General features: G+C 54.1%; 55 protein-coding genes (1 of these 55 running past the window's edge). 31 read left to right on the top strand and 24 right to left on the bottom strand.

Going from position 1 to position 57,671, the window contains the following annotated elements; translation table 11 throughout:
• Together WNY38_RS14145 and ptsP are read left to right on the top strand one after the other, a co-directional pair.
• Window positions 1-57: the final stretch of a DUF6500 family protein gene (locus tag WNY38_RS14145; protein WP_342858003.1), read on the top strand. It extends 168 nt beyond the left edge of the window; the window shows 57 of its 225 coding nt (coding positions 169-225); its start codon lies off the left edge, out of view; its stop codon occupies window positions 55-57.
• A 683-nt stretch (window positions 58-740) separates the two neighbouring features.
• Window positions 741-2,993, top strand: a complete 2,253-nt coding sequence (ptsP, locus tag WNY38_RS14140) for a phosphoenolpyruvate--protein phosphotransferase (protein WP_342858002.1) — start codon at window positions 741-743, stop codon at window positions 2,991-2,993.
• Window positions 2,994-3,030: 37 nt separating this feature from the next.
• Here the strand turns inward: ptsP and WNY38_RS14135 are convergent, their stop codons facing one another.
• On the bottom strand, window positions 3,031-3,810 hold the full coding sequence (locus tag WNY38_RS14135) for an EcsC family protein (protein WP_342858001.1): 780 nt from the start codon (window positions 3,808-3,810) through the stop codon (window positions 3,031-3,033).
• Between the two features lie 49 nt (window positions 3,811-3,859).
• Entirely contained in the window at window positions 3,860-4,351 is a 492-nt protein-coding gene (locus WNY38_RS14130; protein ID WP_342858000.1) for an N-acetyltransferase, read from the bottom strand.
• Between the two features lie 169 nt (window positions 4,352-4,520).
• Between WNY38_RS14130 and WNY38_RS14125 the strand changes: the two genes are divergently transcribed.
• Complete coding sequence (locus tag WNY38_RS14125; protein WP_342857999.1) at window positions 4,521-5,105, top strand: flavin reductase family protein; 585 nt, start codon at window positions 4,521-4,523, stop codon at window positions 5,103-5,105.
• A 71-nt stretch (window positions 5,106-5,176) separates the two neighbouring features.
• Here WNY38_RS14125 and WNY38_RS14120 read toward each other — a convergent pair whose 3' ends face one another.
• On the bottom strand, window positions 5,177-5,860 hold the full coding sequence (locus WNY38_RS14120) for a GntR family transcriptional regulator (RefSeq protein ID WP_342858032.1): 684 nt from the start codon (window positions 5,858-5,860) through the stop codon (window positions 5,177-5,179).
• A gap of 546 nt (window positions 5,861-6,406) precedes the next feature.
• On the opposite strand from WNY38_RS14120, the gene WNY38_RS14115 reads away from it, so the two are divergent.
• The gene (locus tag WNY38_RS14115) at window positions 6,407-7,150 is read left to right on the top strand and encodes a glucose 1-dehydrogenase (protein WP_342857998.1); all 744 of its coding nucleotides are present in this window, start codon (window positions 6,407-6,409) and stop codon (window positions 7,148-7,150) included.
• A 296-nt stretch (window positions 7,151-7,446) separates the two neighbouring features.
• Here WNY38_RS14115 and WNY38_RS14110 read toward each other — a convergent pair whose 3' ends face one another.
• Window positions 7,447-8,184 (bottom strand): ribonuclease activity regulator RraA, encoded by a 738-nt coding sequence (locus WNY38_RS14110; protein ID WP_342857997.1) that lies wholly within the window; start codon window positions 8,182-8,184, stop codon window positions 7,447-7,449.
• 495 nt (window positions 8,185-8,679) lie between these two features.
• Between WNY38_RS14110 and WNY38_RS14105 the strand changes: the two genes are divergently transcribed.
• The 3 genes from WNY38_RS14105 to WNY38_RS14095 all read left to right on the top strand — a co-directional run bounded on the left by WNY38_RS14105 (window position 8,680) and on the right by WNY38_RS14095 (window position 11,575).
• Window positions 8,680-9,666: a TRAP transporter substrate-binding protein gene (locus tag WNY38_RS14105; RefSeq protein WP_342857996.1), complete on the top strand. Its 987-nt coding sequence runs from the start codon at window positions 8,680-8,682 to the stop codon at window positions 9,664-9,666.
• Between the two features lie 176 nt (window positions 9,667-9,842).
• On the top strand, window positions 9,843-10,292 hold the full coding sequence (locus WNY38_RS14100) for a TRAP transporter small permease (RefSeq protein WP_342857995.1): 450 nt from the start codon (window positions 9,843-9,845) through the stop codon (window positions 10,290-10,292).
• 2 nt (window positions 10,293-10,294) lie between these two features.
• The gene (locus WNY38_RS14095) at window positions 10,295-11,575 is read left to right on the top strand and encodes a TRAP transporter large permease (protein WP_342857994.1); all 1,281 of its coding nucleotides are present in this window, start codon (window positions 10,295-10,297) and stop codon (window positions 11,573-11,575) included.
• A 429-nt stretch (window positions 11,576-12,004) separates the two neighbouring features.
• On the opposite strand, the gene WNY38_RS14090 is transcribed toward WNY38_RS14095, so the two are convergent.
• Window positions 12,005-13,624 carry a SulP family inorganic anion transporter gene (locus WNY38_RS14090; RefSeq protein WP_342857993.1) on the bottom strand — a complete coding sequence of 540 codons (1,620 nt, stop codon included), beginning with the start codon at window positions 13,622-13,624 and terminating at the stop codon, window positions 12,005-12,007.
• Window positions 13,625-13,861: 237 nt separating this feature from the next.
• Between WNY38_RS14090 and WNY38_RS14085 the strand changes: the two genes are divergently transcribed.
• Window positions 13,862-15,013 (top strand): hypothetical protein, encoded by a 1,152-nt coding sequence (locus WNY38_RS14085; protein WP_342857992.1) that lies wholly within the window; start codon window positions 13,862-13,864, stop codon window positions 15,011-15,013.
• A gap of 137 nt (window positions 15,014-15,150) precedes the next feature.
• Here WNY38_RS14085 and WNY38_RS14080 read toward each other — a convergent pair whose 3' ends face one another.
• Both WNY38_RS14080 and WNY38_RS14075 read right to left on the bottom strand, forming a co-directional pair.
• Window positions 15,151-15,300 carry an aminotransferase class IV gene (locus WNY38_RS14080; protein ID WP_342857991.1) on the bottom strand — a complete coding sequence of 50 codons (150 nt, stop codon included), beginning with the start codon at window positions 15,298-15,300 and terminating at the stop codon, window positions 15,151-15,153.
• 50 nt (window positions 15,301-15,350) lie between these two features.
• Window positions 15,351-15,773, bottom strand: a complete 423-nt coding sequence (locus WNY38_RS14075; RefSeq protein WP_342857990.1) for a chorismate-binding protein — start codon at window positions 15,771-15,773, stop codon at window positions 15,351-15,353.
• 349 nt (window positions 15,774-16,122) lie between these two features.
• Between WNY38_RS14075 and WNY38_RS14070 the strand changes: the two genes are divergently transcribed.
• From WNY38_RS14070 to WNY38_RS14060, 3 genes are read left to right on the top strand one after another with little or no spacing between them, the layout of a single operon-like run.
• Window positions 16,123-16,995 carry an S-methyl-5'-thioadenosine phosphorylase gene (locus WNY38_RS14070; protein WP_342857989.1) on the top strand — a complete coding sequence of 291 codons (873 nt, stop codon included), beginning with the start codon at window positions 16,123-16,125 and terminating at the stop codon, window positions 16,993-16,995.
• Between the two features lie 4 nt (window positions 16,996-16,999).
• Entirely contained in the window at window positions 17,000-17,626 is a 627-nt protein-coding gene (locus WNY38_RS14065) for a LysE family translocator (protein WP_342857988.1), read from the top strand.
• 28 nt (window positions 17,627-17,654) lie between these two features.
• Complete coding sequence (locus WNY38_RS14060) at window positions 17,655-18,185, top strand: adenine phosphoribosyltransferase (RefSeq protein ID WP_342857987.1); 531 nt, start codon at window positions 17,655-17,657, stop codon at window positions 18,183-18,185.
• On the opposite strand, the gene WNY38_RS14055 is transcribed toward WNY38_RS14060, so the two are convergent.
• From WNY38_RS14055 to coxB, 11 genes are all read right to left on the bottom strand, one after another.
• On the bottom strand, window positions 18,182-19,591 hold the full coding sequence (locus tag WNY38_RS14055) for an FAD-binding oxidoreductase (RefSeq protein WP_342857986.1): 1,410 nt from the start codon (window positions 19,589-19,591) through the stop codon (window positions 18,182-18,184). The two genes, WNY38_RS14060 and WNY38_RS14055, sit on opposite strands and share 4 nt — an antisense overlap.
• 31 nt (window positions 19,592-19,622) lie before the next feature.
• Complete coding sequence (locus WNY38_RS14050) at window positions 19,623-20,159, bottom strand: DUF1697 domain-containing protein (protein ID WP_342857985.1); 537 nt, start codon at window positions 20,157-20,159, stop codon at window positions 19,623-19,625.
• Between the two features lie 15 nt (window positions 20,160-20,174).
• On the bottom strand, window positions 20,175-20,765 hold the full coding sequence (locus tag WNY38_RS14045; protein ID WP_342857984.1) for a GNAT family protein: 591 nt from the start codon (window positions 20,763-20,765) through the stop codon (window positions 20,175-20,177).
• Window positions 20,765-22,024 (bottom strand): pitrilysin family protein, encoded by a 1,260-nt coding sequence (locus WNY38_RS14040; RefSeq protein ID WP_342857983.1) that lies wholly within the window; start codon window positions 22,022-22,024, stop codon window positions 20,765-20,767. Before WNY38_RS14040 ends, WNY38_RS14045 begins: the two co-directional genes overlap by 1 nt.
• Window positions 22,021-23,403, bottom strand: coding sequence for a threonine synthase (gene thrC, locus WNY38_RS14035; RefSeq protein WP_342857982.1), 1,383 nt, complete (start codon window positions 23,401-23,403; stop codon window positions 22,021-22,023). Before thrC ends, WNY38_RS14040 begins: the two co-directional genes overlap by 4 nt.
• 26 nt (window positions 23,404-23,429) lie before the next feature.
• Entirely contained in the window at window positions 23,430-24,098 is a 669-nt protein-coding gene (locus WNY38_RS14030; RefSeq protein WP_342857981.1) for an SURF1 family protein, read from the bottom strand.
• An 87-nt stretch (window positions 24,099-24,185) separates the two neighbouring features.
• Window positions 24,186-24,989, bottom strand: coding sequence for a cytochrome c oxidase subunit 3 (locus WNY38_RS14025; RefSeq protein WP_342857980.1), 804 nt, complete (start codon window positions 24,987-24,989; stop codon window positions 24,186-24,188).
• Between the two features lie 42 nt (window positions 24,990-25,031).
• Window positions 25,032-25,613, bottom strand: coding sequence for a cytochrome c oxidase assembly protein (locus tag WNY38_RS14020; protein WP_342857979.1), 582 nt, complete (start codon window positions 25,611-25,613; stop codon window positions 25,032-25,034).
• The gene (locus WNY38_RS14015) at window positions 25,613-25,777 is read right to left on the bottom strand and encodes a cytochrome C oxidase assembly protein (RefSeq protein WP_342857978.1); all 165 of its coding nucleotides are present in this window, start codon (window positions 25,775-25,777) and stop codon (window positions 25,613-25,615) included. The genes WNY38_RS14020 and WNY38_RS14015 overlap by 1 nt, the downstream gene beginning before the upstream one ends.
• Window position 25,778: 1 nt before the next feature.
• On the bottom strand, window positions 25,779-26,729 hold the full coding sequence (gene cyoE, locus WNY38_RS14010; protein ID WP_342857977.1) for a heme o synthase: 951 nt from the start codon (window positions 26,727-26,729) through the stop codon (window positions 25,779-25,781).
• Between the two features lie 128 nt (window positions 26,730-26,857).
• Window positions 26,858-27,721, bottom strand: a complete 864-nt coding sequence (coxB, locus tag WNY38_RS14005) for a cytochrome c oxidase subunit II (protein WP_342857976.1) — start codon at window positions 27,719-27,721, stop codon at window positions 26,858-26,860.
• A gap of 177 nt (window positions 27,722-27,898) precedes the next feature.
• On the opposite strand from coxB, the gene tldD reads away from it, so the two are divergent.
• From tldD to WNY38_RS13990, 3 genes are all read left to right on the top strand, one after another.
• Entirely contained in the window at window positions 27,899-29,320 is a 1,422-nt protein-coding gene (tldD, locus tag WNY38_RS14000; RefSeq protein ID WP_342857975.1) for a metalloprotease TldD, read from the top strand.
• A 238-nt stretch (window positions 29,321-29,558) separates the two neighbouring features.
• Window positions 29,559-30,701, top strand: a complete 1,143-nt coding sequence (dprA, locus tag WNY38_RS13995; protein WP_342857974.1) for a DNA-processing protein DprA — start codon at window positions 29,559-29,561, stop codon at window positions 30,699-30,701.
• A gap of 306 nt (window positions 30,702-31,007) precedes the next feature.
• Entirely contained in the window at window positions 31,008-31,334 is a 327-nt protein-coding gene (locus WNY38_RS13990) for a hypothetical protein (RefSeq protein ID WP_342857973.1), read from the top strand.
• A 402-nt stretch (window positions 31,335-31,736) separates the two neighbouring features.
• Here WNY38_RS13990 and WNY38_RS13985 read toward each other — a convergent pair whose 3' ends face one another.
• Window positions 31,737-32,474: a transporter substrate-binding domain-containing protein gene (locus WNY38_RS13985; protein WP_342857972.1), complete on the bottom strand. Its 738-nt coding sequence runs from the start codon at window positions 32,472-32,474 to the stop codon at window positions 31,737-31,739.
• Between the two features lie 528 nt (window positions 32,475-33,002).
• Window positions 33,003-33,878: a LysR family transcriptional regulator gene (locus WNY38_RS13980; protein ID WP_342857971.1), complete on the bottom strand. Its 876-nt coding sequence runs from the start codon at window positions 33,876-33,878 to the stop codon at window positions 33,003-33,005.
• 84 nt (window positions 33,879-33,962) lie between these two features.
• Here WNY38_RS13980 and WNY38_RS13975 point away from each other — a divergent pair, with 84 nt between their 5' ends.
• Entirely contained in the window at window positions 33,963-34,259 is a 297-nt protein-coding gene (locus WNY38_RS13975) for a YciI family protein (protein ID WP_342857970.1), read from the top strand.
• Window positions 34,252-35,016, top strand: a complete 765-nt coding sequence (locus WNY38_RS13970; RefSeq protein WP_342857969.1) for a sulfite exporter TauE/SafE family protein — start codon at window positions 34,252-34,254, stop codon at window positions 35,014-35,016. Before WNY38_RS13975 ends, WNY38_RS13970 begins: the two co-directional genes overlap by 8 nt.
• Before the next feature lie 116 nt (window positions 35,017-35,132).
• Here WNY38_RS13970 and WNY38_RS13965 read toward each other — a convergent pair whose 3' ends face one another.
• Window positions 35,133-35,615: a hypothetical protein gene (locus tag WNY38_RS13965; protein WP_342857968.1), complete on the bottom strand. Its 483-nt coding sequence runs from the start codon at window positions 35,613-35,615 to the stop codon at window positions 35,133-35,135.
• A gap of 160 nt (window positions 35,616-35,775) precedes the next feature.
• Between WNY38_RS13965 and topA the strand changes: the two genes are divergently transcribed.
• From topA to WNY38_RS13925, 8 genes are all read left to right on the top strand, one after another.
• A complete protein-coding gene (gene topA, locus WNY38_RS13960) occupies window positions 35,776-38,406 on the top strand; it encodes a type I DNA topoisomerase (protein WP_342857967.1) in 2,631 nt (876 codons plus the stop codon).
• Between the two features lie 184 nt (window positions 38,407-38,590).
• Window positions 38,591-39,289 (top strand): CoA transferase subunit A, encoded by a 699-nt coding sequence (locus WNY38_RS13955; protein WP_342857966.1) that lies wholly within the window; start codon window positions 38,591-38,593, stop codon window positions 39,287-39,289.
• Window positions 39,290-39,311: 22 nt separating this feature from the next.
• A complete protein-coding gene (locus tag WNY38_RS13950; RefSeq protein WP_342857965.1) occupies window positions 39,312-40,379 on the top strand; it encodes a GSCFA domain-containing protein in 1,068 nt (355 codons plus the stop codon).
• The gene (locus WNY38_RS13945; protein ID WP_342857964.1) at window positions 40,376-41,170 is read left to right on the top strand and encodes a hypothetical protein; all 795 of its coding nucleotides are present in this window, start codon (window positions 40,376-40,378) and stop codon (window positions 41,168-41,170) included. Before WNY38_RS13950 ends, WNY38_RS13945 begins: the two co-directional genes overlap by 4 nt.
• 65 nt (window positions 41,171-41,235) lie before the next feature.
• On the top strand, window positions 41,236-41,889 hold the full coding sequence (locus WNY38_RS13940) for a 3-oxoacid CoA-transferase subunit B (protein ID WP_342857963.1): 654 nt from the start codon (window positions 41,236-41,238) through the stop codon (window positions 41,887-41,889).
• Between the two features lie 192 nt (window positions 41,890-42,081).
• Complete coding sequence (locus WNY38_RS13935; protein WP_342857962.1) at window positions 42,082-43,083, top strand: lysylphosphatidylglycerol synthase transmembrane domain-containing protein; 1,002 nt, start codon at window positions 42,082-42,084, stop codon at window positions 43,081-43,083.
• Window positions 43,080-44,474 (top strand): FAD-binding oxidoreductase, encoded by a 1,395-nt coding sequence (locus WNY38_RS13930; RefSeq protein ID WP_342857961.1) that lies wholly within the window; start codon window positions 43,080-43,082, stop codon window positions 44,472-44,474. Before WNY38_RS13935 ends, WNY38_RS13930 begins: the two co-directional genes overlap by 4 nt.
• A complete protein-coding gene (locus tag WNY38_RS13925; protein WP_342857960.1) occupies window positions 44,471-45,223 on the top strand; it encodes an SDR family oxidoreductase in 753 nt (250 codons plus the stop codon). The genes WNY38_RS13930 and WNY38_RS13925 overlap by 4 nt, the downstream gene beginning before the upstream one ends.
• A gap of 164 nt (window positions 45,224-45,387) precedes the next feature.
• On the opposite strand, the gene WNY38_RS13920 is transcribed toward WNY38_RS13925, so the two are convergent.
• On the bottom strand, window positions 45,388-46,416 hold the full coding sequence (locus WNY38_RS13920) for a LacI family DNA-binding transcriptional regulator (RefSeq protein ID WP_342857959.1): 1,029 nt from the start codon (window positions 46,414-46,416) through the stop codon (window positions 45,388-45,390).
• Between the two features lie 114 nt (window positions 46,417-46,530).
• Window positions 46,531-47,721: a glycoside hydrolase family 88 protein gene (locus WNY38_RS13915; protein ID WP_342857958.1), complete on the bottom strand. Its 1,191-nt coding sequence runs from the start codon at window positions 47,719-47,721 to the stop codon at window positions 46,531-46,533.
• A 213-nt stretch (window positions 47,722-47,934) separates the two neighbouring features.
• Here WNY38_RS13915 and dctP point away from each other — a divergent pair, with 213 nt between their 5' ends.
• The 6 genes from dctP to kduD are packed head-to-tail and all read left to right on the top strand — an operon-like array spanning window position 47,935 to window position 55,583.
• Window positions 47,935-48,924, top strand: coding sequence for a TRAP transporter substrate-binding protein DctP (dctP, locus tag WNY38_RS13910; protein ID WP_342857957.1), 990 nt, complete (start codon window positions 47,935-47,937; stop codon window positions 48,922-48,924).
• A 56-nt stretch (window positions 48,925-48,980) separates the two neighbouring features.
• The gene (locus WNY38_RS13905; protein WP_342857956.1) at window positions 48,981-50,936 is read left to right on the top strand and encodes a TRAP transporter large permease subunit; all 1,956 of its coding nucleotides are present in this window, start codon (window positions 48,981-48,983) and stop codon (window positions 50,934-50,936) included.
• Between the two features lie 6 nt (window positions 50,937-50,942).
• Window positions 50,943-52,718 carry a DUF2264 domain-containing protein gene (locus tag WNY38_RS13900; protein WP_342857955.1) on the top strand — a complete coding sequence of 592 codons (1,776 nt, stop codon included), beginning with the start codon at window positions 50,943-50,945 and terminating at the stop codon, window positions 52,716-52,718.
• A gap of 7 nt (window positions 52,719-52,725) precedes the next feature.
• Complete coding sequence (locus tag WNY38_RS13895) at window positions 52,726-53,985, top strand: AGE family epimerase/isomerase (protein WP_342857954.1); 1,260 nt, start codon at window positions 52,726-52,728, stop codon at window positions 53,983-53,985.
• Between the two features lie 20 nt (window positions 53,986-54,005).
• Window positions 54,006-54,833 (top strand): 5-dehydro-4-deoxy-D-glucuronate isomerase, encoded by an 828-nt coding sequence (gene kduI, locus WNY38_RS13890; protein WP_342857953.1) that lies wholly within the window; start codon window positions 54,006-54,008, stop codon window positions 54,831-54,833.
• Between the two features lie 6 nt (window positions 54,834-54,839).
• The gene (gene kduD, locus WNY38_RS13885; protein WP_342857952.1) at window positions 54,840-55,583 is read left to right on the top strand and encodes a 2-dehydro-3-deoxy-D-gluconate 5-dehydrogenase KduD; all 744 of its coding nucleotides are present in this window, start codon (window positions 54,840-54,842) and stop codon (window positions 55,581-55,583) included.
• A 427-nt stretch (window positions 55,584-56,010) separates the two neighbouring features.
• Here the strand turns inward: kduD and WNY38_RS13880 are convergent, their stop codons facing one another.
• Entirely contained in the window at window positions 56,011-56,997 is a 987-nt protein-coding gene (locus WNY38_RS13880; RefSeq protein ID WP_342857951.1) for a transglycosylase SLT domain-containing protein, read from the bottom strand.
• Between the two features lie 359 nt (window positions 56,998-57,356).
• Here WNY38_RS13880 and WNY38_RS13875 point away from each other — a divergent pair, with 359 nt between their 5' ends.
• Window positions 57,357-57,548, top strand: a complete 192-nt coding sequence (locus tag WNY38_RS13875) for a hypothetical protein (RefSeq protein WP_342857950.1) — start codon at window positions 57,357-57,359, stop codon at window positions 57,546-57,548.
• Window positions 57,549-57,671: the final 123 nt, after the last annotated feature.

Here is a 57,671-nt window from a genome sequence, read left to right as displayed (position 1 = left end):
CATTTCGAAAAAGCCGTAAAGATTCGCGATATGGCTTTCAGTTCTGCCACGCTTTAACTAAAGCCCGACATGTCGCGTAAGTATGAAATTTGCACATGCAGAAAACCTTTGCAGCGCCATTTCATATCAAATTTTCTCGCTAAGGCCCTAGGCTTAAGGTACTGCGTCCCAACCCTGTATTCAACTTTTTTGATCTTAGCTTAAGCCAGACATAAAGCGATCTCTCACAAATCAGTCCTTTACTTGGGCCCAAATCTGCTTTGCAAGCACACACTTTTCCTTCGCGCTATCGAAAGAAACTCAAAGCCTAAAATGTAGTGCCATCAGCACCTATCGTCGAAGCCAAGCATACCGCCATATTGTCGCATTTTACAGCTCAAGTTCATATAGAAAGTCTGGTTGAAGCACATATCAACTTGGAAGACCCGCATGCAATCTTAGGTTGGCCGAATGAATTTTCTCAACTGTTTCAACAAACCAACGGGTGCATGCCAGAAAATTAGTCAACACCAAAACAGCTTGAAACAGAACGCAGTGAGCGGAACATCATAAAAGAAACACGACACTGCACGCGCAGAAAAAATATGCATCTGCAGCGTAAGTTTCGGAAAATATGTGCTTTTGTTTAGTATAGCACGAAAACAGCACCTCTTGTCCTTGATTTTCTATGGGCAAGGGGGGCATCTATGCTCTAGTAAAAGAGGGACTAAGACAGGCCAATTGGGAACGAGCATCATATTATGTCGCAAAGTCTTGAAAGTGAAAGCCGAAAGCTGCTTGGTCGTCTAAGGGACACCTTGGCCGAAGATGGCGCGGGACAAGCACGCCTTGATCGCATCACGCACCTGATCGCGGATTCGATGCACACAGAAGTGTGTTCTATCTATCTGTTTCGCGACAGTGACACCCTAGAGCTCTGCGCGACCGAAGGCCTAAAAGCCGAAGCGGTTCACCAAACCCGTATGCGCATTGGCGAAGGTTTGGTTGGCAGCGTCGCCAAAACCAAACGCATCATCAATACGGCCGACGCCCCCTCGTCCAAGGGATTTCGCTACATGCCTGAGACTGGCGAGGAAATGTATTCCTCGTTCTTAGGCCTACCAATCCAACGCCTCGGCGACACCCTTGGCGTGCTCGTTGTCCAATCCAAAGAGTCACGCCAGTTCTCGGATGACGAACTGTACGCGCTTGAAGTTGTGGCGATGGTTCTGGCCGAAATGACCGAACTTGGCGCTTTCATCGGCGAAGAATCCGCGCTTGGCGCCCTACACCAAAACCCCGTGATGTTCCGTGGAGCAACCGGCCAAGAAGGCGTCGCAGAAGGCCACGTCTTTTTACACGAACCCCGTGTGGTTGTTACCAACCCCGTGGCCGATGACCCCGACATAGAATTGGAACGCTTGCAAGACGCGGTAAACACTCTGCGTATTTCGGTTGATGAAATGCTGTCAGGGGTGGACACCAAAGAAAAAGATCAGCGCGAAGTGCTGGAAGCCTACCGCATGTTCGCCAATTCCAGCAGCTGGATGCGCCGGATGGAAACCGACATCAGCCGCGGCCTGTCTGCGGAAGCCGCTGTTGAAAAAGAACAATCCTTGGCGCGCACGCGGATGTCCAATGTACCTGATGCCTATTTACGCGAACGTCTGCACGACCTTGATGATCTGTCGAACCGCATGCTGCGCATTCTAACCGGACAAGGCTCGGACACCGGCGCAGAAATGCCTGAAGACCCAATTTTGATTGCCCGCAATATTGGCCCCGGAGAATTGCTGGAATACGGAAAATCCCTGCGCGGGATCGTTTTGGAACAGGGATCCGTTGGATCTCATGCGGCGATTGTTGCGCGTGCTTTGGCCATTCCGTTGGTCATTCACGCGAGCAAAATCACCACCGAAGCCCTCAATGGCGATGCGATTTTGGTCGATGGTGATCAAGGATTGGTGCACTTGCGCCCCGAAGACAGCGTTGCAGCGGCGTTTCGTGACAAGATCGCCATGCAAACCGAAGCCAGCAAGGCCTACATCGATATCGTCGACAAAAAAGCCACCACGCCTTGCGGCAAAACAATCGCCTTGCATATGAATGCAGGCCTGATGGCCGATCTGCCGTCGCTTGCCTCATCAGGTGCCGAAGGCGTGGGGCTGTTTCGCACAGAGCTACAGTTTTTGATCCGCAATTCCGTGCCCAGACGCGGCGAACTTGCGACGCTGTACAGTCATGTGATGGATGCAGCACGCGGCAAACGGGTTGCATTCCGTACGCTTGATATCGGGTCAGACAAAGTGCTGCCCTATATGAAACCGCAAGATGAACCGAACCCTGCGATGGGGTGGCGCGCGATCCGTGTCGGGCTTGATAAACGTGGCGTGATGCGGATGCAGTTGCAGGCGCTTATTCGAGCCTGCGCCGGACGTCCGCTGACAATCATGTTCCCCTTTGTGGCACAGTTCGAAGAGTTTCGCGCCGCGCGTGCGATGGTCGATGCTGAACTTGCCAATGAGGAACGCTTGGGGCACGTGTTGCCAACATCCGTCGAAGTGGGCGCGATGCTGGAAACGCCGTCTTTGGCTTTTGCGCCGGATCAGTTCTTTGTTGAAACGGATTTCATCTCGATCGGCGGCAATGATCTGAAACAGTTTTTCTTTGCTGCAGATCGCGAAAACGAACGGGTGCGGCGTCGCTATGACACGCTGAATGTGTCGTTCTTGAGCTTCATTCGTCAAATTGTTGACCGTTGTGACACCCATGGTACACCGGCATCCTTCTGTGGTGAAGACGCGGGTCGCCCGTTAGAAGCAATCTGTTTTGCGGCGATGGGATTGAAGTCCCTCTCGATGCGCCCCGCCTCTATCGGTCCAATCAAACACCTGCTGCGTCAAGTGAACTTAGATGATGTGGCAGAAATCATTGAATCGGCTGCGGTACGCGGCGAACAGACAGTTCGTACAGATGTGGCAGCCTATCTGTCAGACAAAGGTATCACACCTTGACCGTCTTATTTGCCTAGCCCTATGAATTACCTTCACCCTATAGCGTCGCAGACATTTGTGCGCGCAGCATGTCTTTGAGTGTCTCGAAGCTTTCGCCTGAATCCTCAGACAGGCGCAGCATCCCGAACGTCACATGCGCCATGTCTTGGTAATAAGCGGTATAGGCATAGTTGGTCACAGCGCCTGCAACGGCGCCAAGGATTGGCACAGTTTGTGCGGCAAGCTTTTGTCCCAAGACAACAGACAGGCGCGGTGCAACACGCGCAATGATCCCGTTAAGCGTGGCCCCCGTCAACGTAGTCCGCGTTGCCAAAAAACCAAGGTCCGCGCCGTCGTCATCTTCAAGGGGCCCTGCGGCGGCAAAGACAGTGATGCAGGCTTTGCGCACGTCCTCACGTTCGGGATCAAACCCGTACTCTTTGGCGACAGCTTGGATCGCGTGCAACAAAATCGTGGTGGTGACGGGCAATTCGGCCAAAGCAGTGGGCAACCCACCTGCCCCGCCCACAGCCCCAAGGCCCGAGGACACGGCTTTCGACAACCAACCGCCACCTTCAAATCCATTTTTACGGGATCGAGAGGCGCCATCAAAGGCCAACTCCAACGCAGACATCGTAACGGATTCAAGCTGCGTTCGCACAGACGCAGGCAATTTACTGAACAACCCGTCCGCCGTGCCGCCCACCATATTAAGCACCTGCATCCCAGGGCTATTGGCGCGGCGCAAACGCGCTGCCAAGGCGCGAATGGCTTCGGGCGTGGGCGCCTGCAAAACAGCGGCTTCTCCGTCATATAGGCTGGGCGTTTTATGTTTCATGAAATCAATGTGGGGATTGGCGACGATTTTGCCAAGTGCAATTTTGTGATCAAATCACACGTTCGACCAAACCTGTCACGCCATCCCATGCGCCTTCAGCCAAGGCGACCCCCAAAACCCGTTCAGGGTTTGTCGGCGGTGGCATGCGCACGTCTTTGAGCAGTGTGAATCCAAAACGACGATAGTAGGGTTCATCGCCCACCAACATCACCCGTTCCCACCCCAATGTGCGCGCGCGTTCCATACTGTCTTGCATCAACAACCCGCCCAAGCCCTCGCCTTGACGCGTCGGGTGCACAGCTATGGGACCAAGCAGTAAAGCCACGGATTTTTGAGGCCCAATGTGAATGGGCCAATAGCGAATAGCCGCAGACACAATGCCAAGTTCATCGCGTGCAACAAGGCACAGATTGGCGACTTTGAGCACGCCATCACGCAACCGGTAAGAGGACAAAGCCTCACGTCCAGGGGCAAAACATGTGTCGTAGAGGCCTTCGACCTCCCACATGTCATCTGCATTTTCGACCTCGAGTTTGTACACCCCAGCCCCCTGTTCACACCTATCGTATCAAACGACCCTGTTATCGTATCAAACGACCCTGTGTGTCGCGTGATATTTCGCTCGAAATTCTGCTACCACGGCACTAGGTAAGGGGCAACGTATCACGCGCTGCATTTCGCACGCCTTTGACATTCAAAGAGACACAGCCATGTTCTATCGCCCTGAAGACGGCCACGACCTGCCGCACAATCCGTTCAACGCCATTGTGTCACCACGCCCGATTGGATGGATTTCCTCGCGCTCAAAAGATGGTATCGACAACCTTGCGCCTTACTCGTTTTTCAACGCCGTCGCCTATGTGCCTCCTCAAGTTATGTTTTCAAGTTCTGCGCGCAAAGACAGCCTAAACAACATTGAGACCACGGGCGTGTTTGCTGTCAATTTGGTCGGCGCGCCCATGGCGCAGGCTATGAACTTATCTTCACAAGCCGTCAGTGCTGATGTGGATGAATTTGTACACGCGGGCGTGACCAAATTGGAATGCGATACGATCGCTTGTGCGCGCGTTGTGGACGCCCCTGCCACTTTGGAATGCAAAGTCACGCAGATCATTCGCCTAGAAGGTCCAGACAACCACGCCATATTTGGCGAAGTCACCGGCGTGCATATGCGTGATGATTGTATTGTCGATGGACGATTTGACGTGGTTACAGCGCAGCTCTTGTCGCGTTTAGGCTACCGCGATTATACCCAAGTGACAGACCTGTTCGAACTCGTTCGGCCAGACAAATAGATCAAAGGCGAGCAGCACCAAACAGCACCAAAACTGCATCGGTTTCTGTCCGGCGATCTGACAGGAAACGATTAGGGCTCAAACGGCTCGAAATAATTGGCGTTGGTCGACGATATCTGTTCGATCGTTTCATCCAAACGTGACAAATGCAGCATCCCCGCTTCAATCGCCTTGATAGGATCGTTCGCTTTAACTGCATCTGTGATTGCATGGTGATCTGCAACAAGTTCTGGCATGCGATCTTCTTTCGACAGGCCAAGCATGCACAAGCGATCCACTTTAGATTTTTCCGCCATAATGACATCGAACGCAAATTCAGCGCGCGCGATACCGCAAAGCGTTTTGTGGAAAGCGTAATCCAATTTGCCGAAACCGTCAAAATCGCGATCCGCAATGACGCGCTCTTGATCGATCAGCGCTGCATCAAGCTTGGCAGCGCTCACCGCATCACAATTTTGCGCAGCGCGGCGCAGAACTTCGGCTTCAACGGCGGCACGCACAAAACGGGACTTTACAATCTCGCGCATGGAAAAGCGTTTCACTTCGGTGGCGCGTTGTGGCCGAATAAGCAACAGGTCAAGGTTTGACAGGCGACTGAAGGCGTCTCGCACAGGCTGACGAGACACGCCAAAACGCGCGGCAATATCGGCTTCGGAAATTTTATCTCCGGGCCTCAAATTCAGCGTCAAAATCTCTTCTTGTATATAGTCGAAGATATTATCAACACTCGTCCGTCTTACGCCGTCCTGTCTCACTCGCGGCACAATGCCACCTCCAATTACATTCCTATACGTTTTCTGTCGAAACCCCGTTGTATTCGGGTTCGCTTAAGACTCCAAGAGGCTCCATCCCTAAAGCCAAGCGAATTAACGCAGATGGGTCTAAAAAATCGCAACCAGTCTTTTATAAGTTTTACTGGAACATTGCATTGATTACTAGTATGCCAGAATCGAGGGTAACACAAGAGTCGCCCATTTCTCGCGCAAAGCGCGCAATTCGAATGCATGTGAGGCACATATGTTAGGTTTAAGACGCCCAGAGTTTATTAAAGCTATGAGCAGTTCACGGATTGGACACCCAAAACCATCAGAAAAACGCCCCTTTTCTTAAAGAACTAGGAACAGTGATTTAGCCTAACCTGAGCGGAGCGTCATAACGCACACTCAAGTCTGGCAAGACAGCCTGTTCCAAACGTACCTTTAGGTGTTGGGCTTTACATGTACACGAGTTGCTTTTGCACCTCAGAATTCGACGGCAGTCAATCGCCGCGTCTCATTAATAAAGAAAAGGAAGCTAAACAAATGAAACTCCAGGGTAAAACAGCAATCGTCACGGGTGGCGGACGCGACATCGGCATGGCAGCGGCACTTAAATTGGCATCCGAGGGTGCAAACGTTGCAATCAACTATTTCGCAAGCAGCGAAAGCGCTGAAAAAACTGTTGCTACAATTATCGCAAACGGCGGCAAAGCTTTTGCATTGAAAGGCGATTTGACCAAAGTTGCAGACGTTGAGGCACTTGTTGCTAAAACTGTTGCTGACTTCGGTTCAGTTGACGTTTTGGTCAACAACGCTGGCGGCTTGATTGCACGCAAAACCATCGCAGAAATGCCACTCGAGCACTGGCAGGCCGTAATGGACCTGAACTTGACCAGCACGTTCTTGATGACAAAAGCTTGTCTTGCGCACATGGACACAGGCACAATCGTCAACCTTGCAAGCCAAGCCGCACGTGACGGTGGCGGCGCAGGTGCTGTTGCATATGCAACATCAAAAGGCGCGATCATGACTATGACACGTGGTTTGGCCAAAGAATTGGGTCCAAAAATCCGCGTAAACGCTTTGTGCCCAGGCATGATCGACACGGATTTCCACAACATCCACACACCTGACGCGGGTCGTCGCGGCTACGAAGCGGCTGCACCTGTGAAACGCCAAGGTACAATCGAAGACGTTGCCAACTTGGTTCTGTTCCTCGCATGTGAAGACAGCTCGTTCCTCACTGGGACAAATGTAGACATCAACGGCGGCATGCTGTTCAGCTAAATTTGAGGAGAGGGTTTGAGTGACATTTCATAGTATCCGGTTGTTTCAACAGGCGAATGCGTCACTCGACAAATGCGATCCGATACCCCTCAACTTATGATGGTCGCCCGCCGCTTTGCTGCGGTGGGCGACACGCCGATTTTCGGCAAATGAGACCCACGCGCAAAATACCGTATGCGCTTTGCGCCCCCCCCCCACACACCAGCGCCAAAAGCCGAGAGATCGTAAAAAAGGCGCGCCCAAATCATCGGGCACGCCTCATAGCTTTGTCGTGTTGGCGCCTCAAAGGCTGCGCGTTAGCTTTTAGCTTTCCAAGCTTCAAACCGTGTCAGTGTGTCTGGATCGGTTGGCGGGTAAAGACCAATGATAGAAACACCACGTTTCACTTCCTCAAGAACGAAGTCTTCGAACAGCTCCATAGGCGCGCCCTCAATGGCAATTTCATTCGCGAGGTGGCGTGGAATCACCATGATGCCATCGTTGTCGCCCAAAATGATATCACCAGGGTAAACAGCCGCGCCGCCACAGCTGATGGGCACATCAATGTCGATGGCGTGGTGCTTGGTGAGATTCGTTGGCGCTGATGCTTTTGCAGCGAACACAGGCATATCCAACTTGGCAGCACCCGCTGCATCGCGAATCCCCCCATCGGTCACAACACCAGCACCGCCGCGCCCCTCTAAACGTGTCAGCAAAATCGAACCCGCAGAAGCCGCCGTCGAATCTTGGCGGCAATCCATAACCAAAACAGACCCTTCAGGGCAGGTTTCAATCGCAACGCGTTGCGGGTGATCGGTTTCACGAAAGGCTTCAATCGGATCCGTGTCTTCACGCGCAGCAATGTAGCGCAGCGTGAACGCAGGACCAACCATACGCTTTGTGTCCGCTTGCAGAGGGCCAACACCTTGAATAAAGCAAGATTTAAATCCCTTTTTATACAGCAATGTCGCAACTGTGGCCGTGCTGACCCCTTTGAGAAGTTCGATGGTATCGCTGTTCAAAGGCAGATCGGCGGCGAGTTTTGGATTCGGCATATTATGTCCTTATGCGAGTCTATCATTGACTTGGCGGCGGCGTTGCGCGCCAATGTTGTTGTTGGCCCATTATCTGCGATTTCGAAGCAGCTGATGGTCAACCGGAATGTTATAAAGGCAAAAAACTACGTCTTCGCCAAATCTGAAACGGCGCGTCAGCAGTGTTTTTTTTATCGCCCATGCATTCTAGTATACTAGTAACAAATCGGCTGCGCTAGGCCAATTTTGCGAGCATTCTTACTGAGATTCTGTGTAAAATTGTGGCAGCTATCGCGAAAGAAACGGAAGAATGAGAAATCTAAATCTTTAAGTTTCTATTACCTTCAAAGTGTTAATAACTTTTCGACCAATGAGAGCTGTCATCCGTAAACTTACTTTTGACAGCCGCCAATTTCTGGCATACTAGTATTGAACATGGCGCGTGAGTTTTATCGTAGAACCGTTCTGCAAAAAAACTTCTCGCGTCCAGGTTCAAATTGATCAGGGAGGATCACAATGAAATTTGTAAGTGGCTTTAAAAAATTGGCACTCGGCGCTGTACTCGTAGGTACAACTGCATCCATGGCAAATGCGCTCGACATGCGCGGCTGGAACATCCACGTAGAAGACTACCCAGTGTCTATCGCGATGGATTCATTCGCGGATGAGATCGCTGAAAAAACGGATGGCGAAGTTACCGCTGAAACCTACCACAACGGTGTTTTGGGCAGCCAGCCTGACGCGATCGAACAGATCCGCCTCGGCATCATCGACTTTGGTGAATTCAGCCTTGGGCCAATGGGTCAGTCCATTCCAGAAACCAATGTTGTTTCTTTGCCATTCATCTTCAAAAGCATCCCACAGATGTATGAATTGATGGACGGCGCAGTTGGCGACGCAATCGGCGAAGGCATGATCGCCAAAGGTATCGTTCCTTTGGGTTGGTATGATGCTGGCGCGCGTTCTTTCTACAACTCTGTACGCCCAATCAACACACCAGCTGATGTTGAAGGTCTCAAAGTACGCGTCATGAACAACGACCTGTTCGTTGACATGGTTGCAGCTATGGACGGCAACGCCACACCAATGGCATTTGCAGAAGTTTACCAGTCTATCAAGACTGGTGTTGTTGACGGTGCGGAAAACAACCCACCATCCTACGAGTCAACAAACCACTTTGAAGTTGCTCAGTACTACTCATTGACAGAGCACCTGATCATTCCAGAATGTCTCTGCATGAGCCTTAAAACTTGGGAAAAACTAACTCCTGAGCAGCAAGACATCGTTATGACTGCTGGTCGCAACAGTGCCAACGTTCAGCGTGAACTGTGGCAAGAGCGTGAAGCATCAAGCATGGAAATCGTTCAAGCCGGCGGTACTGTCGTGAACACTATCGCTGACAAAGCGCCATTCCAAACTGCTATGACACCTGTTTACGAGGGCTTCCTCGCAGACAACCCAGACCTAACTGACTTGGTTAACATGATCCGCGACGCGGACTGATAGCGACCACACAGGTTTGAAAGGCCCGTTTGACATGGTGCAAGCGGGCCTTTTGCTCTCCTGTGGGCTCGTCCACTTGTGATACGGAGGCTACATTGTCACATCCAACCCCCTTGCTTAGATTTCTCGATCGGGCGCTTGATCGTATTAGCGCCCTTTGTCTTGGCGTCTCGGCTGTGTCTCTCGTCCTTTTGATTTCCACCTTCGGGTGGCTCGTCTTTGGGCGCTACGTTTTGAACTCGACACCCACATGGGTTGAGCAGCTCGCTCTTCTCTTAATCTGCTACATCGCCTTTCTGGGTGCCGCAGCAGGCGTAAAAGAGGACACGCATATCGGGGTGACACTCTTTCGCGACATGCTTCCCGTTGGCCCACAAAAGATCGCGATTATCGCGATCGATATCACGTTGGCCATCTTTGGTGCGATTATGTTGATTGCAGGCATTACGTTGATGAAGTTCGGCTGGTCCTCAAAACTGCCAATGCTCAACATTCCTGAAAGCTTTCGCACACTGGCCATTACATCGTGTGGCGCATTGATCCTTCTCTTTGCGGGCACCCGCGCACTCATGCGCATTTTAACGTTTCGGGCATGGTCGCTCGATGACGGTTACAAGGAACACTGACCATGGGTTTAGCCATTCTATTAGGCGTCTTTGGCGTCACTGTTGTCATCGGTTTCCCTGTTGCCTTCGCTATGGGCATCGCGGCCGCGTCTGCCTTCTGGTTCGAAGGCTTCCCTATGTTGATCACGTTCCAACGTGCGACAGCGGGTGTGACCGTGTTCTCTCTTCTCGCCATTCCGTTCTTTATTTTCGCGGGCGAAATCATGTTGCACGGCGGGATCGCCTCGCGCTTGGTTAAGCTGGCATCTGCCATGGTGGGTCACCTCAAAGGTGGCTTGGCGATGGTAAACATCTTCTCCAGTATGTTGTTCGGCGGCATTTCTGGTTCTGCTGTGGCTGACATTTCAGCACTTGGGTCGCTTTTGATCCCAGTGATGAAAGAACGCGGCTACCGTCCAGATTTCGCGGTGAACGTCACGGTGACCTCCTCCATCGCCGGTATCGTTATTCCGCCAAGCCACAACATGATCATTTTTGCCGTTGCAGCAGGCGGCGGGATTTCTGTGTCCAAGCTATTCCTCGCAGGCGTTATCCCTGGCATGTTGATGTGTGTCTGCTTGGCGATTGCGGCCTATATCTTGTCGGTCAAACACAATTACCCATCCGAGCCTTTCCCAGGCTGGCGCGCCATCTTGGATGCGTCGATTGATGCTCTTCCTGGTTTCATGACCGCAGTGATCATTGTTGGCGGCACGCTGTCCGGTATCTTTACTGTGACTGAATCAGGTGCTTTCGGTGCGGTTTATGCTGTGGTGTTGACCAAGTTCTACTACCGCAGCCTCAATTGGGATGCGTTCAAAACCTCCGTGGTCGGCGCTGTACGCACAACAGCGATGGTGATGATCTTGATCGCCTTCGCAAGCTCCTTTGCCTACCTTCTAGCCCTGTACCAAGTGCCTGGAAAACTTAGCGACTTGCTGGTTTCAATCTCTGACAACCCAATCGTGATCTTGATCATGATCAACCTTATCCTGTTGTGCCTCGGCATGATCATGGACATGGCGGCTTTGATCCTGATCTGTACACCGATCTTCTTGCCGATCGCTGTTGGCTTGGGCATGGATCCAGTACAGTTTGGCATCATGATGTTGATCAACCTCGGACTTGGCCTGTGTACGCCCCCTGTTGGGACCTGTCTCTTCGTGGGCTGTGCTGTGGGTAAAGTTAAGATTGAACAAGCGCTCAAGTCTATTTGGCCGTTCTACTTGGCCATCTTGTTCGCTTTGATCTTGGTCACTTACATTCCTGCTGTCTCTCTTTGGTTGCCATCGCTCTACGAATAAGCAAGCGAGACTTTAAAAGTTACAATGCCACCGCTCTAGACATAGGGCGGTGGCATTTTCGTATGCGACGCTGGTCAATATCTGTTTGCTGCCCGTGCGGTTTATATAAGTCCACATTCACACGCGCTTCAGTGCCTCACCTCTTCCCCCTAAATCAGTCAAAACATGCGGGCGCAGCTACTATGCATCCCGCAAAGCCTTGCCCACAGGACGGGGCCATCATTGGCTTGGCGGCCTCTTCGGTTGCCCTTTTATATATAGGCGAGAGGCAGCAACTCCCTCTTCCCCTCTTCCCCTCTTCCCCTATACCGAGAGGCGACAGGAGCGGGCACACATGAGCGTCTCATCACCTCAACAACGATCCCTCTGCCAACGAATAAGACCCCCCGAAACCGGAGGGCCTTTTCATTTTAATCCGTCTTGGATCCCTTAGTGACCGCCGGACAAAATCCCTGTGCGCACCATATAATCCGTGGCGATCTCATAGTCAGGATCATCATCACTATCGACCATCAAATGCCCTGCGTTGGTCAGCAAACGGTGACAGTCATGGCTCAAGTGACGCAACTGAATTTCCTTGCCCGCGGCCTCGAACTTCGCAGCAACGCTTTCAACAGCGTTCAACGCCGACTGATCCGCCACACGGCTGTCTGCGAAATCGACGATCACCATGGAGGGATCATTCGCAGGATCAAACAGCTCTTGAAACCCTTCTGCTGAGCCAAAGAACAAAGGCCCCTGAATCTGATACACTTTCGCGCCCTCAGGTGTCTCGTATGTCTTCGCGTGAATGCGTGACGCGTTCTGCCAAGCGTAGGCCAAAGCCGATACAATCACGCCCACAACCACCGCAATCGCGAGGTCTTCCATCACGGTCACGACTGTCACCAAGACAATCACAAAAGCATCAAGACGTGGCACCTTGCGCATCACTTTGAACGAATTCCAAGCAAACGTCCCGATCACCACCATGAACATCACGCCCACCAGCGCTGCCAATGGGATGATCTCGATCAGCGGTGACGCGATCATGATAAACGCCAACAAAAAGATCGCCGCAGAAAAGCCCGACAAACGCGTGCGCCCGCCTGATTTCACGTTGATCATCGATTGCCCGATCATCGCACAGCCGCCCATGCCGCCGAAAAAGCCGGTCACAACATTGGCCACGCCTTGCGCCACGCACTCTTGTGCCACGCCGCCACGTTCGCCTTTGATCTCGCCCACAAGGTTCAGCGTCAACAAGCTCTCGATCAAACCAATCGCCGCCAAGATCAACGCGTAAGGAAAGATCACTTCCATCACGTGAAAGAACTGCGCCGAGCTTTCGAACATCGGCACCATCGGAATGTGGAACTTCGGAAAACCACCCTCGATAGACGCCAAATCTCCAACACGTGGCACCGGAATATCAAACACGATCACAACAACAGCCGTGATCAAAATCCCCGCCAAAGGCGCTGGGATCACGTTGGTAAACTTCGGCAAGCCCCAGACAATAGCCATCGTCAACGCCACAAGACCCAGCATCATCGCCAGCGTCCCCGTTGGCATCCACTGCATATTGCCCGCGGCATCCGCCATCTTAAACTGCGTCATCTGCGCGAGGAAAATCACAATCGCCAAACCATTCACAAAGCCCAGCATCACAGGATGCGGCACAAGGCGAATGAATTTACCCAAGCGGAACACCCCCGCCAAAATCTGCAAAATCCCCATCAACACCACAGTGGCAAACAAATACTCGACCCCGTGATCCGCGACCAAAGCCACCATCACAACTGCCAGCGCGCCCGTGGCCCCCGAAATCATCCCCGGACGCCCGCCGATCAGCGAGGTCACAAGCCCCACCATAAAGGCCGCGTAAAGCCCCACCAGCGGGTTCACCCCCGCCACAAATGCAAAGGCCACAGCCTCAGGCACCAAGGCCAAAGCCACCGTCAAGCCAGACAAAACATCCGTCTTGGCCTGCATCGGCGTCAGCCGCGTATTGCCGCTATTCGGCAATGATAATTTCTCCGCAAAAGCGGCGAGCGTAGATTGTGTCACGGGAGTTCCCCAAATGTCTGATTGTACGTTGTCATCTATAGCTTTGCGCGGCGTATAGCACGGGCATTTGAAACTGTCACACACTCCGTGTGGGGGCACTGGTTTGCGCCATATATGTTGCTCTATTGCGCGGTAGAGGCCAGCGTTGGAGGTTTTGCCTGCCCCCACTGGACCTCTGCCCCCCAACTTCCCATAGTAACGCCATTACACGACAGGTTTTGCGCATGAGGGTTTTCGATGGTTGTATATTTCAAAGACTGGGCCGCGATCGAAGCCTACGAAGACCAACGCTTTGACATCACAGGCCTCACCCCTGCGGAAAAACAGTTGAAAAAGGCCGTGGCGACAGGCCAGCTCTGTGACTTTTCTCCAAATTTTTCAGTTGAAAAATCGCTCCCCCAAAAGCCCGAAGACTGGTCCAAACCCGACCCAACCCGCCACATCCGCGCCGATGTCCTGCGCTTTGTGCTGCTGCAAAAGGTGGCGCAAATCGGCGAAGGATTTTATTTTCGCAAGGTTCAGGCGGTCAAAGGCCGTATTGATCTGACCTCTGCCAAAGCCAGAGACCTTGCCGATGACGCCGCAAGTTGGGCCTTGGTCGACGACCTAATCTTGGATGGCTTTCGCTATGATAGCATCAGTGGCAACACCAAGCCCACATTTTCCGAGCGCATGGAATGGTTGGAAAAGGGCAGTGTCTTTGAAGGTGAGTTCCGTCCTCAGCCCTACACCCAACTTGCAGAGACCTACAAACGCGCAGGTCATGACCGCGAAGCACGGGAGGTTCGTGTCACTTTGGCGCGCAAACTGGCCAAGGAAGGTTGGTATGATACTCACGAAAAATGGTTAGCGCGAGAGCTACTGTTTGAAGCGCCCTACCCTTTTGGCCAATGGATTGGCCGCCTATTACACAAATGCCTTCGGCTCAGCGTAACAACCAGCAAGTCCTTTTGGGATTGGTTGTTTCGCAATGTCGTTGGCTATGGCTACAAGCCCTTCAACAGTCTTTGGTTTCTTTTCGGCCTGATCGTCGCCGCGTGGATACTAGCCTATTCCGCTTGGCATGAGGGACAGTTCGCCCCCAACTCTGCGCCAATTCTGGTATCAAAGGCTTGGACCGACTTAGAGGCCGATCCAAAGGCTGCGATCAAATGGTCAACTAAGGGCAACGCGGGTCAGGACTGGGAAACCTTCAACAGTTTTGCCTATGCCGCCGATATAGTGATCCCGATTGTTGAAATCGGTCAAACCAGCGCTTGGGCGCCCTCGCCTGCACGTGGCCCTTGGGGCGCGACGCTTTGGTGGGCGCGTTGGGTTTTCACTGCCGCAGGCTGGATCATTTCCGCTTTGGGCGCGGCCGCAATCACGGGGGTTATTCGGCGCGAGTGATTGGGGGCTCACGGCAAGCTGGCTGGGGATAAGACCGCGCAGGCAATTGCCGCAAAACAGGCCTTCGGCAGCTTGCAAATCCGACGCGGTCAAAACCGCCTCAACGGCCTGAAGAGGACTTCCAGTGTCCAACAGCTTCACCCGTAAATTCCGGGCAACAAGCCAGATGAGCGCGGCGGCGTCAGCAGCAGATTGCTTTTTTGCACAAAGATATTGGTGATAGTGCCGTCGCAAACCTCGCCGCGCTCATTGAGAAAAATACGCTCCTCCACGCCGCTCGGCATCATAGAGGCTGCGATGGGAGGGATAGCGAACCCAGGGTCCGCGCGATCGTGCCCTACATAGGGCGCACAGTGATGCAGCCCTCAGCGTCGATTTTAAAGAACAGCTCCGGCGAGCGCGACAAAAGCGTGTGATGGTCGGTTTCAATAAAAGCACCGAAGGGCACAGGTTGGTGCGCGCACAAAGCGTCATACAATTGTCGCGCGGAGCCATCACAGTGCACCGCCATCGGGAACGTCAGATTCACCTTATAACAATCACCAGCCTCGATAAAAGATTTGGCGCGATCAAAGGCAGATGTGTAGCGTTCCAACGTCCACGCGGGTGACAGATCAGTTTGCACTTTCACGACATTTTCAGGACATTTTGCGGGCCTAGGTGATGCATACACACCAAATTCCAACAATGGCAGATCAACACCAGTTCTGGCGAATGCATGCAAAGCAGGATCAAGCAACATACCCAATTCATAAGACATGTAGCCAGCAATCCACGCGCCTTGGGTTTAGGCTTTGGCAATAGCTTTGAGCGCGGCTGGAAAATCTTCTGCCGAATGCGCACGGATGATCGGACGGTGCATCAAACACCGTGCCTTGCGCTGCGTTTGCGTCAGACGTTGCCTTGGATGCCAATGCAAGAGGACCTGTATCAAACTCTACACGCATCAAAACCTGCTCATTTCAGGGCACTTTTATTGCTTTTTGGTCAGTTATGCCGGCCTGCAAGACGCGCGGCGCAAACATATGCGTGTGTTGGGGCGCATTGTCCCTTTTCGCCAAAGACATATGCGCTTAGGCTTTGGATAAATGCACAATTGAGAGGTCAAAATGGAACGAGTGATTGGCGTGATGGGCGGCTCTGGCGTCTATGAAATCGACGGGCTTGAAAACGCAGTTTGGCAAAAGGTTGAAACCCCTTGGGGCGATCCATCGGACGAAATTTTGACCGGCGTGTTGGATGGCGTCAAAATGGCGTTCTTGCCTCGTCACGGGCGCGGCCATGTCCACACGCCAACGACTGTTCCGTATCGCGCCAATATCGATGCGCTTAAACGACTTGGCGTGACGGATCTGTTGTCTGTGTCGGCTTGCGGGTCGTTTCGCGAAGAAATGGCACCTGGCGATTTTGTCGTTGTTGATCAATTCATTGACCGCACATTTGCACGCGAAAAAACATTCTTTGGTACAGGCTGTGTGGCGCATGTTTCTGTGGCGCATCCTGTTTGCGAACGCTTGTCAGGTCTGGCCTATGAAGCGGCGCGTGCCACAGGTGTGACCGTGCACAAAGGCGGGACATATTTGGTCATGGAAGGCCCGCAGTTTTCCAGCATCGCGGAAAGCAAAATGTATCGCGCTTGGGGCTGTGACGTGATCGGCATGACAAATATGCCTGAGGCAAAATTGGCCCGCGAGGCAGAGATTTGCTACGCTTCTGTGGCGATGATCACCGATTTTGACAGCTGGCATCCAGATCACGGTGCGGTGGACATCAACGCAATCATCGCCACGCTTGGCGCAAATTCGAACAATGCGAAATCTTTGGTCGCGGCGATGCCAAAACTTTTGGGCGCGGCTTATACCCCATGCGAGCACGGCTGTGATCGCGCGTTGGAATATGCGGTAATGACAGCGCCAGGCAAACGCGATCCTGCGCTTGTGGCCAAACTTGATGCGGTCGCGGGCCGTGTTCTGAACGGATAGACCCATGCCTTTTGATCTTTGGATTGCTTTTGCCACGGCTTCGCTTGCTTTGATTGTCATCCCCGGCCCCACGGTTTTGCTGGTGCTGTCCTATGCCTTGGGGCAAGGGCGGCGTGTGGCGGTGGCCAGCGCGGTGGGTGTTGGGCTGGGCGATGTTGTGGCCATGACCGCATCACTGTTAGGGCTTGGCGCGCTGATCATGACCTCGGCCCTTGCCTTTACTGTTCTCAAGTGGATTGGGGCAGCCTATCTTTTGTACCTTGGCGTCACAATGTTGCGCTCGGCGGGATCAGCAAAAATGGGCGCTCTGATGCGCACAGAAAACGTGAGCGGGCGCCAAGTGTTTTCCCACGCTTTTGTCGTGACCGCGCTCAACCCCAAAAGCATTGGGTTTTTCATTGCCTTTGTGCCGCATTTCATCACGCCGCAAGCTCCTTTGGCCCCGCAGTTTACTGTGATGATCACAACCTTTGCCGCCCTAGGGTTTTTAAATGCCCTATGTTATGCCCTGCTTGCTGGTAGCTTGCGTAAGACAATTGGAAAACCACGCGTATTGCGCAATTTAACACGCGGTGGCGGCGTTGCATTGATCGCGATGAGTGCTTTAACCGCCAGCTTGAAACGCAGCTAAACGTGTCACTGACCCAAAGGACTTTTCGATGAAAACTGTCAAAGACTACATCCGCACGATCCCTGACTTTCCACACGAGGGGATTATGTTTCGCGATGTCACCACGTTGTTTGCAGATCCGCGTGGGATGCGTTTGACGATAGATCAGATGCTTGCGCCCTATGTGGGGATGCAGATCGACAAGGTTGTGGGACTTGAGGCACGTGGATTTATTTTGGGCGGCGCTGTGGCGCATCAACTGTCTGTGGGTTTCGTGCCTGTGCGCAAAGCTGGCAAGCTGCCGAGCGCAGTGATTTCGCAAGACTATGAGCTGGAATACGGCCAAGCGACTGTCGAGCTGCATGATGACGCAATAGAAGCGGGTGAAAAAATCTTGGTCGTTGACGATCTTTTGGCCACCGGCGGCACAGCAGAAGCAGGGATCAAATTGATCGAACGTCTAGGCGGCGAAATTGTCAGCTGCGCCTTTATCGTGGATTTGCCAGAACTTGGTGGGCGCAAACGGCTTGAGGCGCTGGGATACGACGTCAAAGCGCTATGCGACTTTGAGGGCAGTTAACGCAGCACAGCGCCAGGATTCATAATTCCTTTTGGATCTAGCGCCTGTTTGATCGCGCGCATCGCCGCCAGTTTCACGGGATCTTGGTAACGTTCTAGGTCTTCGACCTTCAACCGTCCGACGCCATGTTCGGCACTCACCGAGCCGTCATAAGCGTGGGTGAGATCATGAACGCATTTTTTCACAGCCCCGCGAATGCCGTCAAATTCTGTACGGTCCCGTCCTTTGGCCGGAAACACATTATAGTGCAGATTTCCGTCACCCAGATGCCCAAAACAGTTGATCCGCACATCGCCCAAAGTTTGCAGTTTGGCGATGCCTTCAGGGATGAAATCAGGAATACGCGACAGAGGAATAGAAATATCATGGGACGAAATAGAGCCGATATGGCGGTTGCCCGTCGGGATGTTTTCACGCACGGACCAAAACGCTTGGCGCTGCCTCTCGTTTTGCGAGATCACCCCATCGGACACCAGACCCGCTTCAGACGCCGTCTCAAACAAAGTCAGCAGCATCTGTGACGGATCGCTATCACCAGACAGGCCAAGATCAATCAGCACGCACCAATCGGGTATTTTTTCAAAGGGTTGGCGCACGTCCGGCATTGTCTCAGCTAGAAAATCCAACCCCACTCCGGACAACATCTCGAAGGCAGAAATCCCTTCGCCCAAAGTTTGCTGCGCCAAGGCCAACAGATCGATCGCCCCTTGCGGACTGTCGACAACCAAGATCGCGGTGGCCTCATGACGGGGCCGTGGGAACAGCCGCAGGGTCGCGGCAGTGATGATGCCAAGCGAGCCTTCGGAGCCAATCATCAGGTTTTTCAAATCATAGCCGGTGTTGTCTTTGCGCAGGCGTTTGAGACCATTCCAAATCGTACCATCGGCCAAAACAACTTCGAGCCCTAAGCACAGATCGCGGGTATTGCCATAACGCAGAACATTCAAGCCGCCCGCATTGGTCGCGAGATTGCCACCGATCCGGCAGGTGCCTTCAGAAGCCAAAGACAGTGGAAACAACCGATCAATAGATTCAGCCGCAGCCTGCACATCGTGCAAGATTGCGCCAGCCTCGACCACCATCGCGTTTTCTGACGGATAGATTTCGCGCACGGCAGTCATGCGTTCCAGAGACATAACAACAGGCGCAGGCCCCTCATAGGCCACTTGCCCCAGCACCAATCCCGTGCCCCCACCAAGCGGAACAATCCCCACGTCGGCCCCATGACACAAACGCACAATTGTAGACACTTCCGAAACAGTTCGCGGCATCGCGACCGTTGCACTGAGCCCTTTATGACGCCCGCGCGGGTCATCCAGTTCGCCGTCTTTATGCGCGCGAAACGTGCCCTCAGGCAAAGCAGCGTACAGGCTTTCAAGAAACTCTGGTGTGGCGATGGTGGGCATGGAAAATCTCCTGTGAGATAGAATCGGGCAACTAAGTATGCGCCAAGGCTGCAATCTTGTGGCATGAATTTAGGTTTCGCGCCGTGAGACTGTCGGATTTGAGCACCTTATCCAGCTTTTCCGCCGCCTTTGAGCGACCAAAACCTTTGGGTGTGAACAGATAAAATACGTCGCCTTCTAAAACGCCGACTTCATCGTTTGTACACAGGGTGGCGAAAGCGTCTGCATCAAAGCGATCAAACCCCTTGAGAAACATCAGATGCACAGTTTTGGGATCATCTGTCATGTGGTCGAACGGATTGCCCGCTATGGCGTGATCAAATTGTGAGGCAGTCAGCATAAAGCACGGTCTGTGAAATCCAAACGCGGCCTCAACGGCGGCACTGATTGCGGTAGAGAGGTCTTCGGCAGTGCCCGCGGCATCAAACACCGCATTGCCCGACTGAATATAGGTTCGTACATTGTCAAATCCGAGCCCCGTCAGCAAAGTCCGAAGCCCCAGCATCGGCAGCTTGCCGTGACCACCGACATTGACCCCACGCATCAAAGCAATCCAAGTTTGCGTCATAAGATCACTCCGGTATTAAGCCAATCCCACTTGGGTCGGTCCGCGACGATCATTGCGTAAAGAGGCGTAGAGCACGTGATTGCGCCAGCGTCCGTTGATCTGCAAATAGGACTGCGCGACGCCTTCATATTTAAAGCCAGCCTTTTCCAACACCCCGCGTGATGCGGTATTTTCTGGAAGGCACGCCGCCTCAACACGGCTGAGGTCCAGCTTGCTAAAGGCGTAATGAACAACACCACTGAGCGCCTCACGCATATAGCCTTGGCGGGCGAATTCGGCGCCTATCCAATAGCCAACAGTGCCCGCTTGCGCAGGGCCGCGGCGCATGTTGTCCAGCGTCAAAGCCCCCAACAAAGCGCCATCTTCGCGGCGGGTTAAAAACAGAGGTAAAGCAGTTTCTGAGGCGACAGAACGCTGCGCCCAGTAAACACGATTTGTAAACCCCTTGCGGGATAAATGATCTACCGACCATGTTGGTTCCCAAGGCTGCAAAAACGGCGCGCCGTGGGCACGCAGCTCACTCCACGCGCGGTAATCCCCATGTGTCGGCAGGCGCAATTTCATGCGCTCTGTTTCAATCCGAACCTTGGGGCGACGCGCGAACATTATGCAATAAGCCTCGCTTTGAGTGCATCTAAACATGGCGCGGTTTCAGCAGGCCCATACAGCGCCATCGCCGCACGGCCGGTGCCCATTTGTCCGATAAAGTCGCGCACACCTTGAGTGGTGACGGCATCAATTTTCGCAACGGTTTCCGCCAAAGACGGCACGCGATCCCAAATACCGACCATCCGCGCATTGCGTTCAACACGGGATCCAGGGCTTTCCAACCCCATCAAAAGACCCGCTTTGATCTGCGCGCAAGCACGCTGGACTTCGGCATCAGACATATCATCTGCTGCGCGTTTCAATTCGTCCATGGTCAATTCTGTCAACTGCGCCACATCTTCGCCAGAGGTGCCCGCATAGACCGTGGTCACGCCTGTGTCAGTGTAGGCGCCACTTTGCGCGTAAATCGTGTAACACAGGCCTTTTTGTTCACGAACAGATTGGAACAGGCGCGATGACATGCCCCCGCCAAGTGCTGTGCTTGCAGCTTGCGCGATGTAGATGTCTTTATCGCGGTAGCTTGGCCCCTCAAAAGCGATGGCAACATGAACCTGCTCAAGATCTTTGTTTGTGCGATGCTCGCCACCTACAAACTTGGCGGGTTCGATCAAGTCGCTCCCGTGAGCGGACAGGTGACCAAACAAATTTTCAGCCTCAGCGACGATTTTATCGTGATCGATATTGCCCGCAGCCGACAGAACCATGCGTTCAGGCGAATAATGTTCTTCGACAAAGCCCGCAAGATCGTCACGGGTGAAGGCACGCACGCGCTCTTCGGGGCCCAAAATGGTCCGACCGACAGCTTGATCAGGGTAAGACACGCCTTGCAGCCAATCGAAGATAATATCGTCAGGCGTATCATGCGCTTGGCCGATTTCTTGCAAAATCACGCCGCGCTCGACCTCGAGTTCGCGTTCATCGAAAATCGGGTTCAAGACAATATCGGCAATCACATCGAGCGCCAAAGGCACGTCTTCTTTGAGCACACGCGCATAGTAAGCCGTGGTTTCACGCGACGTATAGGCGTTCAGGTATCCGCCCACGTTCTCAAGAACTTCTGCGATTTCCAAAGGGCTGCGGCGCGCCGTGCCTTTGAAGGCCATGTGTTCCAGAAAGTGCGCTATGCCGTTTTGCTCTAGACGCTCGTGACGTCCGCCCGCTTGGACCCAAACGCCAATCGAGGCGCTTTCCATTGTGGGCATATGTTCGGTCACGATGCGTAGGCCATTGCTGAGCCAGTGTGTTTTGAGGCTCAAGAAATGCGCTCCTTAACAAGGGATTTAAGACCCGCCAGATCATTGGGCACCACGGTGAACCGCTCGTCGCGGTCAAACAGGTCGGCCATATGGCTTGGCAGGTCGGGGTGAACACCGCAAGCCGCTTTGACGGCTGCAGGGAATTTCGCAGGATGCGCCGTGGCCAAAGTGATCATAGGCACGTCTGACAGATTTTCCTCGGCCACTTTCACGCCAACAGCGGAATGCGGGCACAGGACTTCGGTTGTGCGAAGCTGCATGCCTTTGATGGTTGCAGAGGTCTCATCCTCGGACGCGCGCCCAGAGGTGAACGTATCACGCAGGGATTCCATCGCGCCTTGAGACACTTTGAATTCGCCGGATTTCAATTCATCCATCAATTGCGCCACAGCCCCACCATCGCGACCATAAGCATCAAACAAAGCACGTTCAAAGTTGGACGAGACTTGGATGTCCATCGACGGCGACATCGACGGTGTCACGCCTTCTTTGGTGTAGGCGCCCGTTTCCATGGTGCGGTGCAGGATATCGTTTTGATTGGTGGCAATCACCAGTTTTGCAATCGGCAGGCCCATTTTCTTGGCGATGTAGCCTGCGAAAATGTCACCAAAATTGCCTGTCGGCACGGTGAAGGACACTTTACGATGCGGCGCCCCCAAGGACACGGCGGATGAGAAATAGTATACAACCTGTGCCAAAACACGGGCCCAGTTGATGGAATTCACGGCGGCGAGTTTCACGCCATCGCGAAAATCAATATCGGCGAACATCTCTTTGAGGGCAGCTTGGCAATCGTCGAAATCGCCCTCAACCGCCAGCGCGTGGACATTGCTGTCGGACGGCGTGGTCATCTGACGACGCTGCACATCGGACACGCCGCCGTGGGGGTACATGATGAAAACATCAACGTTGGACAAACCTTTGAAGGCTTCGATCGCGGCAGAGCCAGTGTCACCAGAGGTGGCACCGACGATGGTCACGCGTTTGCCGGAACGCGACAAAGCCGCTTGGAACAGCTGGCCAATGAGCTGCATAGCGAAGTCTTTGAACGCCAGCGTCGGCCCGTGGAACAGCTCAAGCAAGAAATGGTTGGACCCAAGCTGCACCAGCGGCGCACGCGCGTCATGGCCAAAGCCTGCGTAAGATTTCGCGATGATCTCTTTGAATTCCGCGTCCGTAAAGGTGTCGCCGATGAACGGCTTCATCACCCGAAACGCGATTTCTTCATAGGACAGACCAGCCAAAGCGGCGATCTCGTCTGTGGTCATGGTCGGAATGGTTTCAGGCACATAAAGGCCACCATCAGAGGCCAGACCAGTGAGCATTGCGTCTTCGAAGCTTAAGGCGGGCGCGGTGCCGCGTGTAGAGATATATCGCATGGGGCCCTATCAGAGTTGGGATAGCGTTAAACAGTTCGGGTTTTGATACGCCACAGAAGGAAGAGTGTCATCCCCAACCAGACAAGAGCGAGAGAAAACCATGTAATTGCATAGCCAAGGTGGTCATTTTTGATCCCCTCGATACCGACAGGCATGGCCTCGATGCCCTCGCCCGTGTCAGCACGCGCGACAATCAACACCTCGGCAGTGTCCAAAACGGTGGCCATCGCCGCGATATCGCGCCCGAACCAGATATTTTCAGACATATCGGGATCCGGAGTCGCGCTGTTCATATCGTCCGGCCAGTGCAGGTTTCCGGTGATGGTCGCAGGACCGCCCGCGCGAAACACGTCTTTTGCCTCGGGTTTAATGAATCCGCGATCCAGCAACACCCGCCGCCCATCGTCCAATTCAAACGGCGCAATCACGCGGTAGCCTGCCCCAATGTCCAAACGCGACACCAGCACGTGCAATTCTTCTTGCCCTATTGTGCCCGTCGCTGTGACCGGCAGATATTTCATATCGGTTGAAATCATTGTGGGCACGGGCACGGGGTCGGCTTTGATCTCGGCGGTAATTTCGGCCAAGATGCCCTCTTTCCATGCCAATCGCTTCACCTGCCAAGTGCCAAGCCACAGCAAGATAGCGATACCAATCACGCCCATCAAAATTGGGCCAATCATGCGTTTGATCATGGGGTGTTCCTTAGAATGCATAAGGGCGCAGCAGTGCCGCGCCCTTGTATCTTAAACTTTGTCAGAAGCCAAAGCCTCAGCGCGGGGTTACTGGCCCCAGATGTAGACGGCCACGAAGAGGAAGAGCCAAACCACATCCACAAAGTGCCAGTACCAAGCTGCGGCTTCAAAACCGATGTGGTCATCGGGAGTGAAGTCACCTTTGATAGATCGCACAAGGCAGATGGTCAGGAAGATTGTGCCGATAAGAACGTGGAAGCCATGGAACCCTGTGGCCATAAAGAAGCCGCCGAAGAACGCGTCACCGCCGAATGTCCAACCTTCATGCACCAACAATTCGTAGTACTCGTAGGCTTGGAACATGGTGAACACAGCGCCAAAGCCAACACCGATGGCCAGACCAGCCACCAAGTCTTTGCGGACATTGCCGTGGACCAAAGCGTGGTGGGCCCAAGTCACAGCACAACCAGACAAGAGCAACAGCAATGTGTTGATCAATGGCAGGTGGAACGCATCAACAGGGATGATCTCTGGTTTGATGTATTCTGTGCCTGCGTATTCGTACATTGGGAAGATCGCGTTTTTGAAAAACGCCCAGAACCAAGCGACAAAGAACATAACTTCGGACATGATGAACATGATGAAGCCATAGCGCAGGCCGATGCGCACAACTGGCGTGTGATCGCCAGCTTTGTTTTCAGCTATCGTTTCAGCCCACCACGCCCACATCACGTAGAGCACGCCCAAAAGGCCGGCTAAGAACATCCATGGTGTGCCTTTGGCCATCCACATGACGGCGCCAAAAAACATGATAAAGGCTGAAACGGAACCCAGCAAAGGCTTCGTTGATGGTGGCAGGATGTGATAGTCGTGGTTCTTTACATGAGCCATAGTCTTGCGTCCCTCTCCCTTGGGGTATTTTCCCTAATGGGTTCAGTTAAGATCAATAACCTTCGGAGTGTCGCTTTGCAAAGCGGCAAGTTCCTCGGGCAGATCGGTTTCGTAGAATGTATAAGACAATGTGATGCGATGTACATATTTCGCATCACGGTCTGTGGTGATTTCGGGGTCCACATAGAACGTCACGGGCATCAACACGGTCTCGCCGGGCTGAAGCACCTGTTCTGTGAAGCAAAAACAATCGATCTTGGTGAAAAAGCCGCCAGCCTCGTAAGGGGCCACATTGTAGGACGCAGTGCCTGCAATGACACGATTTGTCGGATTATGCGCCTCGTAAAAAGCCAAACCGGTTTCGCCAATGCGAAGTTCCATTTCGCGTTCAACAGGTTTGAAAGACCACGGCATGCTGGGGTCTGTATTAGCGTCAAAGCGGATTTTAATTGTCTCATCCAAAATGATGTCAGACCCTGCATCAGCTTCCAATGTGGTGCCGCCAAAACCGGTGACTGCACAAAACCAGCTGTAAAACGGCACGGACGCCCAAGCAAAAGCGCCCATGGTGAAGACAACAACAACAAGCTTTATAACAGTTTTCTGTGGGCCATCCATCGCCATTACTGGTGGGCCTCCGCCGCGCCGATATTGCTGATCGGTGTGGTTGTCACTTTCACCACGGTCAAGCCAAGGATCAACACAACAAAAGTCGCTAAGACCAGCCCAAGGCCGACATTGCGCGATTTGCGTCTTGTGTGAATTTCGTGAAGTTTGGTGATCGCCATCTTAGAAAGGTCCCCCAATACCCATGCTGTCAAAAAGACCGCTGAGCATTCCATCGAACATGAGCGCAGTGAAATGCGCGAAAAGATAGGCCAAAGACAGTTTGAAGAAAGACCGCTCTGCTTTGAAATTATCTGCTTTGGACGCCGCATCATCGCGACGCCAAATCTTTACTGCCCCTAGGATGAACAATGTGTTCATGACCAAAAACGCGGCAAGATAGAACCAGCCTGCGATGGAGGTGAACAACAGCGCACCTGCGGTGACAGCCAAAAGCAAAGTGTAGACAAGGATGTGATTGCGCGTGACACGTGTGCCATGAGTGACAGGCAACATCGGCACTTTCGCCTTGCCGTAATCAGAATTCATGAACAAGGCCAAAGCCCAAAAATGCGGCGGCGTCCACATGAATGTCAAAGCAAACATCAAGGTGCTCGCTATGGTGATGTCGCCCGTCACAACAGCCCAGCCGATCATCGGAGGAAAGGCCCCAGCGGCCCCACCAATCACGATGTTCTGTGGTGTCGAGCGTTTAAGCCACATCGTGTAGATCACCACATAGAAAAATATCGTAAAGGCCAAAAGACCAGCTGCAACCCAATTTGAGGCCAACCCCAGCATGATCACGGAAAACGCCGAAAGCGTCAGGCCGATGGCCAAAGCTTCACCTTCGGTCACTTTGCCCGAAGGGATCGGACGACCTTGGGTACGCTTCATCACGCGGTCGATATCCGCGTCATACCACATGTTCAACGCGCCAGAAGCACCGCCACCAATGGCGATACACAAGACGGAAAAGAACGCCACAAAAGGATGCACGGATCCAGGTGCCACGATCAACCCGACCATCGCCGTGAACACGACAAGCGACATCACGCGGGGCTTCAACAGCGCAAAGAAATCGCCAAAGCTCGCTTCCTTGTCGTCATCAAGTGTTATGGTCGCGTCGGTCATGTCGTGCCTTGCTGTTTGTGGCTGGGGTCTGCGTCACCGTTTCGGCAAGGCTAAGACTTCACATAAGATAGAACGTTAGAGCGGCGGGGCGACACAAATCGCCCGCGCCCTGATGTCGCAGCGATAGCTTACTCAGCAGACGCCAATTGGATCAGCTGTTCCCCCGCATCCAAAGACGCGTATTCTTCTTTAGCGCCTGCCAACCATGCGTCGTAATCTTCTTGAGATACAACCTTCACAGTGATCGGCATAAAGGCGTGGTCTTTGCCGCAAAGCTCAGAACACTGACCAAAGAAAGTGCCCGTTTTTTCAGCCTTGAACCAAAGTTCAGCCACACGACCAGGAACAGCATCTTGTTTCACGCCAAACGCAGGGATGGTCCAAGAGTGGATCACGTCCGCGCCAGTGATGCCCATAACAACCGTGGTACCAACGGGCACAACAACAGCTGTGTCTGTCGCCAACAGGTAGAAGCTTTGGTCGTAACCAGCCGCTTCCAATTCGTCGCGCTCAAGCTTGTAGCTGTCAAAAGCAAAACCTTCGTCAACGTACTCGTAGCCCCAGTACCACTGGTAGCCAGTGACTTTGATGTACATGTCACCTTCTGGAATTTCTTGCTGTTTGAACAAAACAGGCAAAGAGAACGCGCCAATACCGACCAAGATCAGAATTGGGATCAATGTCCAAGCAATCTCGATTGTGGTGTTGTGCGTAAAGCTTGCTGGGTTTGCGTTCGCGCGGCGGTTGTAGCGCACCATCACCCAAACCAACAAAGTACAAACGAACAATGTGATCAGGCCAGTGATCCACAACAGCAGGTGATCCAACCCTTGCAAGTCGCGTGCAAGCTCGGTCGCGGCAGGCTGGAAGCCCATCTTACCGTTAACCGGCGCGCCAAGCAATTCACCAGCTTGCTGCGCCATGGCGGCACCCGAAACGGTGGTGGCTAAAACTGTGGCGGCAAAGCCGGACAAAAAGCGTTCTGTGCGCATGTTCTTTTCCCATTTCGCAAGCGCAACAGTGGTATGTGCGCCGCAGTGCCTGATGTTCAGGCGAATTTCGTTTGTGTCTTGCCCCCCAAAAACCATATTACTCGCTGTGGGACAAGATTTCCGCGCCGCCATTGACCGTGTTTTTTGATTTAGATCAAGTCCCCAAGGAGAAAATAGATGACAACGAGACGTTTTGCCCCATTCGAGACCCTGCTGGACCAGGCGTCAGCCCTGTCGATCTTGCAAAATGCCACCGCTGGCGCTGATGATGGCGAGCTTTTCTTTGAACGGCGCACATCTGAGGGCATCGTCTTAGACGACGGGCGAATCCGCAACGCCACTTATGACGCATCTGAGGGTTTCGGCCTGCGCGCTGTGCGTGGCGAGACCGCAGGCTACGCCCATTCGACTGAAATTTCCGAATCGTCGCTGCGTCGCGCCGCTGAAACCGCGCGTTTGGCCGTAGGTGCAGGCGGCGGCATCTTGGCAAACGGCCCGCGCGCCACCAACGTCAAGCTTTATACAGACGAGAACCCAATGGATGGCGCCGCCTTCGAGGTCAAAATCGACACGCTCAAAGAAATCGACGATTTTTTGCGCGCCCTCGATCCGCGTGTGGTGCAAGTCTCGGCCTCGGTGGCGGCCTCTTACCAAGAAGTGTTTATTTTACGCCCCGACGGCGCACTGATGTCGGACCAACGGCCAATGGCGCGCCTCAACATCTCGGTCATCGTGGATCAAGGCGGCCGCCGCGAAAGTGGTTCTGCTGGCGGCGGTGGACGCACGGGCCTTTTGGGAATGCTCGCACCCGACCATTGGAAATCCGTCGCAACCGAGGCTTTGCGTGTGGCTTGCGTCAACCTTGAGGCCATCCCTGCCCCAGCAGGCGTGATGGATGTGGTGCTTGGCAATGGTTGGCCAGGTATATTGCTGCACGAAGCCATCGGCCATGGGCTTGAGGGCGATTTCAACCGCAAGGGCACCTCTGCTTTCGCGGGCCTTATGGGCAAACAAGTCGCGGCCAAAGGCGTCACAGTGCTGGACGACGGTACTATTCCAGATCGTCGCGGATCTATTTCTATCGATGACGAAGGCACGCCCAGCGCCAAAAACACATTGATCGAAGACGGCGTTCTGGTCGGGTATATGCAAGACCGCCAAAACGCGCGCCTTATGGGCGTCGAGGCCACAGGCAACGGGCGTCGCGAAAGCTATGCGCATACACCTATGCCGCGCATGACCAACACCTATATGCTCGGCGGCGATACCGCGCCCGAAGACATCGTTTCTAGCCTCAAAGACGGCATTTACGCAGTCGGTTTTGGTGGGGGACAAGTGGACATCACCAACGGCAAGTTCGTGTTCTCTTGCACCGAAGCCTACCAAGTCAAAAACGGCAAGGTTGGCGCACCAGTCAAAGGCGCCACTTTGATCGGTGATGGCGCGACCTCGCTCAAACACATCCGCGCGCTTGGCAACGATATGGCGCTCGACCCCGGAATGGGCAATTGCGGCAAAGCCGGCCAATGGGTGCCCGTTGGGGTCGGTCAACCCACAACATTGATCGGCGAATTGACCGTTGGCGGATCAGCCACCTGAGTCGCAAAGGTTAACGTCACCTTGCGCGCATTAGTGAAATCTTAAACTTAAGGCGGTCTTCGGGCCGCCTTTTTGCAATGGTTTTCCTTAAATTCATTTGCGACTTGCGACAAAAACGCCTGAAAACGTGTGAATACCGCAAAATTTGATAAATTTGAAGATTGTTGGGTAACGGTAACGGCTCGTTAACCAATTTGCGCGATGGTGTAATAGCAAGAGACGGAGAGAGCTGGTCAATATGGATTTCATCCCTTCCCACCACCCCCTCACCCCACCCCACACTGCGGAAGACCGCGCCGTCTGGCTCCGTCTCTTGCGATCACGCCGCGTTGGCGTATCGACCTTTTATCGCCTCATGAATGATCACGGCTCGGCCGCAGCCGCGCTGACCGCTTTGCCCGAAATCGCACGCGAAGCTGGTGTCAGCGGCTATCAAATCTGCCCTATGAGTGTCGTCGACAAAGAACTCAAAGCAGGACGCAAAGCCGGCGCGCGGCTGGTAGCGATTGGCGATGCCGACTATCCTACCGCCCTCACCCTTATTCCCGATGCCCCGCCGCTTTTGTGGGTCAAAGGTGACCTGTCTTTGTTTGAACGCCCAATGATTGCCCTTGTGGGCGCACGCAATGCCTCGTCATTGGGTTTGCGTATGGCGCGGGCTTTGTCGCGTGATTTGGGTGCCGAAGGGTTCGGCATCGTCTCTGGCATGGCGCGTGGCATCGACACAGCCGTGCATGAGGCCGCTTTGGATACAGGCACCATTGCTGTTTTGGGCGGTGGATTGGATGTGATCTACCCCGCTGAAAACAAAGACCTTTACGCAAAAATATCGGACACTGGCGTCGTCGCATCCGAACAACCTATGGGCATGAAACCTTTCGCACGGCATTTCCCGATGCGCAACCGTATCGTGTCGGGCATGGCCTTAGCGACCGTGGTGATTGAAGCTGCGGCCAAATCCGGCTCACTGTTGACGGCGGGAAACGCGATGGAACAGGGGCGTGAAGTCATGGCCGTACCAGGTCACCCGTTTGATGGGCGCTCGTCGGGCTGTAACAACCTGTTGCGCGATGGCGCCAGCTTGATCCGTGGATCGCGCGATGTGATTGACGTATTGGCCAGCGCCTCGCCCTTGGCGATCACCGCGATGGACACCCCTGTTGAAGCACTTGTACCTGTGGAACCCCAGACGCGCAGCTTTGACGATCATGCTGTGCTGCACAGTGAAATCCTGTCGCGTTTGGGCGGAGCTGCTGTGGCCGAAGACCAGCTGATCCGCGACATCGGTGCGCGTGCCGAAGACGTGAGTTCAGAGATCATGACACTGGAATTAGACGGTCGGATCATGCGCAAAGCCGGTGGACTTTTGGCACGCATCTAACCGCGCCCTCCTGAATGTTTTAAACATTTTCACAACACGTCGTTGCACCTTTGCAAAAGTTTAAAGCCTTTCACCCTTCACAGTATATATTCTAAATGGGAACTCGGGGTGGTTTCTCTGCCCAATGTGATCGCCAAACCCTGACACTGGCGAGCGGTAGGGTACCCAAGTGCGAGTCTGTATTTTCCTAAATTTGATTTCCCTAAATTTGCGAACACCAACACGAAGACTGGCAGTAAAGGCGAGACCCAAACATTTTGTGGGATTACAAACTTATTCTCGTGACGCGTCTGCGACGCCTGCATCATGATCATCCTTGCGCGAAATGTCACCTTCAACGGGCTTGATGACGACGATTTTGCGTCAGGCGGCAATGGCGATGACGTGCTGTATGGCGGCGCGGGCGCGGATACTTTTGTATTCGACGGCGCGGCGACGACAGGCGAAGACACAATTTATGACTGGACGGATGCAGACACGATTGAACTGTCCAGCGTGACCTTGGGCGACGTGACTGTAACGTCCACGTCCACGTCCGAAGACACCTATATCGATTACGGTGATGGTAACATGATTATTCTTGAGGGTGTGACGGACACCTTGGGCGTCCATTCCGGCTTGGACTTTGTCTAATCAATTCAAAATAAAATAGAGAAATGCTGCATATCATGATCGGTGCCGGACAACGGGGCTCACCTCTTTAGATCCGACATATGCGCGTAGCGATGCCAATAAAACATCAAACCAGACTGCGAAGACAAGGCTGGCTCGATTGATTTGCAAAATCTCCGAACAAGTAAGGGAAAGGGGTTTGCCCTAAATACCCGACATGAGAAGCAGACCTTCGCTGAGCCCATATCGAGATCAACGGCACGAACGGAATGAGTAAAACGCGAATTTCAATTTCAAATGTCGCATTTCGTCAGATACAGATAAAGCCAAAAGAAGCGTTTCAAGATCGCCATAAAGAACATACCTGCAAATGCTGGTCTGTTCTTTATGGGCGCTAAGATAATCAGCATTTTGTGCTGATTATCATTCAGTGTATTTCTGAACGATTGCGTCGTAGGCACCGTCAGCGCGCATATCTTCGAGTGCTTTTACGAGTGCTGCTGCAATGGCTGGATCGAACTCTTTACTGGAAGCGACCCAAAGGTCGGTAGAGCTCAATGCCGTCCCCAACTTTACGCTGTCGGTCGAGACACCTAGTGATTTAATCGCGTAGAGCGCACGGTGGTCCAGAGTGTACCAAGCATCTGCGCGACCTGAAGTTAGAAGTTTGGCAGCGAGTTCGGTGTTTCGACTGACGTTTACATTGGTTAGGCCTGCCTCGTTCAGCTTGCGCTCACGCGGCGAACCCGCGAGGGCTGTGACACTTTTTAGCTTTTTTGCATCGTCCAAAGAATTTACTGGATCACCGCCCGAAACGAAGAGTTCATTTGTCACAATGGTTTTTACAACCCAATTATAATTGGGTTCACGCGACGGATTGCGGCCAACGGGAATGATCAAAGCATTAGGCGTTTTTTGCGCGTCTTTTTGGCTGCGTGTCCACGGTTGGATTTTATAGTCGAGTTCGATACCAGCGCGCAGCGCCATTTCATTGAGGATTTCGCGCATACTGCCGAGATCACCACCTTCTGCTTCAATGACAAACGGCGGAAGATCCGCGGTGAAGACAGTGATTGGCTCAGCCTGAACGGCATTTACCCCAAAGCTTGAGAGATGCAGCGCAAGCGAAAGTGCGACGATTTTTTTTATTTTTACAATCATTGAAGCCAAGTCCTTTGTTTTTGCTGGAGCAAGACCCCATGCTTGCAAAAACGTAACGGAAAAAAATGTATAAGCGCTTAAAAACTGTGCAAAAAAACCTTATTCCAAATAACGAGACATATGCTTTGTATAGTACGCGCTTCCAAAACCTAGACACAGTCGCAAGCAGCGGTTTGTCGTCCGTTGGACCTAAACACGCGGGAAAATAGATATGCCGAAAGGGATGCAATATCTTCCAGAGTTGGACGTCATAGACGAGAGTTCCGAGATCATAATACTGGAATTGGACAGGCGTATCATACGCAAAACGGGTGACCTTTTGGTGCGGATCTAGGCGCGCTCACACCTTGCTGTTTTAAACATTTGTATGAGATTGCGGCGCGTCTTTGCAAAATTTTAAACCTTTTCGCCCGTCGCAGATTACATGTTTTAAAGATGAATTTGGGATGATTCCGCTGTTAAAATTGTTGACCAAATCCTAATGCCTGAGTGCGGTGGCTGCGCCTATGTCTGCTTTCGCCAATTGGGCTAGCGAAACAAATCTGCTTCGATCAACCAAGAGGTGATGGCATCGACACGTTCTATGCCACGCATGTCGGTATGACGAAGAAGCCAGACATCACGAGCCATGTCCGGTATTTTCGACTGTGGCGTAAGCTCGATCAGGCGGCGGTCTCGGCGGGCGACCGTTACCGGCAAAACAGCGCAAGCTGGTATCGCTAAAACAGTTTCAAAAGCCGTCTCAAGATCGTGAATCAGAAGCTGTGATCGCAACCCATTGGTTTGACGCGCCAGAGTTTCAGTCCACGCAGCTTGGGGAAGATGACCTGCTACAGGATCATAAACAAGCCAAGGGCGGTCTTCGACGGCAACTTCCATAGCGTCCTTGGCGGTGAAAACAGAGAACGTGACGCGCCCGATCTTCTGCGCCAGAACGGCGCTACCGCCTTCGCGTGGTTCGCCGAATCTCAGGGCCAAATCCACTTCGCGTCTCGTCAGGCTTAGATTCTGACTGTCTGGTATTAAGCTGACGTTCAGGCCAGGTTGAAGTCTGGAAAATTCCGTCAGACGTGGCGCAAGCAGACGGTTCAACAGGAATGGCACTGCTGTCAGGCGCACTGTTCCGCTAAGCGGGGTATCGTTGCCAATCAGCGCGTCCGCCGCATGTGCGTGCTGCTCCATTTGCTCAGCGCGGTCTGCAAGTTTCTGGCCAATTTGCGTGAGTTGGCTGCGACCTGATCTGTCGCGATTTATCAAAGCCTCCCCAGCACGTTTTTCTATTGCTTTGATCCGTCTGGACACCGTTGTGGCATCAAGGCTCAGAAGATCGGATGCACCGGCGAGACTTTCCGCTCGCGCGAGGGCGAGCAACACACGTAAATCGTCCCAGATCAATTGCTGCATAATCGCAGTTCATAGCGGCAAACTTGCGCGTTGTAAATGCAACTACGCCACAGCATGTTTGACGTGATTCAAACGGAGGCCAATATGCTTTACGCAATCCATTTCCACGACGATATAACTGCTGACCCTAACATTCGCCCACAATACATGCAGCAACACCTTGCTTTTCTTAGCGAGAATGAAGCCGTTATCCGCGCGGCCGGTCCGCTCAAGGAAAATGATGGTGCAGTGAAAAGCGGTCTTTGGCTGGTCGATGTCGAGACTGTTGAACAAGCTTGGCAGTTGGTAAAGGCCGATCCTTTCTGGCCGACTGGCCTGCGTGACACAGTTGAGATCAAGGAATGGGCGCAGGTCTTTTCTGATGGGCAGAAATATGTCTGATCCTATAATGCTCGCGGGTCTGACGGAGTGGGAATGGGTATTCTGCGGCAGCGCGGCCTTACTGGCGGGCTGCGTCCGGGGGTTTGCGGGCTTTGGTCTTTCCGCTGTGGCCATGGCGTGCCTTGTGTTGATCCTGCCACCCGTCGAACTGATCCCGATTTTCTATGTCTTGGAAGGAGCCGCGAGCTTTGCGATGTTTCGAGGCGGCATACGCGATGCGGATATGAGCCATGTTTGGCCATTGGCCATCGGGTCATTCATTGGCGTACCGATTGGCCTTATGGCGACAACGACCGTTTCGCCGGACATATCAAAACTGATCGCCGTGCTGGTGATCCTCATTCTAACGATGCTTCAGTTCTTTCGATCCATGCCAGCTGCCCTAACTTCCAAGTCTGGGCGATATGTAATCGGCACGACTGCCGGAATTGTTACGGGTCTTGCGTCCGTCGGGGGCATGGTCGTGGCCCTCTACGTGCTGGCAAGCCGCGCACCAGCAACCCAGATGCGGGCGGCCCTGACCATGTTCTTGTTCGTTGGCATGTTCACATCTTTGGGACACATGCTCCTTTATGGTGTGATGACGGAGACAGCCTTCATTCGCGGTGCGATCTTGATTCCAATTACACTGGCGGGCGTCTTCCTCGGAACCTGGGCGTTCAAACCCGCATGGCAGGTCCATTACAGAAGGTTTTGCTTGTTACTGCTGGTCGCGATTTGCTTAACCAGTTTGGGCCGTCTTGCTTTCGTTGGCTGACCAGAGATTTACGCAAGAGATGCCATTCGTTGATGGCGCAGCATTCGTCGAAGTGGGCTCAAACCTGCCGTTCGCTGCGATATACGTAATTGTCCGGTTTAGGGGGCGATCTCACCTCACCGGTAACAAAAATCAGACATCACAGTGATATAGTCCGCGCAGATTTCTGGGTCTGAAATCCAAAGGTCTGTGGCGCCGATCGAGAAATGCTGCGCGACCCATGTGTCGCCGGATTTGACCAAAAGCGCCATGATAGAGACGCCATCCATATCTTCTAGATAACCATCACTATCGACACCCCAGTGTCCACGCAAAACGGCCGGAACGCTGGTGACATCGATGGGCACGCCACCGGGGCGCTGGGGCGACAAAAACGCCAAAGCGCGGTCCCCAGACAAGCGCAGGGTGTCGACCACGAATTGCACAGGCGCGCCCAGTTGCCATTCGGCATGGGGGCGGATGGCATCCATCAAGTCTTTACGGGTTTGGGATCCGCGGGTGGGCTCGGACCAGTCTTGGGCCAGAGCTGGCATTGAGGTGGTCAGGCTCGCAGTCAAGGCCAAAGCAAGCGCAAATCCCAGTCGTATGAGAGACGTCATAATCAATTTCCTGTTGTAAAATCATCCCAAGATTCGGGAGCCACTGTAATGTGCAACACAGATATTAACGTCTTATCACGATCTTTCATTGACAATCCGCAGTTGCGCAACACGTCTTGCGCCGCCATAAGGCCATCATAGCCGTATCAAAGGATGTATCATGCCAGTTGTCGTCGTCGAATCCCCAGCTAAGGCCAAAACGATCAATAAATACCTTGGAAGCGACTACACGGTTTTGGCGTCCTACGGCCACGTGCGCGACCTGCCGGCCAAGAACGGATCGGTTGATACAGACAACGATTTCGAGATGATCTGGGACATCGGCGCGCAAAGCCGCCCGCATGTGAAAGCCATCGCGGACGCTTTGAAACACGACGACGTACTGATCCTCGCGACCGACCCTGACCGCGAAGGCGAAGCTATTTCATGGCACTTGCAAGAAGCGCTGACCAAACGCCGCGCGATTAAAAAATCCACCTCAGTCTCCCGCGTCGTGTTCAACGCGATCACCAAAACGGCCGTGACGGAAGCGATGAAAAACCCGCGCCAAGTGGATGTGCCGCTGGTGGATGCCTATTTGGCCCGCCGCGCCTTGGACTATCTGGTGGGCTTTAACCTGTCGCCTGTGTTGTGGCGCAAACTGCCCGGCGCGCGCTCTGCTGGTCGTGTGCAATCGGTGTGCTTGCGTTTGATTGTGGAGCGCGAAGACGAGATCGAGGCCTTTAACCCGCAAGAATACTGGACTGTCAAAGCCATGCTGGAAACCCCGCGTGGGCAACAGTTTGAAGCGCGTTTGACGCAGCTCTCGGGCAAAAAGCTGGATAAATTCGATCTGGGCGACCGCCTGTCGGCCGAGATGGCGGTGCAAGCTGTGTCGTCGCGCGATCTGAAAATAGCCTCTGTCGAGGCCAAACCGGGCACGCGCAATCCATCTGCGCCGTTTATGACATCGACCCTGCAACAAGAGGCCAGCCGCAAATTCGGCATGGGCGCGCGTCAAACCATGAACGCAGCCCAACGTCTGTATGAAGCGGGCCTGATCACCTATATGCGGACCGACGGCATCGATATGGCGCCCGAGGCCATCACCGAGGCGCGCGACGCGATCAAAGCGCGCTACGGCGATAAATATGTGCCGGCATCCCCACGGGTTTACAAGAACAAAGCCAAAAACGCGCAAGAAGCGCACGAATGTATCCGCCCGACAGAATTGAACAAAGGCCCCAAAGAAGCGGCCTTGTCTGACAGCGACCAAGCCAAGCTTTACGATCTGATCTGGAAACGTACCATTGCGTCGCAAATGGAAGCGGCCCGTTTGGAACGCACCACGGTTGATATCGCATCCGCAGACCAAGAGGTCGTCTTGCGCGCCACCGGTCAGGTTGTGGCCTTTGACGGCTTTATGGCAGTTTATACTGAGGGCAAAGATGATGCTGAGGGCGAAGAAGACAGCGCCCGCCTGCCACAGATCATGAAAGACGAGCCCGCCAAAAAGGTTGCCGGCGCGTTGAAATCTGACGCGGAAGGCAAAGAGGCCGCTTTGGGTGGCGACGCATCCGTGCTCGGCATGCAGCACCATACCAACCCACCGCCGCGTTATACTGAGGCGACTTTGGTCAAACGCATGGAAGAGCTCGGCATCGGCCGCCCGTCCACTTACGCGTCTGTTTTAACCACCATTGTTGAACGCGAATATGTGCGCAAAGACCAAAACCGCCTGTTCCCCGAGGACAAAGGCAAGATCGTTACGATCTTTTTGATGAACTTCTTCCGCAAATATGTGGGCTATGAATTCACCGCCGATCTGGAAGGCGAGCTTGATTCCGTGTCCGCGGGCGAAATGAATTACAAAGACGTGTTGAAGCGGTTCTGGCGTGATTTCTCGGCTGCAATTTCGGAAACGTCTGATTTGCGCATCTCGGAAGTGCTCGACAAATTGGACGAAGCGCTGACACCAACGCTGTATCCGCCCCGCGAAGACGGCACAGATCCGCGCGCTTGCCCCAAATGTGGCTCAGGCAGTTTGCACCTGAAAACATCGCGCTCTGGTGGCTTTGTCGGCTGTTCCAACTACCCTGAATGTCGCTACACCCGTCCGATTTCGGGCGAAGGCGCTGAGAGCTATGAAAAGGTTTTAGGCGAAGACAACGGTGACGAAATCTCGCTGCGCTCTGGTCGGTTCGGCCCCTATGTGCAGCGCGGCGAAGCCACGGCTGAAAACAAAAAACCGCCCCGCACGTCTTTGCCAAAAGGCTGGGCGCCCGAAAGCATCGATCTGGAAAAAGCGCTGTTGCTGCTGGATCTGCCACGCGAAATTGGCCCGCACCCTGATGGTGGCGTGATTGCTGCCAACTTAGGCCGCTTTGGCCCCTATTTGATCCACCAATTGCCAGACGAAGAAAAACCCGTCTACGCCAATCTCAAAGAAACCAGTGAAGTGTTCGAGATCGGCATGAACTTGGCGATGGAAATGATCACCCACAAACGTGAAAACCCCGGTCGGGGGCGCACAGTGGCCAAGGCGCTTAAAGAATTGGGCGATCACCCTGATGGCGGTCCGATCAAAGTGATGGACGGCAAATTCGGGCCTTATGTGAAATGGGAAAAGGTCAATGTGACCCTGCCCAAAGAGATCAAGCCCGAAGACATCACTGTCGAACAGGCGCTTGAACTGATCGCGACGAAAAAGCCAGCCAAGAAAAAAGCAGCCCCCAAAAAGAAACCTGCGGCCAAAAAACCAGCTGCCAAAAAAGCGCCCGCCAAAAAGGCTGCGGCGAAAAAAGACAGCTAAGACAACACGATTGCACAGCTTTAGGTAAATCGGGCGCGACACAAAGTTGCGCCCGATTTGCTTTTATGCGCGACATATTGCGCACAGGCGCGCGGTATAAAGTGTTGTTGCGGTGCAGCAATCCATTGACACTTGTCCCTCAATTGCGTCCAATCGCGCAAATCTGACTACTAGGGAGAGCGTCATGAAGAAAGTTTACGGATCCGCAGCTGAGGCCTTGGACGGCATTTTGCATGACGGCATGTTAATTGCTGCGGGCGGCTTTGGCCTCTGCGGCATCCCAGAGCTTTTGATCGAAGCCTTAGTTGAAAGCGGCGTCAAGGATTTGACCGTTGCCTCGAACAACGCAGGCGTTGATGATTTCGGCTTGGGCAAACTGTTGGCCACGCGCCAAATCAAAAAAATGATGTCGTCTTACGTGGGCGAAAACGCTGAATTCATGCGCCAATACTTGAGCGGCGAACTTGAATTGGAATTCAACCCCCAAGGCACATTGGCCGAACGTATGCGTGCAGGCGGCGCGGGCATTCCAGGGTTTTACACCAAAACAGGTGTGGGCACCGTGATCGCAGACGGCAAAGATGTGAAATCATGGGACGGCCAAGATTATATTTTGGAAGAGGGCATTTTTGCTGACATTTCCATCGTGAAAGCGTGGAAAGCCGATGCCACGGGCAACGCGATTTTCCGCAAAACAGCGCGTAATTTCAACCCACCAGCGGCAATGTGTGGTAAAATCTGCATCATGGAAGTCGAAGAAATCGTGCCCGTGGGCGCGCTTGATCCAGACGCGATCCACCTGCCCGGCGTTTATGTGCACCGCATCATCCAAGGCCAGCACGAGAAACGCATCGAGCAGCGCACAACGCGCCCAGCCGCCTAAAGCCGGCAGGAAAGACCCGCACGTGATATCGCCTTATGATACTTTGCCGCCCCGCGCTTTTTGGCGCAGCGGCGTGGTGGCTGAACTGCCCGAGGCAGTTCAAGGGCTCTACGTGCCGAAATTTGCGATCACCAAAGACACGGCCATCATGACCGCCGGCAGTTGCTTTGCACAACATGTGCACCGCAATCTGGTCGAGCGTGACTGGGCCGTGTTGGACTTTGAAAATCCGCGGCACAATTTTCGCCGTGATGTCATGGCGCGCTTTGGCTATGGGATGTATTCGGCGCGTTACGGCAATATCTATTCCGCGCGTCAAATGGTGCAGCTGTTGCACGAGGCATACAGGTTCGAGACGCCTCATGCCCCTGTGTGGCAGCGCGCGGACGGCAAGTTTATCGATGCGCAGCGTCCTGCCATTGAACCCGACGGCTATGACACGCCCGAATTGGTGATGGATGCACGCAACAACCATCTGCGCCAACTGCGCAGAACCTTTGAATCGACTGAGCTGTTGATTTTCACCCTTGGGCTGACCGAAACTTGGTGTCATGACGCCACGGGTACGGTGTATCCTACGGCCCCTGGTGTGCTTGCGTCTCCGACCGCGCCCGAAGAGATTAGCTTTCGCAATGATGGGCACCGCGCCATCATGGCCGATTTGCAGGCCTTGAACGATTTTGGCAAAAGCCGGAATCCAAATTTCAAACTGTTACTGACAGTCTCGCCTGTGCCTTTGACCGCGACGGCATCGGGCAATCACGTCTTGCCTGCAACGACCTATTCCAAATCCGTTTTGCGCGCGGCGGCAGGCGAATTTGCGCGCAGCCATGACACGGTTGATTATTTTCCGTCCTTTGAAGTGATCACAAATATAGCCGCGCAGGGCGACTTTTTCGAGGAAAACCAGCGCAGTGTCACCAGTCTCGGCGTCAAAAGCGCAATGAACATGTTTTTCCAAGCCCACGGCGAAGCGGTGGATGCTCCTGCACCTCGCAGCCGTTGCGCGGCCAGCCTGTTGGACGACGGCGATAATGCTGTGCAATGCGAAGAAGTCCTGCTTGATGCTATGAACAGGAGCCAGACATGAAGGTCTTGGTCCTAGGCACATCCCATTCGGCCAGCGTGCGCATGGGCGCGGATTGGATCAAGCGTGCTTTTCCCAGCCTTGAGGTCGATTATTTTTCTCTGCCCGGTGCAGTGCATTCCAGATCATTGATGATTGGCTGCACTTTTGGTCCAACACCCAGCGATGCGTATGGTTGCAAAATGAGCCAGCAGTGGAATGGCAGTCTGATGGTGGATTTGTCGCCTTACGCGCAGATTTTCCATGTGGGGGAACGCTTTACCATGGGCGCAGTCACCGGTTTGATGGCGGATTACGACATCTTGGAATACGATGAACGCAGCCTACGCCCTGTTATGTCTTTGAGCGCCGCACGGGCATTGATCGGTTCTGCGGTCTATGATTTCATCGAAGGCCGCCACGCTGTCTTTGGCGATGACAAGCGGTTCACATTTATGCCCGCCCCCTACCCTTTGGCGCGCGGGGCAAAACGCGGACCAGGGTATGAGGCCGCGATGGCCCGCCTGAACAAACGCCATACTGCATCCGACTGGTCGCAGATGTATGAGCACGCCATAGCCACCAGTTTGGCCGATTTTGGGTATCGGTTCATCCCCCAGCCAACACACACGCGCAACGGGGTTTTCGCCACCAACGACATCTATGCCCGCCCCAAGACGTCGGTGGCGGATGTCGGCGATAAGGTCGACAACAGGCACACCAATGCCGCCTACGGGCAGGAAATTTTCGCAGCTTATGCACAAAGCCAATTGGGCCTAACCCCATTGGAAACCGCATCAGCACCACAGTTATAATCGCCAGCGCGCAAGCTGCTGGCAAAGGTCACACCGCAGCGTTGCGGATTTAGGGAGAGCACATCATGGCCACAGACACACAAGCCCCAAAGGGTTGGGATCGCAATCAAATGGCAGCGCGTGCAGCGCTGGAACTGGAAGACGGCACTTATGTAAACCTCGGGATCGGCATTCCGACCTTGGTGCCGAACTTCATTCCAGAAGGCGTCGAAGTGACCCTGCAGTCGGAAAACGGCATGTTGGGCATGGGGCCTTTCCCCGTGGAAGGCACTGAGGATGCCGACCTGATCAACGCTGGCAAGCAAACCATCACCGAGCTGCCAAACACGGCTTACTTTGATTCCGCCTTTTCCTTTGGCATGATCCGCGGCGGCAAGATTGCGATGGCGATTTTGGGCGCGATGGAAGTCGACGAAAAAGGCGATTTGGCCAACTGGATGATCCCCGGTAAATTGGTCAAAGGCATGGGCGGTGCCATGGATTTGGTCGCAGGCGTGGGCCGCGTTGTTGTGGTCATGGATCACACCAACAAACATGGCGACAGCAAGCTGTTGAAAGCGTGCACCCTGCCCCTAACCGGCAAAGCGGTTGTAAATCGCGTGATCACCAACTTGGGCGTTTTGGATGTGGTTGAGGGCGGTTTGAAGATCATTGAAACGGCTGATGGCGTGACCGAGGCTGATCTGCGGGCGGCAACCTTGGCGACCATCGTCGACTGACCCGCTCCCCACACCAAACGAATGACAAAGGCTCCCAGTTTGGGGGCCTTTATGTGCCACATAGCCCTTTTTTGCTCATAGCGGCCTTGTTTGCGCGATGACCCGCTTAACTGTCGCCAAACGGGTAACAACATCATATTCTCGCCCTAATGTATCACTAGAACGGCGTGGAATACGGGCAAAATTAATCACATGCAGCAAGAGCAAACCATTTCCTCCACGATCGAACCCACCGCAGGCGGCTCCAAAGCCTTGCGCGACCGTTTGATATTGCTGGGGCTTTTGGCTTTGCTGATCGTCGGTCTTTTGGGGGCCGCAGCCGCCACGGGCTGGTCTGAGACCCTGCATCAAATCCAAAAACTATCCCTTTGGCAGATCTGTGTGCTTCTCGCCCTGTCGCTGGTCAATTATGGATTGCGCGGATTGCGCTGGCATCTTTTCGCCAAACGTCTCGGCCTTAACCTCTCGCTTATCACCAGCATGCGTCATTTCCTTGGCGGTTTTGCAATGACGGTCACACCGGGGCGTGTGGGCGAATTGGTACGGATGCGCTGGATACGTCGTGAAACCGGTTGGGCCGTTGAGCGCACAGCACCTTTGGTTTTGGTGGATCGCGCCTCTGATTTGGCGGCGATGGCCGTGCTTTTGGGGGCAACCCTTTTGCTCTCAACCTCAAAGATCGCAGGCGGTTTGCCTGTGACGCTATTGGCGCTGCTGGCCGCATTTATCGTCACGCGGCCCGCGCTTTTGGCGTGGTGTGCGCGCTTGGGGTATCGCACCACAGGCAAAGCGCCCCGTCTGTTTGCAAAGGTCCGTCGTGCTGCACGCGCGCTGGCACCGTTTTCCCAAGGTGGCGCTTTGTTCCAAGGGTCGCTTTTGGCCTTTGCGGGCTGGCTGGCCGAAGGATTCGCCTTTTATCTGTTGCTGGCATGGATGGGCGCGGATGTGACCGCAGCCACAGCCATCGCGATATTCCTATTTTCTACCTTGGCAGGTGGGCTGACCGGCGCGCCGGGTGGCGTGGGCGGTGCAGAAGCAGCGATGATCGCGCTTCTCAGCCTCGAAGGCGTGCCCTTGGCGCTGTCCCTACCCGCCACCGCTATCATTCGTTTGACCACACTTTGGTTCGCCATCGTGATCGGTCTGATCATTTTTCCCATCGCGGAACGCATATCAAAGAGAGTTCAAACATGAGCTGGAAAACTTTAGAGTCCACAGGCTGGGGGCGCGCGCATAGTGCCTCTGGTGATGTCGCCCGACCTGAACGCGCATCGCAGCTCAAACGCCTGTTGGCGCAAGCCCCTGTGCCCGCCTTTGGCATGCGCAGGTCATACGGCGACGCAGCGCTGACATCTGACGCGCCCTCTTTGGACATGACGCGCCTCGATCGGGTGTTGTCCTTCGATGACACAAGCGGCTTGGTGCATGTGGAAGCGGGTCTGCCGATTGGCGATCTGGGACGGATGTTTGCCGCTAAGGGATGGATACCCCCCGTGATGCCGGGCACAGGCTTTGCCACCATCGGCGGCTGCATCGCCAATGATGTACACGGCAAAAACCACCATGTGGTCGGATCGTTCGGCCAGCATGTGACCGAGATCACCTTGATCCAAGGCGACAAGACTCTTGTGATCACGCCTTCGGACAAGGGTATCTTCCAAGCCACTGTTGGCGGCATGGGTCAAACAGGTGTAATCGCTTCGGCTAAGATGAAAATGGCGCCCTGCAAAGGCGATTTGATGGTTTTGACTGAGCGCCGCATCGACAATTTGGACGAATTTTTCGTGGCCTTTGACGACAGCACCGCAGATTACACCGTCGGTTGGATCGATGCCACTGCCAAGGGCGCAAATCTAGGCCGTGGCGTTTTGGAAGAAAGCGAGATTACATCCGGCGTAAACCCCGGAAGCGGCAAAAGCAAATCGGTGCCCTTCAACGCGCCGCATTGGGCCCTGTCTGCGCCCATCGTGCGCTTGTTCAATGAAATGTATTTTCGCCGCGTGCCAGCCACTGGGCGCACCAGCGTCAAGCCTATTACGGATCCGTTTTTCCCGCTGGATGCGATCCACAATTGGAATCGTCTGTACGGCAAAAACGGCTTTAACCAATTTCAATGCGTTGTGCCGCTGAATGCCACCAACTGTTTGCGGATCATGCTGGAACGGATTGCTGCCTCTGGGCTGGCCTCGCCTTTGGCTGTGCTGAAAAAAATGGGCGCAGGGCGCGCGGGCTATATGTCGTTTCCGATGGAAGGCTACACATTGGCGGTGGATTTCCCCAATCGTGGCAGCGCCGAATATCTGGTGCGCGACTTGACCGATTTGGCGCGCGAGGCTGGTGGGCGGATTTACTTTGCCAAAGACGGCTTAGCCCAAGCAAAACAGATCGCGGGCATGTACCCAGAGCAAGAGACATGGCAGCAAGAGGTGGCGAAAGCTGATCCTGAACGTGCGATGGAAACAAATTTGGTGCGTCGCTTGCAGCTGCGCGGTGCACCTGCTGCGCCAAAAGCCTCTAAAGACCAATCTGAGACAGCCCTGTCTGATACAGGCCTATCTAATACAGGCAAAGGAGAGCGCGCATGAGCAAGTCCACACAAAACGAGACATGGATCATTTTGGGCGCAACCTCATCGATGGCGCGGGCCTTTGCGCGCAAAGCGGCGGCACGCGGTGCGACGCTTTTGCTGTGCGGGCGCGATCTGGACGACCTGCGGGCCACGGCGAGTGATTGCTTGGCGCGCGGTGCGAAAACGACTGAGCCTTGCGCCTTTGACGCGCGCGATGTGTCTAGCTTTGGTCCGATTATTGAACGTGCCACACGCGAGGACGGCGTGATCAATTGTGCTGTTTTCGTAGGCTCGATGCCCACCCAAGACGCGATCGATGCAGAGCCCGATTTGATCAGCGGCACGGTGCAAGACAATTACACCGGCCCAGCGACGTTTTTGCAAATGCTGGCCCCAGAACTAGAAAGCCGCGGCAGCGGCACGGTTGTGGGTGTTGGATCGGTTGCGGGCGATCGGGGTCGCATCGGTAATTACGTTTACGGATCAGCCAAAGCGGGCTTTGCGACGTATTTGTCAGGCCTGCGCAATCGTTTGACGCGCGCAGGTGCCCATGTGGTCACCGTGAAACCGGGTTTTGTAGATACGGCGATGACGTGGGATGTGGAAGGCATGTTCTTGGTCGCGGCCCCTGAAAAGGTGGCCACAGACATTATGAACGCGGTCGCCAAGAAGAAAAACGTGATCTACACGCCGTTTTTCTGGCGCTACATCATGCTGATCATCCGCCATATTCCTGAGTTCATTTTTAAGAAAATGTCTATCTAAAGCGCAGTTTATCCGAAGCATACGGACTTCAAAACGTCTTGCGATAGAGACCTCATGCGATAGAGACCTATGTCAAACAAAAGGGACACCCCACCAGGTGCCCCTTTTTTGATGAGCCTGTGGTCTCGAAATCTTGCCACGGTAAGATCGCGGCAACCACATCTTTAAGACGCGGCGCCAGAAGCAGGTGCGGTGGAACGGCGCAAAAGTAAATCGCCACCCGTCGTGACACGTTGCACGCTGACCGCCGATTGAGTCATGCATTCAGCCAAAAGCTTGACGCCAATGGGCCCCAAAGAGGCGCGATTGGATTGAACAGATGTGAGCGCTGGGTTGGCGTAGCCGCCCATTGCAAGCCCATCAAACCCGATGATTGATATGTCGTCAGGCACATTTAGACCCATGCTTTGAACCGCTTGCATCGCGCCCATCGCCACCATGTCGTTCATACAAAACAACGCCGTGGGCCGATTGCCTTGCTGCAATCGCGCCAACACAACATCACGCGCCGCCAGCGATATATTTTCGGGTCCGCCAAGATCAAGAATATGTTGATCTGGATCATACGCAATACCGACTTCTTCAAGCGCATTTCGAAACCCGTCAATGCGGCGGCGAATGGATTCTCGGTAAGGGTGCGTGACGTGCATAATATCACGGTGCCCCAGTGAAAGGAGGTGCCTCGTGGCGACCCAAGCGCCAAAATGGTAATCAGGTGAAACGCTGGTCAGCCGCATCGTGCGGTCCATGCCGTTCACAATGACCGCAGGTAATCCGCGCGCAACAACCGCATCCACCATATCGGGATGATCAACTCCCATTAACAAAAGCGCGCCATCAACAGTGCCGTTTTGGATCGCTTGCGCAATTTCATTTGAGTTGCGGTGCACGGCGAGGCTCAGTTCAATACCATTCGCCGCGCAGGCGGTGGTCACTGAATCCAAAATTTCACGATAAAAAGCATCATTCGCGACGTATTGCTCAAGTGTCAAAAGGGTTGCTGTGCCAAGTGTGGTTTCACGCCCTGCGCGTCCACTATACCCAAGATCGTCGATGATTTGCACGATACGCTGCCGTGTCGCGTCGCCCACGCCTTCGCGATGGTTCAAAACCTTTGAAACGGCCGCGACGGACACGCCAGCGGCTTGGGCGATGTCTTTCAAGGTCGGGCCAGACTTACGAGGCTTGCTCACAGTTTCGCATATCCTTTGCCGGATGTATGACAGATCAACAGTGCGCCTAACACGCTGTTTCAGATGAACTATCAGGTTTGCAACCGACGGTGCAACGAAACTTTCGTGGAAGGGCTACCAGAAAAACGCAGTGTGACCCTGAGCACGCATCAAGGCTTCCATGAAATAGTAATCACCATAGGGCAACATTGCATCGCCACGCCCTGCTGGCACATGACCTGCACCATGCGCCAAAAATCCTTGGGCGCCATCAACTTTGGTCAAGTCGCAGTCTATCAAAAGCCCGTCGAGAATACGGTATCCAAGCGCGGCCCAACGGGGTGCTTGATCAGCGGGCACCAGAGTGCACAACATCAAAGCCCCCGCCGCCGCGACGGCTGCCGCAGAACTGTCGACGGGGTGCGTCCCATCGGTTGGCAGGGCAAAATCCCAGACGGGCACGGCTGTATCGCCAAGCAAATCTTCGAACTTCCCAGCCAGCCTAACGGCAGCATCAAGAGATGCGGGATTGCCCGTGACACGATAGCAATTGGCAAATCCATGGATCAACCATGCCTGCCCGCGCGCCCAACAAGATGCGTCGGCGTACCCCTGATGGGTTTCGCCGCGCAAAGGCGCACCTGTGGCCGGATCAAAGCAGAATGTGTGAAATGTCGTATCGTCCTCGCGCACCAAATGGCGTAAAGACGTCGCCTCATGCATGTCGGCAACCTCGCGAAAATCGGCAATGCCGGTTTCGCGGTGCGCCCAATGCAGCAAGGCAAGGTTTTGTATCGTATCGGCAATCATGCGGCCATTGGCGAATGTAGCCTGTTCACGGTCATGAGGACCAACAGGGTTCCAAGCTTGAATATATTGGCCGTCCTCGCGGAACCGTGACACTAGGGCGCGCGCGGCTTCAATGCCCATGGAACGCGCGGTCTGATCACCTGTAAGCTGCCACTGGGCCACGCAAGACAGGGAAAACACAAAGCCAAGATCGTGATCTTGGGCTTTGCGATTGTCCAGCATCTGACGAAATGCGCCGCGCCGTGCCTGAGCTGCGTTGGAAAAGACCGTGTCACCGGTCAATTGATAGGCCAACCACAATTCGCCTGACAAAAACCCCATGACCCAGTCGGGGCCATCGCACCACGCCCAAGTGTTGTCATCACGTCCGATCTTGGGGTTGCGCAATCCGGCCACTGGCAAAATTTCCCTGAGGCGCTGCATGCATCGCGAAAGAGCCGCCTGATATTCAGGTTTGCCGTCAGGTTGGCCATTGGATGCACCTGAGAAATAGGATGTCTTTTGCGAATGGATCATGAGGTCTCCTTTGTCGCTAGAGTATGGACATTACGAATGTTTCGTCAATAACGAAAGTTTCTTGACTTCGGTTTTGGTGAGGTTTAGGCCAATACGCACTGGTAAAGCGTGAGCGTTTGGAGAATCTCACGGATTTCATCAGATCAGATGGGAGGTCGTCGCAAGGGGTTCACGAAACTTTCGTCGAGCGACGCCGTTTTTGGAGGAATTTTTATGACGACATTTACACGAATCTTAACGGCTGGCACGCTTGCGCTATCGCTGACGTCTACCGCAGCGATGGCAGATATCTACCGTCTGGCGACGAACGTTTCCGAAACAAGCACCGCAGGCCAGTTGTTGACAGAATTTGCCGATGCCGTTGCCGAGCGCACAGAGGGCCGCGTGGAATTTCGTATGTTCAATGACGGCGTTTTGGGCGAGCAGGCGCAGTATTTTCAACAAATCCAACGTGGTGTGATTGATGCGGGCCTTGTGAACTCTGGAACGCTGGAAAACGTTGCCCCAGCCGTTGGCGTGATGAACCTACCTTATGTGTTCCGCACATCCGAAGAATACGCGCAAGTTATGACCGCAGCTGACGTGCAAAAGGCCTTGTTCGATGCAACAGCAGAGCACAATGTTGTTCCGCTCGGGTTTATTTCGTCGGGCTTTCGTTCGATCTACACAACCTCGCCCGTGGAAAGCTTTGAAGACATTCAAGGCATGAAGCTGCGCGCCATCGCCAGCCCGACCTATATGGAAATGCTGTCTTTGTTCGGCGCTGTGCCAACGCCGTTGCCATTTGGCGAACTCTACGCAGGTTTACAGCAAGGGATCGTTGACGGTGCCGAAGGTGGTCTTGCCGGTCTTTACGTTGCGCAATTTGGTGAAGTCGCGAAATACGCATTGTTGACCAACCAAACACGCCTGACCGACTTTGTCGTCACATCGAACCGTTTTAACGACAGTGTCGATCCTGCCGATCTTGCGATTGTACGTGAAGCGTTTGAAGTGATCAGCCTGAAATCGATTGAATTTTCAGACGCCAGCGAAGCCGCCGATTTGCAAAAGGCCGTTGATGAAATGGGGGTTCAAGTGATCGATGTCGACACAGCCCCCTTCATCGACGCGGTTCATCCGATGTACGAAGCGGCCCGTGCAGATGACGCGAAACAGGCGTTGATCGAAGCGATCTTCGCCATCGAGCACCGCGACTTCTAAACAGTTTGCCTCGCTTACACTGTGTTGGCGGGGCACTCAGCCGGTAAGGGGCCAACATGACGCAAGAAATATCTAGACATTCGGCCGCGGCGCCAACGCCGGCACTCATCACGTTGGGTCGCCTCATCGAGCGCCTCATCGCCCTGTTTCTCGCCAGTCTTCTCGCGCTGATGGTGGTAGCGATTACTTGGCAGGTGGTCTCGCGCTACATCTTGTCTACGCCCAGCGTCTATTCCGAAGAATTTTTGCGATTTTCACTGATTTGGCTTGGCTTGATCGCGGCGGGATATTGCTTTCTCGGCAGCCGCCACATGAGCTTGCCGCTGTTGCTTGACATGCTTCCACCACGGCCACAGCGCGTTTTAAACCTTATCAATTCAGAACTCTCCTTAGTGTTTGGGGCGATCCTAATCTGGGGCGGTTCAACCAGTTTTGTCGCCAACAGCCGTATGCGCACACCGATGACGCAGATCCCGATGGGCTGGTTGCAATCGGTCGTTATCATTTGCGGCGTTATGATCCTTGTTGCTGAACTCATCCGTATTTTACGACTTCTAGATAGGCTGCCCGCTGACCCTGCCCGCCCTGCATCCACCAACCCTGCGACGCTTGCCAACCTTTTGGTGGCCACTGGCATCGTGTGTGTGTGCGGCGCGGGGATCATCACCCTTTGGCAATCCGATTGGATGGCAGTCAATGTGCGCAATGCGTTGGAACTGACGTCGACAATTGTTTTGTTCACGACGTTTGTGGTGTTTTTGATTATAGGCAGCCCCATCGCCATCGGCTTGGCCTTCGCAGGCGTCCTAACCTTGGGCTTGCAAATCGACCTCGACATTATGATACCCACCGTGGGCGAAACAATGTTCAACGGGCTGGACAGCTTCGGATTTCTGGCGCTGCCCTTCTTTATTCTAGCTGGCAATATCATGAACGCGACAGGTCTTGCGCGGCGGCTGATTGATTTTGCCATGCTGATCGGTGGGCGCATTCCTGGTAGTTTGTGGCAAACCAACGTCTTGGCAAATATGTTGTTTGGCACACTGTCAGGATCAGGCATTGCCTCGGCCACCGCAATTGGCGGTATCATAAACCCTGTCGCCCGTGAAAAAGGGTACAACATGGCGATGTCCACGGCTGTCAATGCGGCGTCGGCTCCATCAGGTATGTTGATCCCGCCCTCAGGCGCGTTGATCGTTTATTCTTTGATCACTGGCGGAAGCGCATCGATCATCGCATTGTTTATGGCGGGGTATTTGCCAGGGCTGATCATGGGCCTGTCTGTTATGCTGGTGGCCTATTGGTACGCCAAAAAACACGGGTATGAAGCCGAAAGCACGCGCCCAACCCGCGGCGAAGCCTTCCGACTGTTCTTGCGTGCGGCCCCTAGCCTTTTGCTGGTGGTGATCGTAATTTCAGGCATCCTAGGCGGCGCTTTCACCGCCATCGAAGGTTCAGGAATCGCGGTGGTTTACAGCCTTTTGCTGGCTCTGATTTACAAAGGTCTGAATGCTCAAAAGCTGTTCGAGATTTTGCGCGACACTTCAATTGTGACAGGGTCCATCTTGTTCTTGATCGCAGCTTCTACGATGATGAGCTGGTCGATGACCTACGCCTCGATCCCCGAAACCGTGCGTGTTTTAATGACCTCGGTCAGCGACAATAAGATCGTGATTTTGCTCATGATCAATGTCATCTTGCTCATCGTCGGTGTGTTTATGGACATGTCCCCCGCGATGCTGATTTTTACACCCATCTTCTATCCCATTGTCACCGAACTTGGTGTCGATCCGGTGCATTTCGGCGTGATCCTCATTTACAACCTCGCGCTTGGTTTGGTGACGCCGCCCGTTGGCACAGTGCTGTTCGTCTCTTGCTCGATCAGCGGTGAACCGATTGCCAAGGTCATAGGGCCCCTTCTGCCGATTTTTGCATTGCAAACAGCGGGTTTGTTGGTGATCACCTTTGTGCCCGCAATCAGTCTCGCCATCCCGCGCTTGTTTGGATTGTAGGCTGGCATGACAATTGATCCAGCACTTGCACCCTTTGTGCGGTTCAATCCGCTTCATGGGCAGCCGCTGACGTCACGAGCCGACTTGGCCGCGGCGATGGGGCGGTTGTTGGCACCGTTGGAGGCGCACCGTTCACCGGGATGTGCCCGGGTTAAGCTGTCACCCACAGGGGCGATTTTCGATCATGGCGCGGCAGAGCTGGAAGGCTTCGCGCGCCCCCTTTGGGCCTTGGCCGCGGCACATGCAGGCGGCGAGACGACGATTGATTGGCACCCCTACCGCATAGGATTGGACAATGGCACCACCCCAAGCCACCCCGAATACTGGGGGGAAGTGGGCGAAGTGGACCAGCGTTTGGTTGAACTTGCGGCCGTCGGGTTTGCACTTTTGGTGGCCAAGACCGAACTGTGGGATCCTTTGTCACCCGATGCCAAGGACCGAGTGCGCGCCTATCTTTTGGCGGCGACCGAACAACGATTTTCACCCAACAACTGGTTGTTTTTTCGCCTACTGATAGATGCGGGTCTGCGCGCGACAGGTGATGGGCCTGCGCCCGAAAGCGGCGATGTAGATCGCGCCGAACTGGACCAGATGTATCTGGGCGATGGATGGTACCGCGACGGAATCGGCAATCGCGTGGACCATTACGTCGGCTTTGCTTTTCATGTCTACGGCTTGTTACTGCACCGCTTTGCACCCCACACAGACATGAGCAGCCACCTGTCCCGCGCGCGCGCTTTCGCCCCTCAGTTCGCCCAGTGGTTTGACGACCAAGGGCGCGGTTTGCCCTTCGGGCGTTCGATGACCTACCGCTTTGCCATGAGCGCGTTTTTCGGAGCCTATGCCCTGTGTGACCCCGACCCCGTTTTACCGTGGGGGGTGTTGAAAGGCATTGTGTTGCGCAATCTGCGTTGGTGGGCCGATCAACCGATTGCTGACCGTGATGGCGTATTGTCGGTCGGCTTCGGCTATGCCAACTTGCATATGGCAGAAGACTATAATTCCGCGGGCTCTCCCTATTGGGCGATGAAGGTGTTTTTGTGTCTCGCGATGCCGCAAGATCATCCGTTCTGGTTGGCAGACGAACTGCCATTGCCACACTTTGACACATCGCAAGTCCAAAAGGCGCCGCGGTTTTTACTGCGCAACAGCGGGGATGAGGTGACGGTTCTGTCCGCAGGTCAGGACGCACCGATGTTCCGACACGGTGCGGAGAAATATTCAAAGTTCGCCTATTGCACAGCCGCCCCCCCTTGTGTTGAGGCACGTGACGCGCAGTTTGAAACAGCCGCGTTGGATGGATCCATGGCCGTCGAGATCGAAGGGCGGCCATGGCATATACGCCAGAACAGTCGCTGCATCAGGTTGACGTCACAAGGCTTGCGCGCGCGATGGCGCCCCTACGATGACGTGGTCATCGACAGCTGGCTGCGGTTCACTGGCGCAGGTCACGTTCGCCTTCACCGCATCCGCAGCGCCACGAATTTACGCTTTATCGAAGGCGGATTTGCAACCGCACGCAACTGTGCCTTGCCCCATGTGACGATGCCTTGGGACAGCAGCGGTCACGCGCTGTGCACGAACGGCAGCGAACTGCGCGATCTAGGCAGAGTACGCCAATCGCGGGTTCATGTACCTGCGCCCAACGTATCACTTCTAACGCCCAAGGTCGCCGTGCCGCAGCTCTTAGGGCTGTCGCCTGCAGGTGTGCATTGGTTCGGATGTTACGTGTCGCTCGGGCGGCCAAATCAATTTGACAACACTATGAATACACAGGTGTGATGCAACAATGTTCAGCACAACAAAACCAACACAAGCCATCGGCGACCACGGCTTTGACGGCCTATGGATCAACGATCCTGTCCATCACCGCTTTTTGCGAAACGATGCCCAACGCCAGTTAGATTTTTTTCGCCCCATGCTGCGTGCAGATGGCGGGTTTGATGTGCCTGATTTTGCCGGAACCCCGCTGGGGCATGGACCACAAGAACTTCACACCACAACGCGCATGGTGCATTCATTCGCTCTGGCAAAGCAATTCGGCCATAGCGGTTGTGATGATGTGATCGACGCGGGCATGGCCTTCCTGTGGAATCTGCACCGTGATGCGAAACATGGCGGCTATCTCGCGGCGATAAACCGCGATGGCACAGCCGCGAATGACATGAAATTGGCCTACGGGCACAGCTTTGTGCTGCTCGCGGCCTCGACGGCCAAAGCGGCAGGACACGCCGATGCGGACCGCTTGCTGTCGGATGTGACGGATGTGCTGCAAAGCAAATTTTGGGAACCCGCTTATGGCCGCTTCGCAGACGAGTTTCGCGCCGATTGGACGCCCTTTTCAACCTATCGCGGATTGAACGCCAATATGCATGGAGTCGAGGCGCATCTCGCCGCGTTTGAGGCCACGAATGACGCTGCTTACCTAGATCGCGCAGGTCGCATACTCGCGTTCTTTTTCGATGACTTGGCCCCGATGCACGGCTGGCGTCTACCGGAGCATTTCACACAAGAATGGCTGGTCGATGCCACCTATGAAGGCAACCCGATGTTTCGCCCTGCGGGCAGCACGCCGGGTCACAGTTTCGAACTTGGTCGTTTGTTGCTGCAATACTGGGATTTGACAGGCCGCGCCGACGATGGAGCCCCTGCCAAAGCCCGTCGCGTGATCACGCAAGCGCTAAGCGATGCGACACGCAGCGACGGCGGTTTTGTTTACACGCTGGAGCAGGGCAAGGTTGCCAAAACAGATCGTTATTGGTGGCCTGTGACCGAAGCGATCGGAGCCATTGCAGCATTGCAAAAACTTGCCCCGAACGCAGCCGATGAGGCGACTTACCGCAAGCTATGGGCGTTCGCCGATGCCCATCTGATCGATCACGACCGTGGAGGCTGGTTCCCCGAACTGGACAATGACGGCACACCGACGTCGCGCCAATTCCTTGGCAAGCCCGATATTTACCACGCAATCCAAGCGGATTTATTCCCGCCTGTCCCTGCCCTATCGCGATTGTCAGCACCGCCACTCGAACCCGCGAAAAAATCATAGCCATAAAAAGGACCACCCTAATGACCCTGAATGTAGAAACACGCCATGCCGTTCACCAAGATCACGCCAAGATGATGGGCACGGATGAGCTGCGCAAAAATTTCCTGACCCAAGGCATGTTTGTCACTGGCGAGATTAACCTTGTTTACACCCATTATGATCGTTTTGTGATGGGCGGTGCTGTTCCAGGTGACGGCACTCTGGTTTTGGGCGAAGTTGCTGAAACCCGCACACCAACCTTTATGGATCGCCGCGAAATGGGCATCGTCAACATCGGCGACACCGGCACTGTCAGTCTGGGCGATGAAACATTTACGTTGAAGCAAGGCGATGTGCTCTACCTTGGGATGGGCGCGGGCGAAATCATCTTTGCGGGCGCGGGGCGATTTTACATAACCTCTTGTCCGGCCCACCACACATACCCCAACCGCCTTATCACGATTGCAGACAGCAAAGAGGTTGTCTTGGGTGACGCAGAAACGTCCAACAAGCGTCGTATCAACCAATTCATTCACCCGCAGGTCATGGAAAGCTGCCAATTGGTTTTAGGTTACACCGCGCTGCTGGAAGGATCGGTCTGGAACACAATGCCCGTCCACGTGCACGACCGCCGTATGGAAGCCTATTTGTACTGGGGGATGGATGATGCGTCCCGTGTGATGCATCTGATGGGCGAGCCGACGGAAACCCGTCACCTTGTGATTGCCAATGAAGAAGGTACAGTGTCCCCGCCTTGGTCGATACACTCTGGCGCGGGCATTGGGAAATACACCTTCATCTGGGCCATGGCGGGCGACAATATCGATTATACCGATATGGATTTCATCCAACCCGCAGATATGAAGTAGGCCGATATGACGGATTTATTTACACTCGCGGGTCGCAAGGCCCTAGTGACCGGTGCCAATACGGGCATCGGTCAAGCGATCGCGGTGACTTTGGCTGGCCAAGGCGCTCATGTGATTTGCGCAGGACGGCGGTCCTGTGATGAAACAGTTGCGGCCATCGAAACCGCAGGCGGGCGGACACAGACACTCTTGCTTGATTTCGCGGATCCTATGGCTGCGCAAAACACTTTTAAAGGCGCTGACGTTTCGATCCTTGTGAACAACGCAGGCATCATCCGCCGTGCAGACAGCACCGAGTATTCCGAAGCGGATTGGGACGCAGTGATCGATGTGAACCAGAAGGCATTGTTTTTTACGTGTCAGGCTTTTGGCAAAGAACTGATCGCCAAAGGGCAGGCAGGGTCCATCGTTAACATCGCGTCCTTGCTGTCGGTCCAAGGCGGCATCCGCGTGCCAGCCTATACCGCGTCCAAACACGCTGTGGCGGGCATCACCAAGATCCTTGCCAACGAATGGGCGGCTCACAACATCACGGTGAACGCCATCGCACCTGGCTATATCAGTACCAACAACACCGAAGCCCTGCGCAGAGATACAGATCGCAACGCTGCCATTCTGTCGCGCATTCCCGCAGGACGCTGGGGCGACCCCGACGATATCGGTGGAACCGCTGCCTACCTATGCTCGCGTGCGGCGAAATACGTGACGGGCGCTGTGCTCAACGTCGATGGCGGCTGGCTTGCGCGGTGAGGTTGCGTGCGGCTGTAGGCACACAATTCCACAATCGATTTGTCATTATTGTGATTCAGGCTGTCATTGCGATCTACGTAAAATTGCGACCTACATATATACATATATATGTCACCCAAAAGAGACGCCCGAATGGATGTCCCTTTTGGGTTTTCTTGCGCCTGCGGAAGTGGCCAGTTGCGCCCTTGCTGCCGTCATAAAGTTCGCCTGCCAGACAGTGCTGTCTTTCACAGCAATTGCGTCAAAGTCTGTTTAAATAAAAGCCTAAAGGACATTAATGATCCTGTTTGACGGATACCAATTTGGGATAGGAAAAACAGCAAATTTAGGATGAGATTGTCCAACAATGGTATGAAGGCGATCTTTAATCACGCCTGATCAATACTCATTGACTAGAACCTATCGACCTTACCATATCCTAATGCCCCTAACGCACAGCATTGGTGGCAAACACACAGCCATCGGAATACAAATCAGGCGGCGTCACGCAGAGCCCCCGCGCGACTTGCCATGCGGCGAGGACTTTGGGCACATAGGCGCGGGTCTCGGGGTATGGCGGCACGCCGCGATTGTCTTTGACCGCGTTTTCGCCCGCGTTGTAGCCTGCCAGCGCCAAGACCACATCGCCGTTGAATTCTTTGATCAACCAATCCAAGTAAGTGATCCCGCCGCGAATGTTCTCTGAGGGATCCATGGCGTCTGTGACGCCAAAGCGTTCGGCTGTGGCTGGGATCAATTGCATCAGACCCTGCGCCCCTGCCCCGCTGATCGCATCTGTCTTGCCCGCAGATTCCACCGCGATCACCGCCAAAGCCAAAGCGGGGCTGACATCTGTGCCAATAGAATGGATCAACAGATCAATACCATATGTATTGGCCAAATCCGTGACCTGCTGAAAGGTGGGCGTGGACAGGGCTGCTGCGCCATCATTGTCGAGGGCGGCCAAGGCTGCGGCGAAGCGTTCGGGGGCCGCACCGGCCAAATCATGGGGCAGAACGCTCCAAAACCAGTCTTGCAGATCGGCGGGGACGCTTGGCAAATCCGTCAAAGGCATCACGGTGCCCGCAGGCTGTGGACCTGTGGGACCGCTTGGGCCTGTGGGGCCGCTTGGACCTTGGGGCGCGAATTGGGTTGAGGGGCGAATTTGAACATTGATGCGGCTGGTGGTGTCAGATGTCGGCGGCGTCAAACGACGCGGCGTCACTTTGGGCCAAGGGGCTGGCGTAAGTCCCGGCTTAACCTTTTTAAGGGCACTGCCCGTGGCAGGGTCGATCAAAACGGGGCCGGTTGGACTGCTTTGGGCCCAGACCGAAAACGGCGCAACACCGGCGCAGAGGCCTATAAGACCTGCACAAAGGCAGGTTCTCAGGGTACGTGTCCGTGACAACGCCCCCCAAATAATGATTCCACTCATATAGATGCTCGATCCGTCTCATTAAAATTTCTCTTAGTTTCGCAAAAATTAGGGGATGCAGCCAGTAATTAGATCAAAATTGGCACCAATCGTTGAACAAATTTGAATCAAATTGCGCCCCCAAGAGAAAAAGAGGAAAAAGGTTAAAAAATTAAATCAATATATTTCAAATGCTTAAGTGATTATCTTGCTGAAATATTAACGGTGCCAAAATCGTACTATTCTTGCCCCACTCTTGCCCCAGTTCGGGGGCCATATAGTCACATCGAAAGCGACAAGGCAGACGACGCGGTACGGGAAACACCGCAGCTGAAACCGCTTAGAACGTGAACATCTGATATACCCCGGAGGGTAACACCATGAAATTCTTCAAACTCTACAAAAACTTCCAAGCAGACGAAGACGGCGCAGTAACTGTTGACTGGGTTGTTTTGACTTCCGCAATCGTAGGCCTCGGCGTTGCTGTTCTTGCAACTGTTGCAACCGGCACGAAATCAATCGGCTCCACTATCTCTTCCGATCTCGCAGCCCGCACTGTCGTAACTTACTAAGTCAAAATTTCTCAAAGTCTTTGGCTTTGATCTGAACACAGGAAATACACCATGAAATTCTTCAAACTCTACAAAAACTTCCAAGCAGACGAAGACGGCGCAGTAACTGTTGACTGGGTTGTT

The organism is Pacificibacter sp. AS14 (assembly GCF_038899935.1).
Classification (GTDB): Bacteria; Pseudomonadota; Alphaproteobacteria; order Rhodobacterales; family Rhodobacteraceae; genus Celeribacter.
This window is presented reverse-complemented; position numbering and strand designations above follow the sequence as displayed.

Bases quoted from the DNA above. Each gene is read 5' to 3' on its own strand.
- WNY38_RS13930 (WP_342857961.1), top strand. From the start codon at position 43,080: ATGAGCTGGAAAACTTTAGAGTCCACAGGCTGGGGGCGCGCGCATAGT.
- WNY38_RS13935 (WP_342857962.1), top strand. From the start codon at position 42,082: ATGCAGCAAGAGCAAACCATTTCCTCCACGATCGAACCCACCGCAGGC.
- WNY38_RS13895 (WP_342857954.1), top strand. From the start codon at position 52,726: ATGTTCAGCACAACAAAACCAACACAAGCCATCGGCGACCACGGCTTT.
- WNY38_RS14080 (WP_342857991.1), bottom strand. From the start codon at position 15,300: ATGATGCCGAGCGGCGTGGAGGAGCGTATTTTTCTCAATGAGCGCGGC.
- WNY38_RS14065 (WP_342857988.1), top strand. From the start codon at position 17,000: ATGCCTTTTGATCTTTGGATTGCTTTTGCCACGGCTTCGCTTGCTTTG.
- topA (WP_342857967.1), top strand. From the start codon at position 35,776: ATGCCAGTTGTCGTCGTCGAATCCCCAGCTAAGGCCAAAACGATCAAT.
- WNY38_RS14030 (WP_342857981.1), bottom strand. From the start codon at position 24,098: ATGATCAAACGCATGATTGGCCCAATTTTGATGGGCGTGATTGGTATC.
- WNY38_RS13940 (WP_342857963.1), top strand. From the start codon at position 41,236: ATGGCCACAGACACACAAGCCCCAAAGGGTTGGGATCGCAATCAAATG.
- tldD (WP_342857975.1), top strand. From the start codon at position 27,899: ATGACAACGAGACGTTTTGCCCCATTCGAGACCCTGCTGGACCAGGCG.
- WNY38_RS13985 (WP_342857972.1), bottom strand. From the start codon at position 32,474: ATGATTGTAAAAATAAAAAAAATCGTCGCACTTTCGCTTGCGCTGCAT.
- WNY38_RS14060 (WP_342857987.1), top strand. From the start codon at position 17,655: ATGAAAACTGTCAAAGACTACATCCGCACGATCCCTGACTTTCCACAC.
- WNY38_RS13975 (WP_342857970.1), top strand. From the start codon at position 33,963: ATGCTTTACGCAATCCATTTCCACGACGATATAACTGCTGACCCTAAC.
- WNY38_RS14105 (WP_342857996.1), top strand. From the start codon at position 8,680: ATGAAATTTGTAAGTGGCTTTAAAAAATTGGCACTCGGCGCTGTACTC.
- WNY38_RS13970 (WP_342857969.1), top strand. From the start codon at position 34,252: ATGTCTGATCCTATAATGCTCGCGGGTCTGACGGAGTGGGAATGGGTA.
- WNY38_RS13990 (WP_342857973.1), top strand. From the start codon at position 31,008: ATGATCATCCTTGCGCGAAATGTCACCTTCAACGGGCTTGATGACGAC.
- WNY38_RS14050 (WP_342857985.1), bottom strand. From the start codon at position 20,159: ATGACGCAAACTTGGATTGCTTTGATGCGTGGGGTCAATGTCGGTGGT.
- WNY38_RS14020 (WP_342857979.1), bottom strand. From the start codon at position 25,613: ATGGCGATGGATGGCCCACAGAAAACTGTTATAAAGCTTGTTGTTGTT.
- WNY38_RS14025 (WP_342857980.1), bottom strand. From the start codon at position 24,989: ATGGCTCATGTAAAGAACCACGACTATCACATCCTGCCACCATCAACG.
- WNY38_RS14110 (WP_342857997.1), bottom strand. From the start codon at position 8,184: ATGCCGAATCCAAAACTCGCCGCCGATCTGCCTTTGAACAGCGATACC.
- WNY38_RS13900 (WP_342857955.1), top strand. From the start codon at position 50,943: ATGACAATTGATCCAGCACTTGCACCCTTTGTGCGGTTCAATCCGCTT.
- WNY38_RS13915 (WP_342857958.1), bottom strand. From the start codon at position 47,721: ATGATCCATTCGCAAAAGACATCCTATTTCTCAGGTGCATCCAATGGC.
- dprA (WP_342857974.1), top strand. From the start codon at position 29,559: ATGGATTTCATCCCTTCCCACCACCCCCTCACCCCACCCCACACTGCG.
- WNY38_RS13925 (WP_342857960.1), top strand. From the start codon at position 44,471: ATGAGCAAGTCCACACAAAACGAGACATGGATCATTTTGGGCGCAACC.
- WNY38_RS14075 (WP_342857990.1), bottom strand. From the start codon at position 15,773: ATGTCTTATGAATTGGGTATGTTGCTTGATCCTGCTTTGCATGCATTC.
- WNY38_RS13955 (WP_342857966.1), top strand. From the start codon at position 38,591: ATGAAGAAAGTTTACGGATCCGCAGCTGAGGCCTTGGACGGCATTTTG.
- WNY38_RS14045 (WP_342857984.1), bottom strand. From the start codon at position 20,765: ATGTTCGCGCGTCGCCCCAAGGTTCGGATTGAAACAGAGCGCATGAAA.
- WNY38_RS14070 (WP_342857989.1), top strand. From the start codon at position 16,123: ATGGAACGAGTGATTGGCGTGATGGGCGGCTCTGGCGTCTATGAAATC.
- coxB (WP_342857976.1), bottom strand. From the start codon at position 27,721: ATGCGCACAGAACGCTTTTTGTCCGGCTTTGCCGCCACAGTTTTAGCC.
- WNY38_RS14135 (WP_342858001.1), bottom strand. From the start codon at position 3,810: ATGAAACATAAAACGCCCAGCCTATATGACGGAGAAGCCGCTGTTTTG.
- WNY38_RS14095 (WP_342857994.1), top strand. From the start codon at position 10,295: ATGGGTTTAGCCATTCTATTAGGCGTCTTTGGCGTCACTGTTGTCATC.
- WNY38_RS13905 (WP_342857956.1), top strand. From the start codon at position 48,981: ATGACGCAAGAAATATCTAGACATTCGGCCGCGGCGCCAACGCCGGCA.
- WNY38_RS13875 (WP_342857950.1), top strand. From the start codon at position 57,357: ATGAAATTCTTCAAACTCTACAAAAACTTCCAAGCAGACGAAGACGGC.
- thrC (WP_342857982.1), bottom strand. From the start codon at position 23,403: ATGCGATATATCTCTACACGCGGCACCGCGCCCGCCTTAAGCTTCGAA.
- WNY38_RS14115 (WP_342857998.1), top strand. From the start codon at position 6,407: ATGAAACTCCAGGGTAAAACAGCAATCGTCACGGGTGGCGGACGCGAC.
- ptsP (WP_342858002.1), top strand. From the start codon at position 741: ATGTCGCAAAGTCTTGAAAGTGAAAGCCGAAAGCTGCTTGGTCGTCTA.
- kduI (WP_342857953.1), top strand. From the start codon at position 54,006: ATGACCCTGAATGTAGAAACACGCCATGCCGTTCACCAAGATCACGCC.
- WNY38_RS13965 (WP_342857968.1), bottom strand. From the start codon at position 35,615: ATGACGTCTCTCATACGACTGGGATTTGCGCTTGCTTTGGCCTTGACT.
- WNY38_RS14085 (WP_342857992.1), top strand. From the start codon at position 13,862: ATGGTTGTATATTTCAAAGACTGGGCCGCGATCGAAGCCTACGAAGAC.
- WNY38_RS13945 (WP_342857964.1), top strand. From the start codon at position 40,376: ATGAAGGTCTTGGTCCTAGGCACATCCCATTCGGCCAGCGTGCGCATG.
- WNY38_RS13980 (WP_342857971.1), bottom strand. From the start codon at position 33,878: ATGCAGCAATTGATCTGGGACGATTTACGTGTGTTGCTCGCCCTCGCG.
- dctP (WP_342857957.1), top strand. From the start codon at position 47,935: ATGACGACATTTACACGAATCTTAACGGCTGGCACGCTTGCGCTATCG.
- kduD (WP_342857952.1), top strand. From the start codon at position 54,840: ATGACGGATTTATTTACACTCGCGGGTCGCAAGGCCCTAGTGACCGGT.
- WNY38_RS14055 (WP_342857986.1), bottom strand. From the start codon at position 19,591: ATGCCCACCATCGCCACACCAGAGTTTCTTGAAAGCCTGTACGCTGCT.
- WNY38_RS14125 (WP_342857999.1), top strand. From the start codon at position 4,521: ATGTTCTATCGCCCTGAAGACGGCCACGACCTGCCGCACAATCCGTTC.
- cyoE (WP_342857977.1), bottom strand. From the start codon at position 26,729: ATGACCGACGCGACCATAACACTTGATGACGACAAGGAAGCGAGCTTT.
- WNY38_RS14015 (WP_342857978.1), bottom strand. From the start codon at position 25,777: ATGGCGATCACCAAACTTCACGAAATTCACACAAGACGCAAATCGCGC.
- WNY38_RS13880 (WP_342857951.1), bottom strand. From the start codon at position 56,997: ATGAGTGGAATCATTATTTGGGGGGCGTTGTCACGGACACGTACCCTG.